The 54,531-nt window shown below is 70.5% G+C and carries 57 protein-coding genes and 1 riboswitch (1 of these 58 running past the window's edge); of the genes, 32 read left to right on the top strand and 25 right to left on the bottom strand.

The annotated features are described in order from the left end of the window. On the bottom strand, positions 1–995 hold the 5' portion of the coding sequence (locus tag ACZ6WN_RS11770) for an aromatic ring-hydroxylating dioxygenase subunit alpha (protein ID WP_465864816.1). Its footprint begins 109 nt before the window's first position; only the first 995 of its 1,104 coding nucleotides appear in the window; it begins with the start codon at positions 993–995; its stop codon lies beyond the left edge, outside the window. A 115-nt stretch (positions 996–1,110) separates the two neighbouring features. On the opposite strand from ACZ6WN_RS11770, the gene ACZ6WN_RS11765 reads away from it, so the two are divergent. Further along, the gene (locus tag ACZ6WN_RS11765; protein ID WP_465864815.1) at positions 1,111–1,704 is read left to right on the top strand and encodes a PadR family transcriptional regulator; all 594 of its coding nucleotides are present in this window, start codon (positions 1,111–1,113) and stop codon (positions 1,702–1,704) included. 23 nt (positions 1,705–1,727) lie between these two features. Here ACZ6WN_RS11765 and ACZ6WN_RS11760 read toward each other — a convergent pair whose 3' ends face one another. Genes ACZ6WN_RS11760 through ACZ6WN_RS11730 form a run of 7 tightly spaced genes read right to left on the bottom strand, consistent with a single transcriptional unit; the run spans position 1,728 to position 7,156 of the window. Beyond that, complete coding sequence (locus ACZ6WN_RS11760; RefSeq protein ID WP_465864814.1) at positions 1,728–2,879, bottom strand: sensor histidine kinase; 1,152 nt, start codon at positions 2,877–2,879, stop codon at positions 1,728–1,730. Then, entirely contained in the window at positions 2,876–3,562 is a 687-nt protein-coding gene (locus ACZ6WN_RS11755) for a response regulator transcription factor (RefSeq protein WP_045550297.1), read from the bottom strand. Before ACZ6WN_RS11755 ends, ACZ6WN_RS11760 begins: the two co-directional genes overlap by 4 nt. A 4-nt stretch (positions 3,563–3,566) precedes the next feature. Continuing rightward, the gene (locus tag ACZ6WN_RS11750; RefSeq protein ID WP_465864813.1) at positions 3,567–3,983 is read right to left on the bottom strand and encodes a hypothetical protein; all 417 of its coding nucleotides are present in this window, start codon (positions 3,981–3,983) and stop codon (positions 3,567–3,569) included. Between the two features lie 5 nt (positions 3,984–3,988). Beyond that, positions 3,989–5,134 (bottom strand): molybdopterin-dependent oxidoreductase, encoded by a 1,146-nt coding sequence (locus tag ACZ6WN_RS11745; protein ID WP_465864812.1) that lies wholly within the window; start codon positions 5,132–5,134, stop codon positions 3,989–3,991. After that, positions 5,131–5,823, bottom strand: coding sequence for a methyltransferase domain-containing protein (locus tag ACZ6WN_RS11740; protein WP_465864811.1), 693 nt, complete (start codon positions 5,821–5,823; stop codon positions 5,131–5,133). The genes ACZ6WN_RS11745 and ACZ6WN_RS11740 overlap by 4 nt, the downstream gene beginning before the upstream one ends. Continuing rightward, positions 5,820–6,479, bottom strand: a complete 660-nt coding sequence (locus ACZ6WN_RS11735; RefSeq protein ID WP_465864810.1) for a TIGR04282 family arsenosugar biosynthesis glycosyltransferase — start codon at positions 6,477–6,479, stop codon at positions 5,820–5,822. Before ACZ6WN_RS11735 ends, ACZ6WN_RS11740 begins: the two co-directional genes overlap by 4 nt. Continuing rightward, positions 6,476–7,156 (bottom strand): glycosyltransferase family 2 protein, encoded by a 681-nt coding sequence (locus ACZ6WN_RS11730; RefSeq protein ID WP_465864809.1) that lies wholly within the window; start codon positions 7,154–7,156, stop codon positions 6,476–6,478. The genes ACZ6WN_RS11735 and ACZ6WN_RS11730 overlap by 4 nt, the downstream gene beginning before the upstream one ends. A 112-nt stretch (positions 7,157–7,268) precedes the next feature. Here ACZ6WN_RS11730 and ACZ6WN_RS11725 point away from each other — a divergent pair, with 112 nt between their 5' ends. Beyond that, positions 7,269–8,600, top strand: coding sequence for a hypothetical protein (locus ACZ6WN_RS11725; RefSeq protein ID WP_465864808.1), 1,332 nt, complete (start codon positions 7,269–7,271; stop codon positions 8,598–8,600). Between the two features lie 9 nt (positions 8,601–8,609). Here ACZ6WN_RS11725 and ACZ6WN_RS11720 read toward each other — a convergent pair whose 3' ends face one another. Next, positions 8,610–9,656 (bottom strand): NAD-dependent epimerase/dehydratase family protein, encoded by a 1,047-nt coding sequence (locus ACZ6WN_RS11720; protein ID WP_465864807.1) that lies wholly within the window; start codon positions 9,654–9,656, stop codon positions 8,610–8,612. Then, complete coding sequence (locus tag ACZ6WN_RS11715) at positions 9,653–10,480, bottom strand: S-methyl-5'-thioadenosine phosphorylase (RefSeq protein ID WP_465864806.1); 828 nt, start codon at positions 10,478–10,480, stop codon at positions 9,653–9,655. Before ACZ6WN_RS11715 ends, ACZ6WN_RS11720 begins: the two co-directional genes overlap by 4 nt. 117 nt (positions 10,481–10,597) lie before the next feature. On the opposite strand from ACZ6WN_RS11715, the gene ACZ6WN_RS11710 reads away from it, so the two are divergent. Further along, on the top strand, positions 10,598–11,311 hold the full coding sequence (locus tag ACZ6WN_RS11710; protein WP_465864805.1) for an HNH endonuclease family protein: 714 nt from the start codon (positions 10,598–10,600) through the stop codon (positions 11,309–11,311). Between the two features lie 16 nt (positions 11,312–11,327). Here the strand turns inward: ACZ6WN_RS11710 and ACZ6WN_RS11705 are convergent, their stop codons facing one another. Beyond that, positions 11,328–12,383, bottom strand: coding sequence for a restriction endonuclease (locus ACZ6WN_RS11705; protein WP_465864804.1), 1,056 nt, complete (start codon positions 12,381–12,383; stop codon positions 11,328–11,330). Between the two features lie 171 nt (positions 12,384–12,554). Here ACZ6WN_RS11705 and ACZ6WN_RS11700 point away from each other — a divergent pair, with 171 nt between their 5' ends. Beyond that, on the top strand, positions 12,555–12,932 hold the full coding sequence (locus ACZ6WN_RS11700; RefSeq protein WP_465864803.1) for a hypothetical protein: 378 nt from the start codon (positions 12,555–12,557) through the stop codon (positions 12,930–12,932). Here ACZ6WN_RS11700 and ACZ6WN_RS11695 read toward each other — a convergent pair. Both ACZ6WN_RS11695 and ACZ6WN_RS11690 read right to left on the bottom strand, forming a co-directional pair. Next, positions 12,901–14,157: an MFS transporter gene (locus ACZ6WN_RS11695; protein ID WP_465864802.1), complete on the bottom strand. Its 1,257-nt coding sequence runs from the start codon at positions 14,155–14,157 to the stop codon at positions 12,901–12,903. The genes ACZ6WN_RS11700 and ACZ6WN_RS11695 overlap by 32 nt on opposite strands. A gap of 3 nt (positions 14,158–14,160) precedes the next feature. Further along, positions 14,161–14,736 (bottom strand): helix-turn-helix domain-containing protein, encoded by a 576-nt coding sequence (locus tag ACZ6WN_RS11690; RefSeq protein WP_465864801.1) that lies wholly within the window; start codon positions 14,734–14,736, stop codon positions 14,161–14,163. Between the two features lie 107 nt (positions 14,737–14,843). Between ACZ6WN_RS11690 and ACZ6WN_RS11685 the strand changes: the two genes are divergently transcribed. Continuing rightward, entirely contained in the window at positions 14,844–16,205 is a 1,362-nt protein-coding gene (locus ACZ6WN_RS11685) for an FAD/NAD(P)-binding protein (protein ID WP_465864800.1), read from the top strand. A 33-nt stretch (positions 16,206–16,238) separates the two neighbouring features. Here ACZ6WN_RS11685 and ACZ6WN_RS11680 read toward each other — a convergent pair whose 3' ends face one another. Next, a complete protein-coding gene (locus tag ACZ6WN_RS11680) occupies positions 16,239–17,702 on the bottom strand; it encodes a malate:quinone oxidoreductase (RefSeq protein WP_465864799.1) in 1,464 nt (487 codons plus the stop codon). Positions 17,703–17,863: 161 nt separating this feature from the next. On the opposite strand from ACZ6WN_RS11680, the gene cds1 reads away from it, so the two are divergent. Next, positions 17,864–18,952: an L-cysteine desulfhydrase Cds1 gene (cds1, locus tag ACZ6WN_RS11675; protein ID WP_465864798.1), complete on the top strand. Its 1,089-nt coding sequence runs from the start codon at positions 17,864–17,866 to the stop codon at positions 18,950–18,952. Here the strand turns inward: cds1 and ACZ6WN_RS11670 are convergent. Continuing rightward, positions 18,916–19,614, bottom strand: a complete 699-nt coding sequence (locus ACZ6WN_RS11670) for a YwaF family protein (protein WP_465864797.1) — start codon at positions 19,612–19,614, stop codon at positions 18,916–18,918. The two genes, cds1 and ACZ6WN_RS11670, sit on opposite strands and share 37 nt — an antisense overlap. 192 nt (positions 19,615–19,806) lie before the next feature. Then, the gene (locus ACZ6WN_RS11665) at positions 19,807–20,580 is read right to left on the bottom strand and encodes a putative protein N(5)-glutamine methyltransferase (protein WP_465864796.1); all 774 of its coding nucleotides are present in this window, start codon (positions 20,578–20,580) and stop codon (positions 19,807–19,809) included. A 16-nt stretch (positions 20,581–20,596) separates the two neighbouring features. Here ACZ6WN_RS11665 and ACZ6WN_RS11660 point away from each other — a divergent pair, with 16 nt between their 5' ends. From ACZ6WN_RS11660 to ACZ6WN_RS11650, 3 genes are read left to right on the top strand one after another with little or no spacing between them, the layout of a single operon-like run. Beyond that, a complete protein-coding gene (locus ACZ6WN_RS11660; RefSeq protein ID WP_465864795.1) occupies positions 20,597–20,953 on the top strand; it encodes a hypothetical protein in 357 nt (118 codons plus the stop codon). Then, on the top strand, positions 20,950–21,363 hold the full coding sequence (locus tag ACZ6WN_RS11655; RefSeq protein WP_465864794.1) for a hypothetical protein: 414 nt from the start codon (positions 20,950–20,952) through the stop codon (positions 21,361–21,363). Before ACZ6WN_RS11660 ends, ACZ6WN_RS11655 begins: the two co-directional genes overlap by 4 nt. Continuing rightward, positions 21,360–22,439 (top strand): MBL fold metallo-hydrolase, encoded by a 1,080-nt coding sequence (locus ACZ6WN_RS11650; RefSeq protein WP_465864793.1) that lies wholly within the window; start codon positions 21,360–21,362, stop codon positions 22,437–22,439. Before ACZ6WN_RS11655 ends, ACZ6WN_RS11650 begins: the two co-directional genes overlap by 4 nt. On the opposite strand, the gene ACZ6WN_RS11645 is transcribed toward ACZ6WN_RS11650, so the two are convergent. Then, positions 22,429–22,857 carry a GNAT family N-acetyltransferase gene (locus ACZ6WN_RS11645; protein ID WP_465864792.1) on the bottom strand — a complete coding sequence of 143 codons (429 nt, stop codon included), beginning with the start codon at positions 22,855–22,857 and terminating at the stop codon, positions 22,429–22,431. The two genes, ACZ6WN_RS11650 and ACZ6WN_RS11645, sit on opposite strands and share 11 nt — an antisense overlap. A 19-nt stretch (positions 22,858–22,876) precedes the next feature. On the opposite strand from ACZ6WN_RS11645, the gene ACZ6WN_RS11640 reads away from it, so the two are divergent. The 9 genes from ACZ6WN_RS11640 (at position 22,877) to ACZ6WN_RS11600 (ending at position 32,624) form a co-directional block, all read left to right on the top strand. Beyond that, positions 22,877–23,113: a FitA-like ribbon-helix-helix domain-containing protein gene (locus tag ACZ6WN_RS11640; protein WP_465864791.1), complete on the top strand. Its 237-nt coding sequence runs from the start codon at positions 22,877–22,879 to the stop codon at positions 23,111–23,113. Beyond that, entirely contained in the window at positions 23,113–23,514 is a 402-nt protein-coding gene (locus ACZ6WN_RS11635; protein WP_465864790.1) for a type II toxin-antitoxin system VapC family toxin, read from the top strand. The genes ACZ6WN_RS11640 and ACZ6WN_RS11635 overlap by 1 nt, the downstream gene beginning before the upstream one ends. A gap of 31 nt (positions 23,515–23,545) precedes the next feature. Continuing rightward, a riboswitch (TPP riboswitch) is annotated at positions 23,546–23,654 on the top strand. Beyond that, positions 23,650–24,720: a thiamine ABC transporter substrate-binding protein gene (locus ACZ6WN_RS11630; protein WP_465864789.1), complete on the top strand. Its 1,071-nt coding sequence runs from the start codon at positions 23,650–23,652 to the stop codon at positions 24,718–24,720. It overlaps the preceding riboswitch by 5 nt. Continuing rightward, positions 24,717–26,375 (top strand): ABC transporter permease, encoded by a 1,659-nt coding sequence (locus ACZ6WN_RS11625; RefSeq protein WP_465864788.1) that lies wholly within the window; start codon positions 24,717–24,719, stop codon positions 26,373–26,375. Before ACZ6WN_RS11630 ends, ACZ6WN_RS11625 begins: the two co-directional genes overlap by 4 nt. 450 nt (positions 26,376–26,825) lie before the next feature. After that, the gene (locus ACZ6WN_RS11620) at positions 26,826–27,842 is read left to right on the top strand and encodes an ABC transporter ATP-binding protein (RefSeq protein WP_465864787.1); all 1,017 of its coding nucleotides are present in this window, start codon (positions 26,826–26,828) and stop codon (positions 27,840–27,842) included. Positions 27,843–27,868: 26 nt separating this feature from the next. Further along, positions 27,869–28,936: a phosphatase PAP2 family protein gene (locus tag ACZ6WN_RS11615; protein ID WP_465864786.1), complete on the top strand. Its 1,068-nt coding sequence runs from the start codon at positions 27,869–27,871 to the stop codon at positions 28,934–28,936. A 30-nt stretch (positions 28,937–28,966) separates the two neighbouring features. Further along, a complete protein-coding gene (locus ACZ6WN_RS11610) occupies positions 28,967–30,880 on the top strand; it encodes an acyl-CoA dehydrogenase family protein (protein WP_465864785.1) in 1,914 nt (637 codons plus the stop codon). 224 nt (positions 30,881–31,104) lie between these two features. Continuing rightward, the gene (locus ACZ6WN_RS11605; RefSeq protein WP_465864784.1) at positions 31,105–32,046 is read left to right on the top strand and encodes a type IV toxin-antitoxin system AbiEi family antitoxin domain-containing protein; all 942 of its coding nucleotides are present in this window, start codon (positions 31,105–31,107) and stop codon (positions 32,044–32,046) included. A gap of 26 nt (positions 32,047–32,072) precedes the next feature. Then, positions 32,073–32,624, top strand: a complete 552-nt coding sequence (locus ACZ6WN_RS11600; RefSeq protein ID WP_465864783.1) for a P-loop nucleotide/nucleoside kinase family protein — start codon at positions 32,073–32,075, stop codon at positions 32,622–32,624. 93 nt (positions 32,625–32,717) lie between these two features. Here ACZ6WN_RS11600 and ACZ6WN_RS11595 read toward each other — a convergent pair whose 3' ends face one another. Then, positions 32,718–33,209: an inorganic diphosphatase gene (locus ACZ6WN_RS11595; protein ID WP_141796010.1), complete on the bottom strand. Its 492-nt coding sequence runs from the start codon at positions 33,207–33,209 to the stop codon at positions 32,718–32,720. A gap of 86 nt (positions 33,210–33,295) precedes the next feature. On the opposite strand from ACZ6WN_RS11595, the gene dacB reads away from it, so the two are divergent. Genes dacB through hpt form a run of 4 tightly spaced genes read left to right on the top strand, consistent with a single transcriptional unit; the run spans position 33,296 to position 37,302 of the window. After that, on the top strand, positions 33,296–34,675 hold the full coding sequence (dacB, locus tag ACZ6WN_RS11590) for a D-alanyl-D-alanine carboxypeptidase/D-alanyl-D-alanine endopeptidase (protein ID WP_465864782.1): 1,380 nt from the start codon (positions 33,296–33,298) through the stop codon (positions 34,673–34,675). A gap of 24 nt (positions 34,676–34,699) precedes the next feature. Next, positions 34,700–35,749, top strand: a complete 1,050-nt coding sequence (locus ACZ6WN_RS11585) for a zinc-dependent metalloprotease (protein ID WP_465864781.1) — start codon at positions 34,700–34,702, stop codon at positions 35,747–35,749. Positions 35,750–35,756: 7 nt separating this feature from the next. After that, positions 35,757–36,740: a tRNA lysidine(34) synthetase TilS gene (gene tilS, locus ACZ6WN_RS11580; protein ID WP_465864780.1), complete on the top strand. Its 984-nt coding sequence runs from the start codon at positions 35,757–35,759 to the stop codon at positions 36,738–36,740. 10 nt (positions 36,741–36,750) lie between these two features. Continuing rightward, positions 36,751–37,302 carry a hypoxanthine phosphoribosyltransferase gene (gene hpt, locus ACZ6WN_RS11575; RefSeq protein ID WP_160026376.1) on the top strand — a complete coding sequence of 184 codons (552 nt, stop codon included), beginning with the start codon at positions 36,751–36,753 and terminating at the stop codon, positions 37,300–37,302. Between the two features lie 43 nt (positions 37,303–37,345). Here the strand turns inward: hpt and ACZ6WN_RS11570 are convergent, their stop codons facing one another. Continuing rightward, positions 37,346–38,122, bottom strand: a complete 777-nt coding sequence (locus ACZ6WN_RS11570; protein WP_465864779.1) for a DUF8017 domain-containing protein — start codon at positions 38,120–38,122, stop codon at positions 37,346–37,348. A gap of 158 nt (positions 38,123–38,280) precedes the next feature. Between ACZ6WN_RS11570 and ftsH the strand changes: the two genes are divergently transcribed. Both ftsH and folE read left to right on the top strand, forming a co-directional pair. Then, complete coding sequence (ftsH, locus tag ACZ6WN_RS11565; protein WP_465864778.1) at positions 38,281–40,332, top strand: ATP-dependent zinc metalloprotease FtsH; 2,052 nt, start codon at positions 38,281–38,283, stop codon at positions 40,330–40,332. A 10-nt stretch (positions 40,333–40,342) separates the two neighbouring features. Beyond that, positions 40,343–40,981, top strand: coding sequence for a GTP cyclohydrolase I FolE (folE, locus tag ACZ6WN_RS11560; protein WP_465864777.1), 639 nt, complete (start codon positions 40,343–40,345; stop codon positions 40,979–40,981). Here folE and ACZ6WN_RS11555 read toward each other — a convergent pair. After that, complete coding sequence (locus ACZ6WN_RS11555) at positions 40,978–42,531, bottom strand: polysaccharide pyruvyl transferase family protein (protein WP_465864776.1); 1,554 nt, start codon at positions 42,529–42,531, stop codon at positions 40,978–40,980. The two genes, folE and ACZ6WN_RS11555, sit on opposite strands and share 4 nt — an antisense overlap. A gap of 104 nt (positions 42,532–42,635) precedes the next feature. Here ACZ6WN_RS11555 and folP point away from each other — a divergent pair, with 104 nt between their 5' ends. From folP to ACZ6WN_RS11515, 8 genes are all read left to right on the top strand, one after another. After that, a complete protein-coding gene (gene folP / locus ACZ6WN_RS11550; RefSeq protein ID WP_465864775.1) occupies positions 42,636–43,442 on the top strand; it encodes a dihydropteroate synthase in 807 nt (268 codons plus the stop codon). Beyond that, positions 43,439–43,819, top strand: coding sequence for a dihydroneopterin aldolase (gene folB, locus ACZ6WN_RS11545; protein WP_465864774.1), 381 nt, complete (start codon positions 43,439–43,441; stop codon positions 43,817–43,819). The genes folP and folB overlap by 4 nt, the downstream gene beginning before the upstream one ends. After that, entirely contained in the window at positions 43,816–44,382 is a 567-nt protein-coding gene (folK, locus tag ACZ6WN_RS11540) for a 2-amino-4-hydroxy-6-hydroxymethyldihydropteridine diphosphokinase (RefSeq protein WP_465864773.1), read from the top strand. The genes folB and folK overlap by 4 nt, the downstream gene beginning before the upstream one ends. Before the next feature lie 82 nt (positions 44,383–44,464). After that, positions 44,465–44,902, top strand: coding sequence for a DUF3180 domain-containing protein (locus tag ACZ6WN_RS11535; protein ID WP_465864772.1), 438 nt, complete (start codon positions 44,465–44,467; stop codon positions 44,900–44,902). 15 nt (positions 44,903–44,917) lie between these two features. Then, positions 44,918–45,511 (top strand): hypothetical protein, encoded by a 594-nt coding sequence (locus tag ACZ6WN_RS11530; RefSeq protein ID WP_465864771.1) that lies wholly within the window; start codon positions 44,918–44,920, stop codon positions 45,509–45,511. 225 nt (positions 45,512–45,736) lie between these two features. Then, positions 45,737–46,417, top strand: coding sequence for a hypothetical protein (locus tag ACZ6WN_RS11525; protein WP_465864770.1), 681 nt, complete (start codon positions 45,737–45,739; stop codon positions 46,415–46,417). Continuing rightward, positions 46,414–46,776, top strand: coding sequence for a hypothetical protein (locus ACZ6WN_RS11520; RefSeq protein ID WP_378817770.1), 363 nt, complete (start codon positions 46,414–46,416; stop codon positions 46,774–46,776). The genes ACZ6WN_RS11525 and ACZ6WN_RS11520 overlap by 4 nt, the downstream gene beginning before the upstream one ends. A 9-nt stretch (positions 46,777–46,785) precedes the next feature. After that, positions 46,786–49,080, top strand: coding sequence for a glycosyltransferase (locus tag ACZ6WN_RS11515; RefSeq protein ID WP_465864769.1), 2,295 nt, complete (start codon positions 46,786–46,788; stop codon positions 49,078–49,080). Positions 49,081–49,094: 14 nt separating this feature from the next. On the opposite strand, the gene ACZ6WN_RS11510 is transcribed toward ACZ6WN_RS11515, so the two are convergent. The 5 genes from ACZ6WN_RS11510 to ACZ6WN_RS11490 are packed head-to-tail and all read right to left on the bottom strand — an operon-like array spanning position 49,095 to position 54,416. Continuing rightward, on the bottom strand, positions 49,095–50,729 hold the full coding sequence (locus ACZ6WN_RS11510; protein ID WP_465864768.1) for a hypothetical protein: 1,635 nt from the start codon (positions 50,727–50,729) through the stop codon (positions 49,095–49,097). Next, positions 50,726–51,565: a hypothetical protein gene (locus tag ACZ6WN_RS11505; RefSeq protein WP_465864767.1), complete on the bottom strand. Its 840-nt coding sequence runs from the start codon at positions 51,563–51,565 to the stop codon at positions 50,726–50,728. Before ACZ6WN_RS11505 ends, ACZ6WN_RS11510 begins: the two co-directional genes overlap by 4 nt. A 39-nt stretch (positions 51,566–51,604) precedes the next feature. Further along, positions 51,605–52,405, bottom strand: a complete 801-nt coding sequence (locus ACZ6WN_RS11500) for a class I SAM-dependent methyltransferase (RefSeq protein WP_465864766.1) — start codon at positions 52,403–52,405, stop codon at positions 51,605–51,607. Beyond that, positions 52,402–53,421 carry an NAD-dependent epimerase/dehydratase family protein gene (locus ACZ6WN_RS11495; protein WP_465864765.1) on the bottom strand — a complete coding sequence of 340 codons (1,020 nt, stop codon included), beginning with the start codon at positions 53,419–53,421 and terminating at the stop codon, positions 52,402–52,404. Before ACZ6WN_RS11495 ends, ACZ6WN_RS11500 begins: the two co-directional genes overlap by 4 nt. After that, complete coding sequence (locus ACZ6WN_RS11490; RefSeq protein ID WP_465864764.1) at positions 53,418–54,416, bottom strand: glycosyltransferase; 999 nt, start codon at positions 54,414–54,416, stop codon at positions 53,418–53,420. The genes ACZ6WN_RS11495 and ACZ6WN_RS11490 overlap by 4 nt, the downstream gene beginning before the upstream one ends. Between the last annotated feature and the right edge of the window lie 115 nt (positions 54,417–54,531).

Here is a 54,531-nt window from a genome sequence, read left to right as displayed (position 1 = left end):
TCCGGGTTGGCGTCGATCGCACGCTGCTGGGCGGCCAGCATCTCCTCGTCCTCACCGAAGACGCCGTGGACGCCCTGGCGCAGCTGGGTCGTGATCGTCTGGCTCTCCAGGCGGTAGTTGCGCATGAAGGCCCAGAAGTAGTGCGACGTGCGCGCGGTCTCGGGGGTGATCGTGTTCATCACGAAGCCGTTGACGCCCTGGCTGCGGTCGCCCTCGGGGGCACCGGTGCCGGCCTTGGCGACGCCGACGTCGATGCGGATCGTCGAGGGTGCCTCGAAGTGGATGATCTGCCAGCGGTCGACCTTCCCGGTGAAGCCCGGGAACCTGTCGCGCATGTTCTTCAGCCAGAACGGGGGCGCGTCGATGTCGCGCATCCAGCGGGTCACGGTCACGCCGCGGTCGGTATGGCTCACCTCGAACTCGGCCTCGGAGAGCTCGTCCTGCCCGATGCTCGAGCTGTGCACGAACTCCTCGTGGGTGAGGTCCATCAGGTTGTCGAGCACCAGCTGGTAGTTGCAGGGCGCGTAGATCGTCTCGCCGTCGCCGGCCCACTCCGGGGAGTCCATCTGGTGCATGTCGGGCACGGCGTCGGGGTCGGCGAGGTCGGGGTCGCCCACCCAGACCCACACGTAGCGGTGGCGCTCCACGACGGGGTAGGACGGGACGATCGCGCTCGGGTTGATGGTCTCCTGCGCGGGCATGCTCGTGCAGCGGCCGGCGGAGTTGTAGCGCAGCCCGTGGTAGGGGCACTGGAGCTCGTCGCCGAGCACCTTGCCCTTCGACAGCGGCGCCAGCCGGTGCCAGCAGGCGTCGGCCAGGGCCACGGCACGGCCGTCGCTGTTGCGCCACAGGGCCAGCGGGCGGTCGGCGATGGTGCGGGCGAGCGGCTGCTTCGCCGTCACCTCGTGGTCCCAGGCCGCGACGTACCAGGCGTTGCGGGGGAAGTTGAAGATCTTGCTGGCGGCGGTGACCGGAGGCGATTCCAGGATGGTCATGGGGAACTCCCTATGGAGATAGGTGTTGTGCTCGTCACAAACTACCTATCTCTATAGTTAGTGGCAAGAGTTGGATACGCTCGCGCCACGATCACTGCGTGAAGAGGGGGTCACGATGTCGCTGAGGTACGCGCTGCTCGCGCTGCTCACCTCCCGCCCGATGACCGGCTACGACGTCTCCAAGCAGTTCAGCCAGTCGGTGGCCCACGTCTGGCACGCTCCCGACTCGCAGATCTACCCGGAGCTCAACCGGATGGAGCGCGACGGCCTGCTCGAGGCCACCGTCGTGCCGTGGGGCAAGAAGGGCACCAAGAAGGAGTACGCCGTCACCGAGGCCGGGGTGAAGGCCTTCCGGGAGTGGATGGACGCGCCGATCGAGATCCGCCGGCAGCGGGAGCCCGCCTACCTCAAGGCGGCCTATCTGGAGTGGGCCGAACCCGGCGCTGCACGCGCCGAGCTGACGCAGTTCCGCGACCACTGGACCGAGCACCTGGCGATGCTCGAGGCCACCCGCGCGACGCTCGTCGACCGCAGCCATCCCACCCTGGCCCGGCGGCTCGAGCACTATGAACCGCGCCAGTGGGACCGGATCGTGCGCTACAAGATCTTCGCCTACGACGGCCTGATCGACCAGGCCCACGCCGCGGTCGCCTGGGCCGAGCGCGGGCTGCTGCTCGTCGACGAGCTGGAAGGCTCGGCGGTCGACTGAGTCACGCCGGAGTCACGCCGGAGTCACGCCGGCAGGCGGACGTGGAACCGGCAGCCGGTCGCGGCCGGAAGGTTCTCCACCCAGACCCTGCCGCGGTGCGCGTCGACGAGACCCTTGACGATGGCGAGGCCGAACCCGGCGCCCTGCCCACTGGTGCCGTCGGCCTCCTCGGGCGCGGGCGGGGTGCGCGCCGAGCTGCCCTGCCAGCCGAGATCGAAGACCCGCTCCATGTCGCCCGGATCCAGGCCGCCGCAGCCGTCGCTGACGCTGAGGTCGATGCTGCGTACGTCTCCGGGAGCCGTGCGGCAGTGCACCTCCACCGTGCCGTCGGCGGGGGTGTGGCGGATGGCGTTCATCAGCAGGTTGGAGACGACGCGGGACAGGCTGGCCGGGTCGGCGGTGATCTCGAGGCCGTCCTCGACCCGGCCACCGAGGCGGACCCGCCGCTCCCGGGCGACCGGGTCGGCCCCGGCCAGCGCCTCGCTGACCAGGTCACCGAGCAGGACCGGCTCGGGTGTCAGGGTGAGCGCGCCGGCCTGGATCCGGGAGAGCTCGAAGAGGTCGTCCACGAGCCGGGCCAGGCGATCGACCTCGACGCGGATGCGCTGGTGGTAGCGGTGCGGGTCGGCCGCGATCCCGTCCTCGAGCGCCTCGGCCATCGCCCTCAGGCCGGCCAGCGGCGTACGCAGGTCGTGGGCCACCCAGGAGATCAGCTCGCGGCGGGACTCCTCGAGCCGGGCCTCCCGGGCGCTCGCCTCCTCGAGCCGCCGCTGCGTCTCGGCGAGCTCGGCCGACAGCGACCGGAGCTCGCGCGGTCCGCTCTCGGCGGGCTCCTGGTGTCCGCCGAGAGCCATCGCGCGGGCCTGCCGTTGGACGGCTCCCGACCAGCGGACCATCGCGGAGCCGATGACGAACGCGACCAGGATCGCCACCACCACGGCGATCGAGGTGACCACGGTGATGACCAGCAGGTCGTGGCCGGAGAGAAACATGAGCCACGCGATCCCGAGCACGCCGCCGAACACCGTCAGCACGGCGACGGCGGCGACGAGAGTGAGCTGCCAGCGGATCGACCAGCGCCGCGTCAGCCACGCGACCAGCAGCCCGGCGAGGCCGACGGCGAGACCGGCCCCCGCGGCGACGAGGGCGATCAGGACGGCATCGGCGAGCTTCATGCGCCCACCTCCGCGGGCTCCCAGCGGTAGCCGACGCCCCAGACGGTGACCAGCCGCTCCGGCCGGGTCGGGTCGGACTCGATCTTCTCCCGCAGCCGGCGTACGTGGACCGTGACCGTCGAGCGGTCGCCGATCGTCCAGCCCCAGACGTGCTCGAGCAGGTCCTCGCGGGTGAAGGCCTTGCCGGGGTGGGCGATTAGGTAGCGGAGCAGGTCGAACTCGCGGGTGGTCAGCGCCAGCTCGGCCCCGGCGTTCGTCGCCACCCGCCGGTCGGCGTCGACCACCAAGGAGCCGTCGGAGACGACGCCGCCCTCGCCGGAGTGGCCGGTGCGCTTGAGCACCGAGTCGACGCGCAGCACCAGCTCCCGTGGACTGAACGGCTTGCCGACGTAGTCGTCGGCACCGAGCTCGAGCCCCATGATCCGGTCGGCCTCGCTGCCGAGCGCGGTGAGCATGATGATCGGCACCTCGCTCGCCAGCCGCAGCCGACGGCACACCTCCAGGCCGTCGATGCCGGGCAGCATCAGGTCGAGGACGACGATGTCGGCGGGTCGCTCGCTCATCGCGCGCAGCGCCTGCTCGCCGTCGCCGGCCTCGACGACGTCGTGCGAGCCCGCGCGCAGGTAGGAGGCCAGCACCTCGCGCACGGTGAGGTCGTCGTCGACCACGAGCACACGGGCCATGGGTCTACTCCTCCTCGGCCGTCGGTTGGGGCGAGCGTAGTTCGCCGAGCGCGACGGTGACACCGGCACACACGCACAGGGCCGCGAAGACCAGCAGGCCCTGGGTGTAGTCGCGGTCCAGCAGCGTCGGGTTGTCCGGCTCCGCACCGAAGCGGCCGAGGACCGGGATCGCGACCAGAGCCGCCGGGCCGAGCAGCACCAGCACCGTCACCGCACCACGGGCGACGGGCCGCGGCAGCAGCCGGCCACCGAGCCAACCGAGCCCGAGCACCACCGGCGCCAGGATCCCGTCGTGGATCACGACCGCCGCCGCCAGCCAGAGCACGACCTCGACGATCTGACCCAGGTCCTGTCTGCTGACGAGCAGCCAGGCGCCGTACGCCATCACGACCGTCCCGACCACGATCAACCCGCTGCGCATGCCTCTCATCCGAGCACCTCGATCCGGGAGACCCACTTCGTCTGCATGACCCCGGGGCGGTCGGGCGCGATCAGCCGGACCGGGTAGCCGTGGTCCATCGAGAGCGTCTCGCCGTCGAGCGCGAGGGCCATCAGGGTGCGGTCGTCGTCGGCGAAGTTCGCCGGCAGCACCGTGTCGGCGGAGGCGCTGAACGTCTGGATCGAGCGGACCCGCACCTCGCGCCCGCGCGGGGCGCCGACCAGGTCGAGCAGGTCGCGGAGGCGTACGCCGCCCCACTCGCCGGCGACGCTCCAGCCCTCGACGCAGGCGATCGGGAGGGTGTGGGTCCGCTGCTCCATGGCGACCAGGTCGTCGCGGGTCAGCGACCGCGTCGTGGTGCCGTGGACGACCTCGAGCCGGTAGGCGGCACTGCTCGCCTCGGCCACCACTCCTGCCGAGTGAGCGGTGCGGTTGATCGGGATGCCGTGCGCTCGCGAGCGCGGCGAGAGGGCGGCGAGGCGGCCGATGCCGGGAACGGTGCCCGCCGCGTAGAGCACCGCAGCAGCGACCGCGGAGGTGCCGGCCAGGGCCAGGACGCCGCGCCGGCTGACGGGCCCCGGCCGGACCGCGTTCGGCCGGTCGTGGGAGGTGTCGTCGACGTCTCCCGTCAGGGCGTCGCGGACGACCGGCAGCTTCACCGCGACGTGGACGAGCAGCGCCCCGACGGCGACGAACGCGAGCGCGTAGTGGGTGCTGCGGAAGCTGAAGCCCCACGGATACCACTGCGCGACGTTGAGCAGGCCGGTGGTGAGCTGGACCAGCGAGGTGCTGACCAGGACCGCGATGGAGCCGCGCTCGAGCGCGGTCGGCAGCGCTTCACGGACCTGTCGCGGCAGCGGCTGGAAGAGCTTGGGGAAGACGACCCACAGCTTGATCAGCAGCAGCGGGATCGCGGCGGTCCCGGCGACGACGTGCAGGCCCTGGGTGATCTGGTAGAGCCGTGAGGGGCTCGTCGGGAGCGGCACCGGCTGGTGGTCGATCTGGGCGTAGTGGCTGATCAGCCCGGTCACGAGCGCGATCAGGAAGCAGATCCCGAGCCACAGTCCGACCCGCGCGGCGACCGCGGCGCTGCGCAGGCGCGAGCTGAACGAGCTCTCCGAGGGGATGATCATGCGGCGTCCTCCACGAGTACGGCGACCCAGCGGTCCCCGGCGGGGGTGAGCGGAGCCCGGGCCGACCGGCGGGGCCGGGTCGGCCGGTGCGGGAGCGGCTCGAGCCGCCTCACCGCGAGCCCGACCTCGGCCGCGATCGACCCGATCGCGTCGGCGCCGACGACCGCCCACGGGAACCGCGAGAACCCGCCGCAGTCGCAGACCAGCTCCGCGAGCAGCGGGCGGCTCGGTGTGCCGGGCGGATGCACCTCGGCGACCACCCTGCCGCCCGGCACCAGCAGCCGGCGGACCCGGGCGAGGAGGGCGATCGGGTCCCCGCCGATCCCGAGGTTGCCGTCGGCGAGGAGAGCGGTCGCCCACCAGCCCTCACCGGGGAGCGGCTCGAAGAGGTCGCGACAGACCGCGCGACCGCCGCGGGACTCGGCCTCGGCGACGGCCTCCGGGACGACGTCGACCCCGAGCGAGGGCAGGCCCCGGGCGGCGAGCGCGGCGGTCATCCTGCCGGGGCCGCAGCCGAGGTCGACCGTCGGTCCGGCGCAGTGGGAGAGCAGGGCGAGGTCCGCGGCGTCGGCGGCGCGGGTCCAGTCCTCGACAGGAAGTCGCCAGGCCGTGCCGTCGACGCTCACCACCCGGCACTCCTCGCGGGCGAAGGCGTGCGCGAACGCCGACTCCGCCGCCACGGCCGTCATCGGGTCACCCGCGCGATCTCGGCCGCGGCCGCGGCGAAACGGGTCTGTGGAGCGGCTGCGGCGACAGGCGTGACGTCGGCGAGGTGGTCGACGTCGCGGAGCCGTTCACCGGCGGTGACCCGCAGGCCGAGTCGTTCGAGGGCGGCGCGGGTGTCGGCGTACGTCTGGGGGGTGGACATGGGGACGTCGCACAGCGCGGTGGCCGCTGACGGGTCACGGAGCGCCAGGGCCCACCAGCCGCCGTCCTCGGCCGGCGCGAGCACGGCATCGGCCGCGTCCAGGCCGCCGGCCACGGCCAGCAGTCCGGCCGCGGTCACCTGCGGGGTGTCCATGCCGATCTGCACCACGGGCCCGGTGACCTCGGCGTGGGCGTTCGCGAGCCGCTCCCCGAGTCCGCTCCCGCGCTGGCGGGCGAGGGTCCATCCGTCGAGGGCGGCCCGGATCTCGTCGGCCAGGAAGCCTTCAGCGAGGTCGCCGGAGAGGGCCAGCCGGCACCGGGCCGCTCCCACCGCCAGCGTGCACGCCTCGATCGTGTCGAGCAGAGCGGCCGCCGCGACAGTCGTGGCGGCCGCCTCCCCGACGTCGGCCGCGAGCCGGGTCTTCACCCGGCCGGGCACGGGCGCCTTGGCGGCGAGGAGGAGCGTCGGTGTCGTCATGAGAGCACCCGCCAGAAGTCGTACGCCGCCCGTAGGCTGCCCCGCACGGAGCCGGAGACCTTCGAGCGGGTCCCGGCGGTCCGCGGGTGGTAGTCGACGTCGATCTCGTGGACCCGCCAGCCGGCCCGGGCGGCCCGGTCGAGGAGCTCGACCGGATAGCCCGAGCGCCGGTCCTCCACACCGAGCCCGAGCAGCGCGTCGCGACGGCCGGCGCGCAGCGGGGCGATGTCACGCACCACCAGGCCGGTGCGACGCCGCAGCGCGGTCCGGACCAGCCGGTTGCCCATCCTGGCGTGCCACGGCTGGGCGCCGCGGGTCACCGGCCTGCGGCAGCCCAGCGCCAGGTCGGCCTCGCCCCGCCTGATCGCCTCGACCAGAGGCAGCGCGACTGCAGGATCGAAGGAGCCGTCACCGTCCATCACCACGACATAGGGCGCGGTCGCGGCCAGCAGCCCGGCGTGCACCGCCGCCCCGTATCCCGGCCGCGATTCCGACACCACCCGCGCCCCCTGCGCGCGGGCGACGTCGGCGGTGCCGTCGGTCGAGCCGTTGTCGACGACGATCACGGAGAGTCCCGCCGGCACACGCGGCAGCAGCTCGCGCAGGGCGGCCGCCTCGTCGCGGCAGGGCAGGACAAGGTCGATCTCTGGGTCTGTATCGGGGCTGTTCTCGGCCATGTGATCGACTCTAGGAACGAGCCGCCGCCGATGGGGCCGGCAGATCTTACGGTCCGGTGACGGGCCCGTGCGTCGGCGATGATCGAGCCGTCGCGGACCTACGCTCGCAGTCGTGCACTCCTCCGCTCACCGCGCCGCCATGGTGGGGCTCGTCGTCACGGTCGCCCTCGTCGTGGCGGCGGTGGTCGTGCCGCCTCTCCTCGACTGGCAGGTGTGGCCACGGGTGCATCTCGACGACGGCACGTTCGCTCCGCTCCACGGATATCCGCAGGTCAAGGTCGGTATCGGCACGCTCCCGGCGGTCCTGCTCGCGCTCGCGTCGCTGCGCTGGGCGGACCCGATGGCGAGGCGGCTGCGCTGGCGTCGCCTGCTCCTGGTCGCGTACGCCGCCGGGCTGGTGTGGCTGCTGGCGCTGGCGCTGGTGGACGGCCCCGAGGGCATCTCGCGGGTCCTGGGGAACCCGACCGAATACCTCGAGACGGCCCGGTCGGTCGATGACGTCACCGGGCTGCTGCGCGAGTACGTCTCCCGGATCCCCTACGACGCCCCGGCGGGGAACTGGCCGGTCCACGTCGCCGGGCACCCGCCCGGGATGGTGCTCTTCTTCGTGCTCCTGGTGAAGGTGGGTCTCGGCGGGGACCTGGCGGCCGGCCTGGTCGTCACGGTGATCGCCGCGACCCTGCCGCTCGCGGTGATGACGACGGTCCGCGTCCTCGGCGCCGAGGACGCGGCGCGGGCGGCGGCGCCGTACCTGGTCCTGTCGCCGAGCGCGGTGTTCCTGGCGGTCTCGGCCGATGCGGTGATGGCGGTCGCGGTCGCCTGGGGGATGTGCTGCCTGGCCCTCGCCTGCCGGGCCGGGGTAGGTCGGGGCTGGCCGTGGGCGATCCTCGCCGGCCTGCTCCTCGGCTGTGTCGTGATGATGTCGTACGGCCTCCCGCTCACCGGCGTGCTCGCGCTCGCCGTGCTCTGGCTCGGCCGGGGGTGGTGGGTGCTGCCGGTCGCGGCGGCGTCTGCGCTCGCGGTGGTGCTCACCTTCGCCGCCGGCGGCTTCGCCTGGTGGGAGGCGTATCCCGTGCTGGTCGATCGCTACTGGGACGGGCTGGCCAGCCAGCGCCCGGGCGCCTACTGGACCTGGGGAAATCTGGCCGCGCTCGCGATCAGCGCCGGGCCGCTCGTCGGCGCCGGGCTCGGCGCCACCTGGGCCGTCCGCCGCGACCGGGCCGAGCGGGTGGTCGTCGTCCTGGTCGGGGCCGCGGTGATCATGGTCGCCCTCGCGGATGCCTCCCAGATGAGCCGGGCGGAGGTCGAGCGGATCTGGCTGCCCTTCATCCCCTGGCTCACCCTCGGCTGCGCCCTCCTGCCCGAGCGCTGGCGGCGGCCCGGTCTGGTGCTGCAGCTCCTGACCGCGCTGCTCGTCCAGCACCTGCTCTACACGAGCTGGTGACCCCGGAGCCTACGACCGCAGCGGCGCGGTGGCGAAGGCCGGCAGACCGACCTCCGGGAGCACCTTGGCGCGGAAGCCGAGCTCCTTCTCCGCCAGCTGCGGGGAGGCGACGACATGGCGTACGTCGCCGATCCGGTAGCGCCCGGTGACCACCGGCGCCACCTCCGTCCGGGTTCCGCGCGCGACCAGCGCGGCCACCTCGCTGATGGTGACCGGGTGACCGGAGGCGACGTTGTAGGCCGCCAGCTCCCCGGGTGGCCGCTCGGCGGTCGCCTCCAGCGCCGCCAGGTTGGCGCGGGCCACGTCGTCGACGTGGACGAAGTCGCGCTGCTGGCCGCCGTCCTCGAACACCTGCGGCGCCTCGCCCCGCTCGAGGGAGGACCGGAAGATGGCGGCGACCCCGGAGTAGGGCGTGTCCGCGGGCATGTGCGGCCCGTAGACGTTGTGGTAGCGCAGCGCGATCGCCGTCGCGTCGGCCTGACGTGCCCAGGCGGAGGCGTAGTGCTCCTGGGCGACCTTGCTGGCTGCGTACGAGCTGCGCGGGTCGAGGCGGGCCGACTCGGCCACCGGCGCCCAGGCGAGTGCTCCGCCGCAGAGGTCGCAGTGGTTCTCGAAGTCACCGGAGTCGAGCGCGGCACGCGAGCGCGGTGGCGGGACCCGGTCGCCGTGGGTCTCGCAGACGTAGCGGCCCTCGCCGTAGACGACCATCGAGGAGGCGAGCACCAGCCGGGAGACCCGGTGCGCGCTCATCGCGGCCAGGAGCGCGGCGGTGCCGAGGTCGTTGTGCGCGGCGTACAGCGGGAGGTCGGCCACGGTCACCCCGGCGCCGACGACCGCGGCCTGGTGGCACACCGCGTCGATACCGTCCAGCAGGTCGCCCCACCCGCCGGCGTCGCGGACGTCGAGGAGGTTCGTCCCGGGCGGCGGCTCGGCCGCCTCGCCGTGGGCCATCGGCAGCAGCACGTCGAGGCGTACGACCTCGTGACCGGCCTCCTCCAGCACCCGGCCGACCGCGGTGCCGATGAAGCCGGCGGACCCGGTGAGCAGGACCCTCATGGGATCTCGTAGGCGAGCTGCTTGCCCTCGGCCCAGGTCGAGCAGGGACACCCGGCCGGGTCGGGCAGGCCGCCGATCGTGTCGGCCAGGACGGTGCGCATCCGCTCCAGGTTGGCGGCGAAGAGCGCGTAGACGTCGTCCTCGTCGACGCCTTCGCCCTCGGCCGCGCCCGCGTCCATGTCGGTGACCAGGCACAACGGGGCGTAACACATCCGCAGCTCGCGGGCGAGCGCCGCCTCCGGGGCGCCGGTCATCCCGACCAGCGTCCAGCCCTGGGCGGCATGGTGGACCGACTCCGCGCGGGTCGAGAACCGCGGCCCCTCGATCACGATGAGCGTGCCCCCGACCTTCACGGACGGGTCGGCGGTCGCGTACGCCTTGGCGATCCGCGCGCAGTAGGGGTCGGCCAGCGGTACGTGGGTGGCGCCGCGCTCCACGTAGCTCGGGATCCGGCGCCAGGTGCGGTCGACGAGCTGGTCGGGGGTGACCAGGTCGCCGGTCGCGACCGCATCGGGCCGGAGACCGCCGACGGCGCTGGGGGAGAGCACCTGGGTCACGCCGAGCGACCTCAGTGCCCAGAGGTTGGCGCGGTAGGGGATCGCGTGCGGCGGGTACTCGTGCGAGCGGCCGTGGCGCGGCACGAAGGCCACCGAGCGGCCCGCGACGGTGCCCACCGTCACCGGCGCCGAGGGGGCGCCGTAGGGGGTCTCGACCGTCACCTCCTCGGCATCGGTCAAGAACTCGTAGAGCCCGGTGCCGCCGATGACCCCGACCTCGGCGCGGCGTGTCTGTCCCGTGTCCAGCCCAGTCTCCAGCCCAGTCATGCCTTCACTGTGCCAGCGCTCGACCCCGGGCGACAGGGCTCGGCGCATCCGTCACCGTTCGGTAATACCTACGCGGACGCGGGTCGCTGTCGGTGGTCGCGGGCACAATGCGACGGCGTGGGGAGACGTACGTCGCTGGGAGTGCTGGTCGTCCTGCTGGCGATCGTCGGCTGGGTGGTCTCGTTGTGGCTGCCCGACGAGGCGCCGCCGACACGAGGTACGCCGCCGGTGGCGACCGCGGTGCCGTCACCGGGTCCGGTCGACGTCTCCGAGGCGCGCCGCGACCTCGCCGCGTCGGCGACGGTCGCGAGGCGACCGGAGGGGCTGGCGGCGTACGAACGCTCGGTGTTCGGAGGGGGCTGGGCCGACAGCGACGGGAACGGGTGCAACCAGCGCGACGACGTGCTCCTGCGCGACGCCGTCGAGGTGCGCACCCGGCCGCAGGGTCGATGCGACCACGACGTGCTCGCCGGCACGTGGGTCGACCCTTACACCGGCAGACGCCTGGTCTTCACCGACCTGAAGGAGCCCGAGCAGGCCCAGGCGATCCAGATCGACCACGTCGTGCCGCTCGCGGAGGCCTGGCGCTCCGGCGCGAGCGGCTGGTCCCCGGACCGGCGCCGTGCCTTCGCCGGCGACCTGGGCAACCTGCTCGCCGTCGACGGCCCGGCCAACATGAGCAAGAGCGACGAGGATCCGGCGGGCTGGCGTCCGCGGAAGGGGTTCCAGTGTGCGTACGCGGCCCGCTGGATCGAGACCAAGACGAGCTGGTCGCTCGCCGTCGACGACAGCGAGCGCCGGGCGCTCGGGGAGATGCTCGGCTACTGCTGAGCGGCTGACCCGTGGTTCAGACCGCGCGGCGGTAGTTGGCCATCGCGCGGTCGTAGGCCTCCCATGCCCGCCAGGACTCGAGGGCCCGTTCGCCCTGGGGCTTGAGGCCGTCGACCTTGTGATAGGACTCGCCGCTGGCGTACTGCGACTCCCGGCCCGTCACCAGCGAGAGCAGCATCGGCAGCACGCTCTCGTCGGTGACCGTGATCGTGGCGACCTGGAAGGTCTGCCGCACCCATTCGGCCCGCTGGTCCGAGCCCAGGACGAGCACCACGGGCAGCTGCGACGCCCGGACGATCGCGTCCAGGATCGGCCCGAGCCCGTCGGGGACCCAGCGCTCACCGGACGGCGGGGTGGGTGCTTTCGGGATGCTCATGGTCGAGGGGGAGCCGGCGACCACGTAGCTGGCGGACGTCGTGGTGGGGACGACGTACGTGGTCGTGTACGCCGGGATCTGGCCGGTCAGCGGGCCGGCGATCTTCTCGACGGTCGGCGCGATCGCGTCCGGAGCCACGTCCGGAGCCACGTCGGGGGCGATCTCGTCGGCAGGTTTCTCCGCCCGCCGGCGCGGCCTGATCGCGGGGATCTTCGAGGTGAAGTTGAAGCTGCCCGTGCGGGTGGGGTCGATGTGCTTGCCGGGGACCGGCTCGGGCGCCCGGCCGAGGGTCGAGGTCGGCGCCGGGGCCGTGGCGGTGGTGACCAGCTCGGCCGCGTGCTTCCCGTGCGGCCGGATCGAGCCGTCGCCGGCGAACTCGAACAGCGCGACCCGGATCCGGTCGGCCCACTCGACCGCGTCCACGGTGTAGCCGGCGCGGCTGAACAGCGCGACCGTCCGGGCGTCGTAGGCGTGGCCGGCGCCGCGTACGGCACAGACGCTGCGCGCCTCGGTCGGGGAACGGGTGAGCACCACCTGTGCGACGACGATGTTGTCCGGGCGGCCGCCGATGATGTCGATGTCGGCGGCCGCGGTGCTGCCCGAGGGGGCAGCGTCGGGCCAGCCGAGGGAATGCAGATGCTCCGCGGCGTACTTCTCGGCTTCTTCGCCCGTTCTGGGCTGCCTCGGGGGTGCCAACGTAGGGTCCTTCCTCGATCCTCCACTCGGGCCTCCCTGCCCGATCGAGATTGGGGAGGATGATAGGCCCGCGGCGTACGTCCTGTCCGGCGGGGTGGCGAATCGGGTCGCGCTGTTCGCTTCTGGCGGATCCAGCCACGGATGTCGGTGCTCGCCGCTAGCGTGATGTACATGAGGCGCCCGCATGAGAACGTCGCTACGGTCCTGGTGGACCCGCGTGTTCTGGGCGACATCGAGATCGAGCTGATGTCGCTCGACATGCCGCTGTGGCGGGTGTGCGCGGCGCCGATCGTGAAGGACGGGCAGCGGCTCGCGTTCCAGATCCGCAACCGGCTGCTGATGTCCAAGCGGGGCGAGTGGGACTGCGCCAAGGACTGGGTCCCGGTCTGGATCGGCTTCGGCTCCACCTGGGCGTTCCCCGGCGAGGCCATCCCGTGGCCCGCCCACAAGGCGCTGTGGACGCTCCTGGAGGACTACTCCGACCACGTCCGCTACCAGAAGCGGCTCGGTGGCATTCCTAGGATTCCGCGGTTGCGGGAAGCCTGCTAGCCGTCGTCGGGGTGCGCTCGATCTGCTTCCAGGTCGGGTCGATCGCGGGGAACATCGTGACCACGAAGTAGGCGACGCCGAGGATGGTGAAGGCGCTGGTGAGGCCGATCGTGGAGACCAGGGTCCCGCCGAGCAGGCCGCCGAGCGGCATCAGGCCCCAGGCGCCCGCGGCGATGAGGGAGGTGACGCGGCCGACCAGCGGAGCCGGTATGCGCTCGAACTTGATCGCGCCGATGATCGGGTTGAGGAACCCGCTGAACACACCGGCAACGGCGAAGACCGGAAAGATCACCCACAGCGGTGCCCCGAAGGCGATGACGGCGAACCGCGGCAGGCCGGTGATGAGAAAGGCGACGAGGTACGTCGGGTAGCGCCGCATCCGGTCGCCGACCGTGGCTGCGATGGCCGAGCCGATCGCCGAGCAGCCGCCCATGACGGCGAACAGCAGGCCGAGTGTCTGCGCACTGGCATGCGTCTGCGCCCACAGTGGCATCAGGACGCTGCTGGCGGCAGCGTCGATGAGGTTCGTGAAGGCGACCATGACGGCGATCCCGAGCAGCACGCGGTCACCGCGGAGATACCGCCAGCCCGCGGCGAGCTGTCCGAGATAGGGCGTCGGGTCCTTGGCCTCGGTGGGGTCTGCGGGCTCGGCCGGGCGAGGGAGACGTGCCGTCGTGGTGGCCAGCACCACCGCGCACAGTGCGAACGAGACGGCGTCGATGGCGATCGCGTTGGCCGCACCGACCACGCCGATGAGCACGCCGGCGGCGGCCGCTCCGAACATCGAGGCCGTGCGCTCGATCACCGAGTGCAGCCCGGTCACCCGCTCGGTGGATACGCCGGCGGAGGCGACCAGCTCCGGGATCATCGCGCTCTTCGCGTCGTCGCCCGGGCCGCGCAGGGCACCGGCGGCGGCCACGAGAACGAGCAGGGCAGCGAAGTGCAGCCGCCCCGTGGCGTACAGGAGTGGGATGAGGCCGACCACGACGGTGGAGCCCAGGTCGCAGGTGATCGACACGCGGCGCTTTCCGAGCCTGTCGATCAAGGGGCCGCCGAAGATCTTCATGGCCACGAGGGGGGCCAGCTCGAAGAGGGCGATCAGTCCGGTCTTGGTGGGGCTGCCGGTGGTCTCGAGTACGAACCAGGGGAGTGCCAGCATCGAGAGGCGGGTCCCGACGAAGGAGATGGCGTTGGAGGTCAACCAGCCGTAGAGAGGGAGCCGCATCGCTCAGTCCGCCTCCGGGTCCCTGCCCAGGTGGCCCGGCTGAGGGAAGGCGTTGAGCTGGAAGGTGAACGGCTCGCCCTCCGGTTCGTCCTCGAGCTCGCCGAGCATGTCCATGATGCGATCTCGCACCTCGATCGCCTTTGCCGGCGTGAGACGCGGGATCCAGTCGCTGTAGGTCGTCGTCTCTCGCCACTCGTCGGGCAACATGACGCGCTCCTCGATCGAACGCTGCAGCTTCTCCGCGTAGTTGGTCACCACGACCTGCAGGTAGGCGTCGAACGCCTCACGCGCTTCCTCGTTGTCGGGGAGCTGGTCGCTGTCGGTGTGCGTCATCTGGTGGGCCGCCTTCCACCAGCGCTCACGGCCGTTGCCGCGCTCCGGGTCGTCGACGATGAACCCGTGCTGGGCCAGATGCCTGAGGTGGTAGGAGGTGGCGCCGCTGTTGAGGCCGAGCCGGGCCGCCAGCATCGTCGCCGTCGCGGGCCCGTCGACGCGCAGGATGCCGAGCATGCGCGTCCGGACGGGGTGGGTGAGTGCCTTCAGCTGGTCGAGGCTCGGGACGATCGACGGTTCCTTCATGCCTCCACGATAGACCGCAAAGAACTATTTGCAAATACTTCTTTGCGGTCCGTGGAATCGGAGTAACCTGCTGAACAAACCTCGAATAGCGCAGATAGGGTGTCGGGGTGACGACCCATGCTGCGCCGCCCACGCCGACCTCCGCCCCGACGGTGGCGATCATCGGGGGAGGAGCCAGCGGCACGCTGACCGCGATCAACCTGCTCCGCCGCGGTGCTTCGGTGACGTTGTTCGAGTCGCGCGGAGAGGCCGGCTACGGCGTGGCCTACTCGACCACCGACGGTCGCCATCTCCTCAACGTCCGGGCCAACAACATGTCGGGCTTCCCCGACGACCGCGACGACCTGCTCGACTGGGCGGCCGAGGCCGGCATCGAGCTCGGCCCGATCGACTTCCTGCCCCGGCGCGACTACGCGCGCTACCTGCGTGACCGGCTCGCCGGTGCTGCCGAGAACGGCCCCGGGGCGCTGGAGACGGTGGGCGAGACGGTCATCGACGTCGAGCCGGTCGGTGCCGGTTTTCGGGTCCTGACCGGCGACGACGGAGGTCGTGCCGCCGACGCGGTCGTCCTCGCCTACGGCAACCCGCCGCCCCAGCCGCTGGCCGGTCTCCCCGAGGCGCCGTGGAACCTGTCGGACCCCTGGGACGTGGCCCGGATCAGCGCCCTGCCGGAGGATGCCACCGTGCTCGTCGTCGGCACCGGCCTGACCGCCGTCGACACGACCGTCACGCTCCTCGACGACTCCCCGGCTCGTCGGGTGATCATGGTGAGCCGCCACGGCCTGGTCCCCAACCCTCACATCGACGACCAGTTCACCTCCTGGGTGACCCCGGTCCCCGACGGCCCGCTGACCGCCGACGGCATCGCCGGCCTCGTACGCGACCAGATCGAGCACGCCGCCGGTCTCGGCGTCGACTGGCGCGCCGTCATCGACGGCCTGCGTGGCCCGACCCAGTCGATCTGGCGTCGCCTGTCCGAGCCGGAGCGCCGACGATTCCGCGAGGTCTACGCCCGCGAGTGGGAGGTACGCCGCCACCGCATGGCCCCGCGCATCGCCGCCCTCCTCGACACCTACCAGGCCGAGGGACGCCTGGAGATCCTCGGCGGTGGGGTGCTCGGCTGCCGCGTGGATGCCGGGTCGAACGGCGCCGGGCAGCCGGTCGTCTCCCTGGCCGACGGCGAGCGCGAGGTCACCGCGGTGGTCAACTGCACCGGCCCCTCACCCGATATCACCCGCACCGACAACCCCCTTCTGCTCGCGCTCCAGAAGCGCGGCCTGATCGCCCCCGACCCCCTCCGCCTCGGCATCGACGTCACCGAGGACGGCCACGTCATCGGAGCAGACGGCACCGTCGTACCTCAGCTCCTGACCGTCGGCCCGCCCTGCAAGGGCGCGCTCTACGAGGCGACCGCCATCCCCGAGATCCGCGGCCAGGCCGCTGCCGTAGCCGCCCACCTCACGAGCTGACCGCCCGCACGACCAGCGGTGGTCAGCGGTTGGTCAGCCGAGGTGGAGCTGGCGGTCGGTGCGCGCGAAGGTCTCCGCAGCGAGCTCGGGGTCGGCGCTGAGCTCGGGACCGGTGGCCGGGATCATCGTCTTCAGCTGGGGCTGCCAGGCGTCCCAGCGGTCGGGGAAGCAGCGGCGCAGGACGTTGACCATGATCGCCGGGGCGGTCGAGGCGCCGGGGGAGGCGCCCAGCAGGCCGGCGATGGTGCCGTCCTCGGCGGTGATGACCTCGGTGCCGAACTGGAGCACGCCGTCGGGGCGGATGACCTGCACCCGCTGGCCGGCGATGATCCGCTCCCAGTCCTTGCGGTCCGCGGCGGGGAAGAAGTCCTGCAGGTCGTCGAACTTCTTGCGCGGGGAGCGCAGCAGCTCCTTGACCAGGTAGACGGTGAGATCCATGTTGGTCAGCCCGGCCCGCAGCATCGGCACCAGGTTGTGGGGCCGCACCGAGAGGAACAGGTCGGTGAGCGATCCGGTCTTGAGGAAGCGCGGGCTCCAGCCGGCGTACGGGCCGAACATCAGGTGGGTCTTGCCCTCGACGTAACGGGTGTCGAGGTGGGGCACCGACATCGGCGGAGCGCCGACGGCGGCCTTGCCGTAGGCCTTGGCGCGGTGCTGGGCGACGAGCTCCGGCTTGGACGTACGCAGGAACTCACCGGAGACCGGGAAGCCACCGAAGCCGCGGATCTCCTGGATGCCGGCCTTCTGGAGCAGCGGCAGCGCGTAGCCGCCGGCGCCGACGAAGACGAAGCGGGAACGCAGGTGGTACTTCCCGCTCTCGTTGCGGCCGTAGATGTGCCAGAAGCCGTCCATGGTCTGGTGCAGGTCGGTGACCTCGGACCCGGTCTCCAGGTCGGCGCCCTTGTCCACCAGGGTGCGGGTCAGGATCGAGGTGAGCGAGCCGAAGTCGACGTCGGTGCCGGCGTTGGTCCAGGTGGCCGCGACCGGCTCCTCGGCGAGCGACGTGGCCGAGCGGCCCTCGAGCAGCAGCGGCGCCCAGCCCTTGATGACCTCGGGGTCGGTGGAGAACTCCATCCCCGGGAAGAGCGGGTGGGCCGAGAGCGCCTCGTAGCGCTTGCGCAGGTAGTCGACGTTCTCGGCGCCCCACACGAAGGACATGTGCGGGACGGTGTGGATGAACTTGTCCGGGTCTGGGATGCGGCCGTTCTCGACCAGGAAGGACCACAGCTGACGGGAGAGCTGGAACTGCTCGTTGACGTTGACGGCCTTGGAGATGTCGACCGAGCCGTCGGCGTTCTGCGGGCTGTAGTTGAGCTCGCACAGCGCGGAGTGGCCGGTGCCGGCGTTGTTCCATGGGCCGGAGGACTCGACGGCGAGCGAGTCGAGCCGCTCGATCATCTTGATGGACCAGCTGGGCTCCAGCTCCTGGAGGAGCACACCCAGGGTGGCGCTCATGATGCCGCCGCCGATCAGCACTACGTCAAGAGGTTCGTCCACAGGTCTTTTGTCTCGCTTTTGGGGCCGCAATGGTTAATCGGGGTCCTTAGATCGGTCTAACTTGTGGGCAACTTCACTGCCGGACCCGATCGTGTTCCGTCCAGTCATTGTGGCTCACCGCACATGCCGGGGACAGATCAGGGTGGAGTTACGCTCGGCCGGTGCCCCGCCTCTCTGACTCCCATCGCGCCTGGATCGACGAAGCCGTACGCCGCGTCGAGGCCGACGCGCAGCGCTCGGCCGACACTCATCTGCACGTCGTCCCGCTCCCCGGGTGTCCGGGCATCGACCTCTATCTGAAGGACGAGTCCGTCCACCCCACGGGCTCGCTGAAGCACCGGTTGGCCAGGTCGCTGTTCCTGTACGCGACCTGCAACGGCTGGCTGCACGAGGGCGCGACGGTCGTGGAGGCGTCCTCGGGGTCGACCGCGGTCTCCGAGGCGTACTTCTCCCGGCTCCTCGGGCTCCCGTTCGTCGCGGTGATGCCGCGCTCGACCTCGGCCGAGAAGGTGCGCCTGATCGAGTGGTACGGCGGCACCTGCCACTTCGTCGACCGTGCACCCGACATGTACGCCGAGGCCGAGCGCCTCGCCCGCGAGTGCGGCGGCCACTACATGGACCAGTTCACCTACGCCGAGCGCGCCACCGACTGGCGCGGCAACAACAACATCGCCGAGTCGATCTTCGACCAGATGTCGCAGGAGCGGCACCCGGTCCCGACCTGGATCGTCGTCTCGGCCGGAACGGGCGGCACCTCGGCGACGATCGGCCGCTACCTCCACTACCGACGCCACCCCACCAGGCTGATGGTCGCCGACCCCGAGAACTCCGCCTTCTACGGCGGCTGGGAGACGGACACCTCCGACTACGCCACCGGGATGCCGTCGCGCATCGAGGGGATCGGCCGGCCGCGGGTCGAGCCGTCCTTCGTGGGCGGGGTGGTCGACGACATGGTCCAGGTGCCCGACGCGGCCTCGATCGCGACGATGCGCTGGCTCTCGGCCCGGATGGGACGCTCGGTCGGTCCCTCGACCGGCACCAACGTGTGGGCATCGCTGGGTGTCGTACGCGACATGGTGGCGGCCGGCACCGAGGGCAGCGTCGTCTCGCTGCTGTGCGACTCCGGGGAGCGCTACCGCTCCTCCTACTACGACGACGGCTGGGTGAGCGAGAAGGGCATCGACCTGGCGCCGTACGCCACGGCTCTCGCCGACTACGAGCGCACCGGGGTCCTCGTCGACCCGTCCTGACGCGCCCAGATCCGCAGCCCCAGCGTGAGCAGCGCCCACACGCCGGCGACCAGCGCGATCTCGCTGAGGATGTAGAACGGCCACGGGCCGAGCAGGTCGAGCATCGAGGCGAACTCCGGCTTGTAGCGCAGGTAGCCGTAGTTGGCGTCGAGGACGAGGTTGAGGACGTAGGCCACCACGGCCCAGGTCGCGGTGGTTGCGACCGCCCAGCCGTAGCCACGCCAGCCGGGTAGCAGCTTGAGCCCGAAGACCAGGTAGACCGCGGCCAGCACCACCATCAGGTGCATCACCCAGAAGGTGAAGTAGCTGACGTCGGGGAAGTCCATCACGTCCGGGGTGAACACGCCCTGCGTGGTCAGGGTGAGGCCCCAGAAGCAGGTCAGCGCGGTCGGGTAGGGATGGTGGGTCCACAGCGCGATCGCCGCCGCGATCCACGCCAGATCGCACAGCTGGACCGGCAGGTCGATGAAGAGGTCGAAGTCGGTGACCCACTCGTGGGCCAGCAGCGGGATCACCGTGAGCGGAAGCGCGATCGCGAATCCGCGGGAGAATCTCGACGGTTTCGTGTCGGCCCGCTGCTGTCTGCCCAGCCGGACCACAGCCACGATCCCTGCTGTGAGCAGGAACAACGGCACCAGGTGGGTCAGACCGTAAGCCTGCATATCGGAAGTCTGACGGCATTCTCGAAAAAATTCTTCCCGACCCGCGTCATGAGTCCCGGGGCGGCCCGTTTCATCCGCGAAAGGTCGTCCACCGGTGGGGGGTGGACGACCTTCCAGGTGGCGGTCCCTCTGAATGCACACCGCGGGGGTGGTGTGCAATCAGAGGGACGCCTCGCTTTTCGGTGCGGCTCCTCAGCGAGCCGTTCCGGTCACCGCGGTCGCATAGAGGTCCTCGTCGTGATGGATCTCCGCGACCAGCCCCTGCTCCCGCATCAGGCTCGCGGTGACGGGCGCCTGCTCCTGGCCGGCCTCGATCACGAGTACGCCGCCGGGGGCCAGCCGCTTCGGCGCCTGCTCGATCACGCGGCGCTGGACGTCGAGCCCGTCCGTGCCGCCGTCGAGAGCCACCCGGTGCTCGTGGTCGCGCGCCTCGGGCGGCATGTTCCGGATCTGGTCGCTCGGGACGTACGGGGCGTTGGCCACGATCACGTCGAAGGCGAGGTCGTGGGGGAGCGGGTCGTAGAGGTCGCCGAGGAGGACGTGGTCGGCGGGGAGATTGCTCCGCGCACACTCGACCGCGGCTGGGTCGATGTCGGTGGCCCAGACCTCCGCGTCCGGGACGCGCGCGGCGACGGCGGCCCCGAGCGCTCCGGTCCCGCAGCCGAGGTCGAGCACCTTCCACGACCCGGTCCGCGAGGCCGCCCGGACGGCGAGGTCGACCATCAGCGCCGAGCGCTGCCGGGGCACGAACACCCCCGGCGCGACCCGGATCCGGAGCCCGCAGAACTCGGCCCAGCCCAGGATGAGTTCCAGCGGCTCGCCGGCCACGCGGCGTACGACCATCTCCTCCCGCTCCTGGGTGGAGACCGGCGCGGTCTCGAGCAGGGCCGCCTCGTCCTCGGCGAAGACACAGCCGGCGGCGCGGAGGCGGGCGACGAGCCCCGGATCGGGCGAATCGGAGGTCATTGGAGAAGATTGGCACGTGGACGCCGTGACACTGATCGGATTTATCGTGGCCGGATATGCCGCGTTCGTGACGATCGCAGCCGTGCTCGGCGTGGTGCTGAAGGCGCCGCGACCGAAATGGCTGGACCAGGTGGCATGGATGCTGGAGATCCTGGCGGTCGTGCTCGCGGTCGGGGCGCTGGCCGGGTGGTCGGCCGGGCGCAAGCCGGAGTCGCTCTCGACCTTCCTGGGTTATGTGGGGGCGTTGGTCTGCCTGATGCCGCTGGCGCTGCAGACGATGCGCGGGGACCGCTCGACCTGGTCCTCGGGCGTGATCGCGGCGGCGGCCCTGGCGACAGGGGTCGTGGCCGTACGCGTCATGATGGTGCGGTGACCGAGACCTCGCCCGCCAAGACCGGTTCCGGTCCGCACCTGGTGCTGCTGACCGTCTACGCGATCTTCGTGCTCGCCGCGGGCGCCCGGTCGCTGGTGCAGGTCTTCACCCGGTTCGACGAGGCGCCGATCGCCTACTCGCTCTCGGTGGTCGCGGCCGCGACCTATGTCGCCGGCTGGTTCGCGATCCGCCGGGCGGCCGCCGGGTCGGCGGGCTTCGCGAAGGTCATGCTGTGGGTCGAGCTCGCCGGCGTGGTCGTCGTCGGTGTCCTGTCCCTGGTCTTGCCGTCGTGGTTCCCGGATGCATCGGTATGGTCGAAGTTCGGGAGCGGATACGGTTTCGTTCCTGCCCTGCTGCCGATCCTGGGTCTGCTCTGGCTCTGGAGAGGTCGACCCGAAGGAGCCCGATGAGCCAGCCGAGCCAGCCGAGTCAGCCGAGTCAGTCGACAGCCACCGCCATCTCGCCTGACTCGGAGGAGCACTGGTCCGCTCCGGGCGCCTGGACGGTCGCCGAGGGCGTGCACCGGATCCCGCTGCCGCTGCCGATGGACGGGCTCAAGGCGGTCAACATCTACGTCCTCGAGGGCGCTGACGGGCTCTCGCTGGTCGATGGCGGCTGGGCGATCACCGAGGGGCGCGCTGCACTGGAGTCCGGGCTGAAGAAGCTCGGTTTCGCCTTCGGCGACATCCGGCGGTTCCTGGTCACCCACGTGCACCGCGACCACTACACGCTCGCCTCGGTGCTGGGTGAGGAGTTCGGCGCGGACGTGCTGCTCGGGGCCGGCGACCGGCCCACGCTCGAGCTGACCAACGGCGATCTCGACGGCTGGGTCTCGACCGACCGGCTGCTCGCCTACGCCGGTGCGCACGAGCTGGCCGAGAAGTGGGCCGCGAACCCGCCTCCGCCGCCCGAGCTCTCGCACTGGCGGATGCCTTCGCGCTGGCTGGAAGGGGACGTACGCCTCGACGTGGCCGGCCGCGACCTCGATGCCGTGCACACCCCCGGCCACACCCAGGGCCACTACGTCTATGCGGACCTGGCCGGCTCGGTCCTGTTCGCCGGTGACCACGTGCTGCCCACGATCACGCCGTCGATCGGCTTCGAGCCGGTGCCGGTCGTCGACCCGCTGGGCGACTTCATGGCCTCGTTGACCAAGGTCCGCTCGCTGCCCGACCTGCGGCTTCTGCCCGCCCACGGCCCGGTCGCCTCGTCGTCGCACGCGCGCGTCGACGAGCTCCTGGCCCATCACGAGTCCCGGCTCGCTCAGTCGCTGGCGTCCCTGCAGGCCGGACGACGGTCGGCGCTCGAGGTCGCCAACGACCTCGGCTGGACCCGCCACGAGCGCGCCTTCGCGGAGCTCGACTACTTCAACGCCGGCCTCGCGGTCATGGAGACCAAGGCCCACCTCGAGCTGCTGGCGGCTCGGGGTCAGGCCACGCGTGAGGAGACCGAGGCGAGCGTGCTCTTCGCCCCCGTCAGCGAGTGAGTCGCATCGGGGTGTGCGGGATGTCGTCCTCGAGGAACTCCTCGCCGTCCTTCACGAACCCGAACTTGGCGTACCAGCCGGCCAGCGGGGTCTGAGCGTCGAGGACGATGTCGCGGTCGGTGACGGCCTCGACGGCGGCGGTCATGATCACGTCGGCCAGACCCTGACCACGGTGGGAGGGAGCGAGGACGACGCGGCCGATCCGCCAGACGTCGCCGTCGTCGAGGATCCGGGCGGTGCCGGCGAGCCGGTCGCCGTCGGTCAGCACCACGTGACGCGCCCCGGGCTCGAGGTCACGGCCGTCCAGGTCGAGGTAGGGGCAGTCCTGCTCGACGACGAAGACCTCTTGGCGCAGCTGCCACAGGGCGTACGCGGTCTTCGGGGGGAGCTGGTCGAAGGTGAGGATCTCAGTGCCCATGTGCATGTATTATGCATGCATGGTCGCAATGCAGATCAGAGACGTGCCCGAGCCGGCCCGTGACGCGTTGGCGAAGCGGGCGCAGGCCAAGGGCCAGAGCCTGCAGGCATACCTTCGCGAGATGGTCCTTCGGGAGGCAGCCTTCGCCAACAACCTCGACGTGCTCGACGACGTCGCGGGGTGGCGTACGGGCGGCGAGGCGACCCTCGATGACGTGCTGGCGGCCCGCGATGACGCGCGGCGCGACGTCGGCTGATGATCGTCGTCGATGCGTCGGTGGTCGCGCTGACCTTTCTCGACCCGGCCACCGAGCCGCGATCGGTCCAGGCGCTCGAGGAGATGCGGGCCGACCCCGCCTGGCTGGTGCCTGCGCACTGGCATGTCGAGGTGTTGTCGACGGTGCGCGGTCTGTTGCTGGGCGGCAAGATCGACAAGGCGAAGGCCGACCGCGCGGCCGCCGCGATCCAGCAGATGACGGTCGCGGTCACGCCCACCGGCCCGCTGATGCCGCGGATGTGGGAGCTCCGCAACAACCTGTCGACCTACGACGCTGCCTACGTCGCCAGCGCGGAGAGCCATCACATCACCTTGGTCACCGCGGATGTGCGCATCGAGAAGGCCGGCGTCGCGCGATGCCCTGTTCGGGTGGTCGGCTGAGGGACGGACTTCTCCCACGGGTAGTGTTGGCGGGAACAGACAGGGGAGGCCGGGAGGCCTGAGAGTGCGGCGAACAGCGCCGCAGACCCTCCGAACCTGCTCCGGTTGATACCGGCGAAGGGAGTCAGAGTGCGCATGCGTACGCCTGCCATCACTGCCACGGCTATCGCCTCGGTCTCGGCGCTGCTGCTGTCCGCCTGCGGGGGCACGCCCGCCGAGCCGGACGCGGAGAAGTCGAGCGGCGCCGACGAGAAGTCGGTCGTGCTGCTGACCCACGACAGCTTCACGCTGCCCAAGGAGGTGCTGGCCGAGTTCACCGACAAGACCGGCTACACCGCCGAGATCCGGCACGCGGGCGACGGTGGCGAGCTGACCACCAAGATCGCCATGGACACCGGCAACCCCGACGGTGACGCGGTCTTCGGCGTCGACAACACCTTCGCCAGCCGGGCGATCGACCAGGGTGCGCTGGAGGCGTACACGCCGTCCGAGATCCCCGAGGGCGTCTCCGACTTCAACCTGCCGGGGGACGAGGAGCACTTCCTCACCCCGGTCGACAACGGCAGCGTGTGCGTCAACATCGACACCGAGTGGTTCGCGGCGAAGAAGCTGACGCCGCCGGAGTCGCTCGACGACCTGGCCGAGCCGGCGTACAAGGATCTCTTCGTGACCCCCGGTGCCGCGACGTCGACGCCGGGGATGGCGTTCCTGCTGGCGACCGTCGCCGAGTACGGCGAGGACGGCTGGGCCGACTACTGGGGCAAGCTGATGGACAACGGCACCAAGGTCGTCGACGGCTGGGACCAGGCCTACTACTCCGACTTCACCCAGGGCGGCGGCAAGGGGACGCGACCGATCGTCCTCTCCTACGACTCCTCGCCGGCCTTCACCGTCAAGGACGGGGCGTCGACGACGAAGGCGCTGCTGGACACCTGCTTCCGTCAGGTCGAGTACGCCGGCGTGCTCAAGGGCGCCGACCACCCCGAGGGCGCCCAGGCGCTGATCGACTTCCTGCTCTCCGACAGCGTGCAGGGGGCACTTCCGGAGAGCATGTACGTCTTCCCCGTCTCCTCCGGCGTCGAGCTGCCCGCCGACTGGGCGAAGTTCGCCCAGCAGCCGACCTCGCCGCTCTCCGTGGAACCCGACGAGATCGACGAGAACCGGGAAGCGTGGCTGGCGACCTGGAGCGACACGATCGCGCAGTGAGCTCCACCCGTCGCGCTGTGACCCGGCGAATCGGGACCCTGGTCGCGCTCGCCGCCCTCCCGGTGGCCGTGCTGGCGGTCTTCTTCGTCCTGCCGGTCGTCGGGATGGTGCAGCGCGGCCTGTTCTTCGACGGATCCTTCGATCCGTCGGTCGTGTCCAGGGTCGTGGGACGCCCGGAGATCCAGCGGGCGCTCTGGTTCACGCTGTGGTCCTCGGGGCTGGCGACGGTGCTGAGCGTCGCGCTCGGACTGCCGGCCGCGTTCGCGCTCCACCGGCTGAGCTTTCCGTTCCAGCGGGTGATCCGGGCGGGGCTGCTGGTGCCGTTCGTGCTCCCCACCGTCGTCGTCGGGGTCGCCTTCCGCGAGCTCATCGGCGAGGCGGGGCTGCTGGCCTCTCTCGGGCTGGACGGGACGCCGACCGCGATCATCCTCGGGCTGGTCTTCTTCAACGCCTCCGTCGTGATCCGTGCGGTCGGGGCCGCCTGGGAGTCGCTCGACCCGCGTCCCGGGGAGGCTGCTGCCGCACTGGGTGCCTCGCCGGCACGGGTGCTCCTGACGATCACCCTGCCGGCGCTGCGTCCCGCGATCGTCTCCGCGGCCTCGGTGGTCTTCCTGTTCTGCGCCACCGCGTTCGGGATCGTCCTCACCCTCGGCGGGGTGCGCTACAACAGCATCGAGACCGAGATCTACAAGCTCACCTTCACGCTGTTCGACCTTCCCGGTGCCGCCGTCCTGTCGGTCCTCCAGCTGGTGGTCGTCATCGGGTTGCTGGTCATCGCCGGCCGGCTGCGCTCGGTGCCGGACCCCACGCAGTCCCGGGTCGTCGTACGCCGCCGTCGGGTCACGCCGCGAGACATCCCGGCCCTGGTGTCCACGTCGATCTTGGTCCTGCTGGTCGCCGGGCCGCTGCTCGCCCTGCTGCTCGGGTCGCTGCGAGCCGATGACCGGTGGAGCCTGCGGAACTACACGGCCCTGCAGACCCCGGGGTTCGACCCACCGCTTCCGGTGCCGGTCACGACCGCGCTGATGACCTCGCTGGCGGTCGCGGTGCAGGCCGCGCTGGTCGCGCTGGCGCTCGGGCTGCTGGTGGCGTTCGCGGTGACGCGCCGGTCCCGTTCGGTGGCCGAGCGGCGGGTGCGCTCCCTGCTGGACGGGCTGTTCATGGTGCCGCTCGGGGTCAGCGCCGTCACCCTGGGGCTCGGGCTCTACCTGACTCTCGGGTCGGCCCCGCTCGACTTCCGCGACGAACCGTGGCTCGTACCCCTCGCGCAGGCGCTGGTCGCGCTGCCCCTGGTCGTACGCACCCTGGTGCCCGTCCTCGGATCGGTCGACGACCGCCTCCGCCAGGCCGCCGCCGGGCTCGGTGCCGGGCCGTTGCGCGCGGTCATGACGGTCGACGTACCCGCCATCTGGAAGCCCCTCCTCGCCTCCTCCGGCTTCGCCTTCGCGGCGTCGCTCGGGGAGTTCGGCGCGACGTCCTTCCTCGTCCGCGAGGAGCGGCCCACCCTTCCCGTCGTCATCCTCCGGCTGCTGTCCCGTCCGGGCTCCGACAACTACGGCATGGCCCTCGCCGCCGCCTGTGTCCTCGCCGCCGCCACCGCCGTCGTGATGCTCCTCGTCGAGCGTCTCCGCGTACCTTCGATCGGAGCACTGTGAACCCACGCCGAGAAGTCACCCCCGTCGGCCGAGGCGTCGGGTACGTCGGTCGAGACGTCACCTCGGTCGGTCGAGGCGTCGGGTACGTCGGTCGAGAAGTCACGTACGTCGGCCGAGGCGTCACTCCGGTTGGTCGAGACGTCACCCCCGTCGGCCGAGAAGTCACGTACGTCGGTCGAGGCGTCAAGAGGGTCGGTCGAGACGTCACGTACGTCGATCGAGGCGTCACGGTTGTGCCGGCTCGGCCGACCAAGCTGACGCTTCGGCCGACCGGAGTGACGCTTCGACTGACCAAGCTGGCGCCTCGGCCGACGGGGCTGACGCTTCTGCCGACGGGGCTGACGCTTCGACCGACCAAGCTGACGCTTCGGCCGGCGGGGTTGACGCTTCGGCCGGCGGGGCCGACGCCTCGGCCGACCGCGCTGACGCCTCGGCAGGATCGAGGTTGCGATGCTGTCGCTGCGTGAGGTGTCGGTGGCGTACGACGGGAAGGCGGCCGTCACTGACGTCAGCCTGGAGCTGGCGGACGGTGAGGTGCTGGCGCTGCTCGGGCCGTCGGGGTCGGGCAAGTCGACGCTGTTGCGTGCCGTGGCGGGGCTGGAGCCGGCGACGGGGGAGATCAGCTGGGACGGGCGGCCGATGCGCGGGGTGCCGACGCACAAGCGTGGCTTCGCGCTGATGTTCCAGGACGGGCAGCTGTTCTCGCATCTCAGCGTCGCGAACAACGTCGCCTACTCGATGCGGTTGCGCCGGATCCCGGCCGCCGAGCGGACGCGGAGGGTGGCCGACCTGCTGGAGCTCGTCGGCCTGGCCGGCTACCAGGACCGCCTCCCGGGCACGCTGAGCGGCGGCGAGCGGCAGCGGGTCGCGCTCGCCCGTGCGCTCGCGGTCGAGCCACGGCTGCTGCTCCTCGACGAGCCGCTCTCCGCGCTCGACGCCGGTCTGCGAGAGCGCCTCGCGGGCGACCTGCGACGGATCCTCCACGAGGCGGGCACCACCGCGCTGATGGTCACCCACGACCAGGAGGAGGCCTTCGCAGTGGCCGACCGGATCGCGCTGCTGCATGACGGTCATCTGGTGCAGGAGGGGACCCTGCGCGAGGTGTGGGCGCGGCCGACGGACACCTGGGCCGCCCTGTTCCTGGGCTACGCCCGCGTGCTCGAGGGGCCGGCGGCGGACATCGTCCTGAAGGCCGCCGGGATGGCACCGGCCGCAGCGGTCGCACTGCGCCGCTCCGCCTTCGTCGCCGATCCGGCAGGCCCGCTCGCCGGCACCGTGGTCTCGGCGAGGGCTACGCCGGAGCAGCACCGGATCGTCGTACGTCTCGAGGACGTCGGTGAGGTCGACGCCGTCGCCGACTCGGCGCCGGCTCCGGGGGAGACGGTCAGGCTGCGGGTCGAGCCGAACCGGCTGGCCATCCCCGGATCGAACGTCCGGAAATCAGGCGCCCAGGAATCGGCACCGTAACCATCCGCCACTTAGAATCAGCGGCTATGTATCGCCGCGCTCAGATCTTCCTCGTCAGCAGCGCGCTGATCTTCGGCCTGATCGCAGTCGTGACCGCGCAGATCGTCGACAAGCGCATGCTCGACCCGGAGGGCTTCCTCGGACCGTCCTGGCTCCGCCTTCCCCTCCTCGTCGGGGCTGCGCTCCTCGTCGACCTCGTGCCACGCACGCTGTGGTTGGCGAAGTTCAAGTGGAAGGACATGGGGCCGATCTTCAAGGAGCGGGTCCGCACCCACTGGACCCGTGAGCGGCTGACGCTCGTGGCGATGGGCATCGTCTGCTTCTACCTGGTCTACGTCTGCTACCGGAACCTCAAGTCGTTCCTGCCGTTCGTGGTCCCGGAGACGTATGAGTTCGATCACGAGCTGCACCTGATCGACAAGGCGGTGCTCTTCGGCGCCGACCCGGCGATCCTGCTCCACGACCTCCTCGGCACCGGCTGGGTGGCCTGGTTCCTCTCCTACATCTACATGTGGTTCCTGCCGCTCGTGCCGTTCGCCGTCGCCGGCTGGCTGGTGTGGTCGCGCAACCTCGCCTACGGCTACTGGTTCGTGAGCTCGCAGTGCATCGCCTGGATCCTCGGCACGGTCTCCTACTACTGCCTGCCGACGGTCGGGCCGGGCCTGCAGTACCCCTACCTCTACGCCGACCTGCCGGACACGCCCGCGAGCAGCCTGATGGAGTCGCTGGTCTTCACCCGACAACACGTCCTCTTCGACGTCGACGCCAACGTGGTGCAGTCGGTCGGCGGCTTCGCCTCGCTGCACTGCGGCATCACTCTGCTGGTGGCGCTGATGATCCAGGCCACGGTCAAGAACAAGATCGCCCGCTGGGCCGGCTGGATCAACTTCGGGATCACCGTCGTCGCGACCGTCTACTTCGGCTGGCACTACCTCGCCGACGACATCGCGGGCTGCATGATCGCGCTCGTCGCCTACTACGTCGGCGGCCTGGTGGCCAACCAGAAGTTCCAGCGCAAGGGTGTGCGGCGGCTCGTGCCGGAGTCCGACGAGATCGCCGAACGTGAGGCGAAGGTCGCCCACGAGCTGACCTGATCCTGGCCCGACCCGGCATAGGGTGGCGGCGTGAACGCCATCGATGCCACAGCACTGACTTCACTTCTCGACGGGCGATACGCGGGAGTCCGGGAGGACGTACGCAAGTCCCTGATCGAGCGCGCCGACTTCCTCGACGAGGTCGAGGAGCTGGCCCGGCCGGAGTATCGCGAGCGGGTTCGGGAGGTGCTCCTCGACGTCTCCGCGACCGGTCTGACCGGGCTCGGCTTCCCGAAGGAGTACGGCGGGGGCGGTGACGTCGGCGCCTCCATCGCCGCCTTCGAGGAGATGGCCGGTGGTGACCTGTCGCTGCTGGTGAAGTCGGGCGTGCAGTTCGGGCTCTTCGGTGGTGCGATCCTGCAGCTCGGCACGGCACGTCACCACGACCGGTATCTCGCCGACATCGTCTCCGGGCGCGTGCTCGGCTGCTTCGCGATGACCGAGCACGGCCACGGGTCCAACGTGGCTGCGGTGGGGACCGTGGCCACCTACGATCCCGCCGCGCAGGAGTTCGTCATCGAGACGACCCGGGAGGATGCGTACAAGGACTACATCGGCAACGCCGCGGCTCATGGTGAGCTCGCGGTGGTCTTCGCGCAGCTGGTGGTCGGGGGCGAGGAGCGCGGGGTGCACGCTCTCGTGGTGCCGATCCGGGTTGCCGGCGCGCCTGCGCCCGGGGTGCGGATCGAGGACGACGGCCCCAAGATGGGGCTCAACGGCGTCGACAACGGACGGCTGTGGTTCTCGGGCGTGCGGGTGCCGCGTACGTCGCTGTTGAACCGATTCGCCGACGTCACCGAAGCGGGCGAGTACGTCTCCGAGATCGAGTCGGCCGGACGGCGCTTCTTCACCATGCTCGGCACGCTCGTGCAGGGCCGGGTCTCGGTCGGTGGTGCCGGGATCCGGGCATCGGAGGTCGCGCTGACGATCGCGGTCCGCTACGCGCTGCGGCGCAGGCAGTTCGAGACGTCGTCGGACGCCGAGGAGGCGCTGCTCCTGGACTACGGCCAGCACCAGCGGCGACTGCTGCCGCTGGTCGCGCGGACCTATGCGCTGCGCTTCGCGCAGGAGGTCGTACGCGACGACCTGCACGACGTCTTCTCCGGTGTCTCGACCTCGGAGCACGCCCGGCGCGAGCTCGAGTCCCGAGCGGCCGGCACCAAGGCCCTGGCGACCTGGCACGCCACCCGGACGATCCAGGAGTGCCGGGAGGCGTGCGGCGGGGCGGGTTACCTGGCCGCCAACCGGTTCGCGGCCCTCAAGGCCGACACGGACGTCTTCACGACCTTCGAGGGCGACAACACCGTGCTGTTGCAGCTGGTCGCCAAGGGCCTGCTCACCGGCTACTCCAGCGAGTTCGAGGAGATGGACCAGCTGGACCTCGTACGCTTCGTGGCCGGTCTCGCCGTCGAGACCGTCCTGGAGCGGACCGCCGTGCACAAGCTGCTCGAACGGGTCCGCGACGTCGTTCCGGTCGCGGGCGAGCGGGAGCCGGACATCCTCGACTCCGACTACCACCTGGCGATGCTGCGCTTCCGCGAGGAGCACATGCTCGCCGGCGTCGCCCGGCGTCTCCAGTCGGGGGTCAAGGCCGGCCGCGAGCCCGGTGAGGTCTTCTCGACCGTCCAGGACCACGTCATCGGCGTCGCTCACGCGCACGTGGAGCGGCTGGTCCACGAGGCGTTCCGAGAGAAGGTCCGTGGGCTGTCCACCGGGCCGGTGCGGGACCTGATGGGCACCGTCTGCGACCTCAGCGCCCTCTCGGTCATCGAGGCCGACCGCGCCTGGTTCATGGAGCACGGCCGCCTCTCCTCCGAGCGCTCCAAGGCCATCACCGCCGAGGTCAACCGCCTCTGCCGCGAGCTCCGCCCGCACGCGCGGCTGCTCGTCGACGGCTTCGGCGTACCCGAGGAGCTGCTGCGGGCGAAGGACCTGATCGGCTGAGGGCGGTGGCGGATGCTGACCGAGGTAACTCGGTCGGGTGTCACTGTCATCGTGGAGTTCCGCGAAGGCAGTGGTCGCTCGCCGAGTTACCTCGGTGAGCATCCGCCCGCACATGATGCAAGACATGGGCCGGTGGCCCTCCACAGGCGACGTTCGGGACGGGGTTATCCACAGCGAGCCCATTTGCGGTCGGAAATGTCGGTGCAGGGACGAAGCCTGGACGCATGGACCCACTACGAATCATCACCGCCACCGAAGGCTTCTTCACCCGCCGCGAAGCCAAGAACGCCGGCTACGCAGACCGCGAGATCACGGGGATCGTTCGCCAGGGCGCGTGGCACCGGATCAGACGCGGGGCTTACGTGTTCGCCGACGAGTGGAAGGCGCTCGACCCGGTCGGACGACATCGCGTGCGTGCTCGAGCCGTGCAACGGTCCCTGGGCAGCAAGGTCGCGCTGAGCCACGTGTCCGGCATGGTCGCTCATGGGATCGACCTGTGGGGCGTGGACCTCGCCAAGGTGCATGTGACCAGGCTCGACGGTGCCGGAAGACCGCTCGAGGGAGACGTCGTCCATCACTTGGGTGCTGTCCGGGAGGACGAGATCGAGACACACGACGGGCTGCGTACGCTGCCTGCGGTTCGATGCGTGCTGGAGACGAGCCTGCAGGCCGACGACGAGGTCACTCAGTGTCTTCTCGACGCCGGTCTCCGAGCGAAGGCATTCACGAAGGAGGAGCTGCTCGTCGAATACGAGCGGATGAATCAGTGGCCCTTCAGCCACCCGCTCGGACTCGCTGTCGCTCACGCGGATCCGCTAGCGGGATCGATCGGGGAGTCGCGGTGTCTATGGCTGTTCCGCGTCGGAGGCCTGCCGCGGCCGGAGCTTCAGGTGCCTGTCTATCGTGCGGACGGTTCACTGGTCGGCATCGTCGACTTCGCGTGGCCGCAGTTCCGGTTGTTCGGTGAGTTCGACGGCAAGGTGAAGTACGGAAAGCTGCTCAAGCCTGGTCAGTCGCCCAGCGATGCAGTGTTCGAGGAGAAGGTGCGCGAGGACGAGATCCGGGAGATCACGGACTACGGTTTCGTGCGCGTCGTCTGGGACGACCTGGACAGTCCGCGCCGGACGCTGGGGAGGTTCGAGTCCCGGATGCGGGTCGCCAGCTGATCCTGCCAGGGTGGTTGACTGACCAGGTGGCCAGGCTGATCCTCATCAACGGAATGCCCGGAGTAGGAAAGTCGACCCTCGCCAAGCGCTTCGCCGCCGATCACCCCGGCACGCTGGTATGTGACATCGACCTGCTGCGCACCTACATCAGCGGATGGCGAGACGACTTCATCGGCGCCGGCACCCGGATCCGGCCGGCGGCATTGGGGCTGATCCGCGGCTACCTCAGCGAGTCTGGCGACGTCGTGCTCCCACAGCTGTTCGCCAGGGTCAGCGAGCTCGAACGTTTCGAGAGGGCGGCGCACCACGCTGGCGCCGAGTTCGTGGAGGTCATGCTCGAGGCCGTCGAGGACGACGCGCTGCGTCGTTTCCATGCGCGCGATGACGGCAGCGATCCCTGGCACCCGATCGTGCGAGAGATCGTGGCGGAGTCCGGCGGCGACGAGCACCTCCGTGCGTACGCCTCCAAGCTCGCCGAACTGGTGGCACAACGCCCCGCGACGAAGGTCGTCCCGAGCGTTGCGGGCGAGGTGGAGGCGACGTACGACTCCTTGCGTACCGCGCTGGGTGAATGCTGACCGAGTTACCTCGGTAAATGGCCACTGCCTTCGTGGAACTCCACGAAGGCAGTGCGACTCGACCGAGTCACCTCGGTCAACATCCAGCAGGACTCAGTGAGCGGTGTTCTTGAACCGGTCGATGGAGGCGGCGATCTCCGACTCCGCGGCGGCCTTGCCGACCCAGTCGGAGCCCTTGACGGTCTTGCCGGGCTCGAGGTCCTTGTAGTGCTCGAAGAAGTGCTTGATCTCGTTGAGGGTCCACTCGTCGACATCCGCGAGGTCCTGGATGTGGTCGAAGCGGGGGTCGCAGGGGACGCAGAGGACCTTCTCGTCCTGGCCCTTCTCGTCCTCCATGACGTACATCGCGACAGGACGGGCCTGGACCAGCACACCCGGGAAGAGCGGGTAGGGGGTGAGCACCAGCGCGTCGAGCGGGTCGCCATCCCCACCGAGGGTGTCTTCGATGTAGCCGTAGTCTGCGGGGTACATCATGGAGGTGAACAGCACGCGGTCGAGTCGAAGCCGGTTCGACTCGTGGTCCACCTCGTACTTGTTGCGGGATCCCTTGGGGACCTCGATCAGTACGTCGAACTCCTGCGTCACTTCTCTGCCTCCAGACAAACCCAAAAACGGAATGCCGGACAGTCTGACACCGATCGGCGTCAGACCCGGCATCGAGGAGGATATCCGTGGAGCCTGACACCTCGCCGACGTGGCCGTCAGAGGAGACGGACGAGGCCCGCGGGAAGCTGGCGATCGTGCTGCCGCTGGTGCTCGCGCTCCTGGTGGGCGCCGCGGCTGGAGCGTACGCCCTGGGGTGGGTCCGCTACGCCCAGGGCAACGTCGCGCCGACCCCACCGCCGGTGCCGCTGAACATCGCCGCCGTCAGCCCCGCGGCGGTTGCCGGCGAGCAGACCAGGGCCCCGGGAAAGCCTGACCAGGCCGCGCTGGAACAGGTGATGCGGGAGATGGTGCGCGACAAGCGGCTCGGCAAGCACCTCAAGGCGGCGATCGCGCCGCTCGCGGGCGACCCGCTGGTCACCCACGGCACCGGGGCCGCGACCCCGGCGAGCGTCACGAAGGTGCTGACCAGTGTCGCGGTGCTCGAGGCGTACGGCCCCGAGCGCCGGTTCGAGACCAGCACCACGCTCCAGGGGAGCACCGTCACCCTCGTCGGCGGAGGTGACGCATCTCTCAGCACCAGCGACCTCGACGCCCTCGCCGCCGAGACGGCCCGAGAGCTCGGCAGCACCCAGTCGGTCAGGCTGGCCTACGACGACAGTCTCTTCGGTGGTCCGACGTTAAGCCCCACCTGGCGGCGCACCTACCTGGGCGAGGAGGTCGGTGGGATCACCGCGCTGTCCGTCGACCACGGCGGCTCCCAGGCCACGGGCTACAGCCAAGATCCGTCCGCGCAGGCCGCCGAGCAGTTCAGGAAGGCCCTGGTCAAGCACGGGATCAAGGTCCACGGGAAGCCCGCGAGGGGGACGAAGGCAGGCACCCAGCTCGCCGTACGTCAGGGCGACACCCTGCGCGAGATCGTCGAGTACACGTTGCAGCACAGCGACAACCAGCTCGCCGAGATCCTCGCCCGCCACGTCGGCGTCGCCGAAGGAGCACCGACGTTCGACGGCTCCACCGCGGCGATCACGGCGACGCTGAAGGAGCTCGGCATCGACACCACCGGCCTGGTTCTCGTCGACGGCTCCGGCCTCTCCCGGCAGAACCGGATCCCGCCGACACTGCTGGTGAGCACGCTCCAGACCGCCGCCAGCCCCAACCGCCCCGAGCTCGCCCCGGCGCTGACGGGACTCCCGGTCGCCGGCTGGGTCGGCTCGCTCTCGCGGCGGTTCAACTTCGACGCGGAGCCGGGTCGCGGCCGCGTCCGGGCGAAGACCGGCACCCTCACCGGCGTCTCGGGTCTCTCCGGCATCGCGATCGACGCCCGCGGCACGCCGTTCGTCGTCGTCCTCATGGCCGACGGGTTCAAGCCCGAGCAGACCCTGGACGTACGCGACGCCCTCGATGACGCGATCACGGCCGTCGCGACGTGTCGATGCTCGGCATAGGTCCGGTCGGCTACGGTCGTAGGCATGACCCATCGTGCTGAGGACCCGACCCCGTCCGGAGCGACCATGGTCGACTGGGACCTGGCCGTACGCCTCGGCGCGACGGTCGCCGGAGACGGCCCGATCGTCTCGCGCAGCGAGGCCCAGCATGCCGTCGAGGAACTGCGCGCGGACGCCGCCAAGGCGACCGAGTTCGTGCGTGCCTTCACCGGTCTGGACGCGCCCCGCGACACCGCGCCGGTCCTGGTGGTGGACAGGAGGGGCTGGATCCAGGCCAACGCCGACACCTTCGCCCACGTGATCTCTCCGGTGGTCGACCGGATCACCGCGAAGCGCGCGCCGGGAGTGCTCACCCAGGCGGTCGGCTCCAAGATCAGTGCGGCCGAGGTCGGCGGCCTGCTCGGCTTCATGTCCTCGAAGATCCTCGGCCAGTTCGACCCGTTCTACGGGCCGTCGGGGCGGCTGCTGCTGGTCGCGCCCAACGCCGTCCACGTCGAGCGCGAGCTCGGCCTGGACCCGAGCGACTTCCGGCTGTGGGTCTGCCTCCACGAGGAGACCCACCGGGTCCAGTTCACCGCCAGCCCGTGGATGCGCGACCACCTCTTCGCCCAGATCGAGGGCCTCTCCGACGCGATGGACCCGGCCTCGCTCTTCGACGGCGGGCTGCAGCGCGTCACCGAGGCGCTCAAGGGCAACGGCAGCATCGTGGACGCCTTCGCCAAGCCCGAGCAGAAGGAGATCATCGACCGGGTCACCGGGATGATGTCGCTGCTCGAGGGCCACGCCGACGTGGTCATGGACGATGTCGGCCCCGGCGTGATCCCCAGCGTCACCACGATCCGCAAGGCCTTCAACAAGCGCCGCCAGGGCATCGGCGTCCTCGACCGCCTGCTGCGCCGCCTGCTCGGGCTGGAGGCCAAGATGGCGCAGTACCGCGACGGCGCGAAGTTCGTACGCCACGTCGTGGACCGGGTCGGCATGGAGGAGTTCAACGCCGTCTTCGCCGGCCCCGAGAACCTCCCCTCGAAGGCCGAGATCGTCGACCCGGACGCCTGGGTCACCCGCGTCCTGTGAGTCCGGAGTGAGCCTGCACCCCTCCCTCGCAGCCGTACGCCGCCCGGTCCGTGCCACGCTCGAGCGGCTCGAGCCGGGCGAGAAGGTGATGGTGGCCTGCTCGGGGGGAGCGGACTCCCTGGCGCTGGCCTCCGCCGCGGTCTTCGAGGGCCACAAGCTCGGGCTGCACGTCATCGGCGCGACCGTCGACCACGGGCTGCAGGACGGCAGCGAGGTGCAGGCCGCGAAGGTCGTCGGGCAGCTCGCCGAGATGGGCGTCGACGAGACCGTGACCGCGACGGTGGAGGTCAAGGCCGACGGTGAGGGGCCCGAGGCGGCGGCCCGCCAGGCCCGTTACGCGGTCCTCGACCAGCTCGCCGAGCGCCTCGGCGCGAGCGTGATCCTGCTCGGCCACACCCGTGACGACCAGGCCGAGACGGTGCTGCTGGGCCTCACCAGGGGCTCGGGCGCGCGCAGCCTCTCCGGGATGCGCGCCCGGTTCGACCGCTACCGACGGCCCCTGCTCGACACCACCAGGATCGACACCGAGACCGCCTGCCAGGTCGAGGGGCTCGAGGTCTGGCAGGACCCGCACAACCGCGACTTCGCCTACACCCGCGCGCGCATCCGCCACCGCGTCCTGCCCACGCTCGAGGAGGACCTCGGCCCGGGGGTCGCCGACGCGCTGGCCCGCACCGCGGAGCAGCTCCGTGAGGACGCCGACTTCATCGACGACATCGCCGAGGCGATGCACCGCGAGCTCGGCGGATCCCTTCCGGTCGAGACCCTCGCGCAGTATCCGGCCGCGGTCCGCACCAGAGTCCTCCGGATCGCCGCGCTCGAAGCCGGGAGCCCGCCCGCGGAGCTCACCCGCGAGCACGTCAAGGCCGTCGACGAGCTGGTCACCGGCTGGCGCGGCCAGCGCTGGATCGATCTCCCGGGACACCTGCGTGCGAAGCGTACGGACGGTGGCATCGCCTTCGAATCGGGACCGTTCACGCCGAGCGCTTAGAGTGACGGACATGGACACCGAGTACGTCGGCGACGACCTCGTGAAGACCCTGTTCACCCACGACGAGATCCAGGCGAAGGTCGAAGAGCTGGCCCGCCGGATCGAGAAGGACTACGAGGGCGAGGAGCTGCTCATCGTCGGCGTCCTGCGTGGCGCGGTGATGATCATGGCCGACCTCGCCCGCGCCCTGAACCGCCACGTCGAGATGGACTGGATGGCGGTCTCCTCCTACGGCTCCGGCACCAAGTCGTCCGGCGTGGTGCGGATCCTGAAGGACCTCGACACCGACGTCACCGGCAAGCACGTGCTGGTCGTGGACGAGATCATCGACTCCGGCCTGACCCTGACCTGGCTGACCTCCAACCTCACCAGCCGCGGTCCGGCGAGCATCGAGATCGCCACCCTGCTCCGCAAGCCCGAGGCGGTCAGCATGCCGGTCGACGTGAAGTACGTCGGGTGGGACATCCCCGACGAGTTCGTGGTCGGCTACGGCCTCGACTTCAACGAGAAGTACCGCAACCTGCGCGACATCTCGACCCTCGCGCCGCACATCTACAGCTGAAGCGGAGCCCGAAGCGACAGGCGCGGCTGAGCCCCAGCCGGGCTCAGTCGGCCGGACGCACGCTGGCGATCACCTTCGCGAGCGCTGCGTCCGGGTTCGACCCCTCGGCGCCCCGGTCGGCGACGACCACGAAGAGCGCCTGACCCGACGACGTGGGCACCGACACCACCGTGACCTCGATGGCGGGCACCGGACACGTCTGGCTGAGCGGGGTGACCGTGGCCGTGACGGCGGTCGCCGCGGTCCGGCCCCCGTCGACCTGGACCGTACGTCGCTGACCGAGCGCTCCGGTCGGAGTGCCGCCGCCGTCGTCCTGGGCGGCCGCCTTGGCCCAGTGCATCGCGGTGGCCTCGATCGACCCCTTGTCGGAGATCGAGCCCGGGGTGACGAAGCCGACCAGGGTGTGCCAGTTGTCGTCGCACCAGTCCTCGCCGTAGGTCGCGATGCCGTGCATGAGCGCCGTGACCTCACCGGCGGGTGACTCGAACCCGGCGAGCGTGTCCGGCCCCGGCTCCCAGTCCGGAGGTACGTCGTAGGTCATCTCGTCCTTGGCCGAGGTCACCGGCTGCCAGGCGCCGTCCGGGACCGGTGCGGGCGGGGCCGAGGTGGGTGGTGGCGTGCTCGCCGCCGGCGTCCCCGACGGCGAGGCCGGTGCCGCGGGCTCGTCACCGGAGGCCTGCACCACCAGCCGCGTGGCGACCACGCCGGCGGCGATGACGAGGGCGACCGCGAGGAAGGCCAGCACCCCGATGATCAACCAGGCGACACGGCTGTTGGAGCTGCTCCCGGCAGCAGGCGTCCCCGCCCCGTTCTGGGTCATGTCCACACCCTAGGTCAGCGCTCGGCCGGAGCCGCGCTTTCGCTGATGGCGGAACCGCTCAGGTGGGTTCGGGCACGATTTGGCGTGTACCGTCGTTCTAAATGACGAGCACGCTGCCCTGCGTGCGTGTCTGACCCCGTAACGGTTGAAAGAAGCCTGTGAAGCGCATATTCAAAGGTCCTTGGCTGTGGATCATCCTGGCAGTGCTCGGTGTGATCCTGGCGCTGCAGTATCTGGCCCCTCGCAACGGCGGTGACGAGATCACCACCAGCGAGCTGACCGAGTACATCCAGAAGGACGAGGTCAAGGAGATCACGTTCGTCGACGGCGACCAGGAGATCAAGGCGACCTTGGTCAAGGGTGTCCGCGACGGCGGCGCCGAGGTCACGACCTCGTGGGTCGACGGCGATCAGGAAGCGCTCATCGAGATGGTGCGCAAGACCCAGGCCGAGGGCGACAACCTCAAGGAGTTCAACTCCGAGGTGGCCAAGCCCTCCGTGCTCGGCTCGATCCTGAGCTTCCTGCTTCCGTTCGTGCTGATCATCGTGCTGTTCCTGTTCCTGATGAACTCGGTCCAGGGCGGTGGCGGTCGCGGGGTCATGCAGTTCGCCAAGTCCAAGGCGAAGCTGATCACCAAGGACATGCCGAAGACGACGTTCGCCGACGTCGCCGGTGCGGACGAGGCGGTCGAGGAGCTCCAGGAGATCAAGGAGTTCCTGCAGGAGCCCGCGAAGTTCCAGGCCGTCGGCGCCAAGATCCCCAAGGGTGTGCTGCTCTACGGCCAGCCCGGCACCGGTAAGACCCTGCTCGCGCGTGCTGTCGCGGGCGAGGCCGGGGTGCCGTTCTACTCGATCTCCGGTTCGGACTTCGTCGAGATGTTCGTCGGTGTCGGTGCGAGCCGGGTCCGCGACCTGTTCGAGCAGGCCAAGGAGAACGCCCCCGCCATCGTCTTCATCGACGAGATCGACGCCGTCGGCCGCCACCGCGGTGCCGGCATGGGCGGCGGTCACGACGAGCGCGAGCAGACGCTGAACCAGCTCCTCGTGGAGATGGACGGCTTCGACGTACGCGGCGGGGTCATCCTGATCGCGGCGACCAACCGTCCCGATGTGCTCGACCCGGCGCTGCTGCGCCCTGGCCGCTTCGACCGCCAGATCCAGGTGGACGCTCCCGACCTCGCCGGTCGCGAGAAGATCCTGCAGGTCCACGCCCGTGGCAAGCCGCTGGCCGGCGACATCGACCTCGACTCGGTGGCCCGCCGGACGCCCGGCTTCTCCGGTGCCGACCTGGCCAACGTGCTCAACGAGGCGGCGCTGCTGACCGCCCGCAGCGACCAGAAGCTGATCACCAACAAGGCCCTCGACGAGGCCATCGACCGCGTCATCGCCGGTCCGCAGAAGCGCACGCGTCTGATGAGCGAGCAGGAGAAGCTCATCACCGCCTACCACGAGGGTGGCCACGCGCTGGTCGCCGCTGCGCTGCCGGGGCCGGACGTGGTCCAGAAGATCACGATCCTGCCGCGCGGCAAGGCGCTGGGCTACAACCTGGTCATGCCCGACGACGACCAGTACAGCCAGACCCGGTCCTCGATGCTCAACAAGCTCTCCTACATGCTCGGTGGCCGTGCCGCGGAGGAGCTCATCTTCCACGACCCGACCACGGGTGCCGGCAACGACATCGAGAAGGCGACCAACCTCGCCCGCGCGATGGTCACCCAGTTCGGCATGACCGAGCGTCTCGGTGCGATCAAGCTCGGCGAGTCCAACGGCGAGCCGTTCCTGGGCCGCGACATCGGTCACCAGCGCAACTACTCCGAGGAGGTCGCCGCCGTCGTCGACGACGAGACCAAGAAGCTCCTCGCCACCGCGCACCAGGAGGCCTTCGACATCCTCGAGGAGAACCGGGACGTCCTCGACAACCTGGTGCTGCAGCTCCTCGAGAAGGAGACGCTGTCCAAGCACGAGGTCGCCGAGATCTTCGAGCCGCTGCGTCGCCGCGACCCGCGTCCGGCCTGGACCGGCTCCGACACCCGCCGCCCCTCCGACCGTCCTGCGGTCGAGATCCCGCGGTGGATCGTCGAGCGCGACAAGGAGAACCTCGCCAAGGCGATCCGTGCCGCCGGGAAGCAGTCCGGTGCCCAGTCCGCCAACGGCGTCGACCTCGCCAAGCCGGCCGAGGCCGGCTCGCCCGAGGCCACCCCTCCCGCCTGAGACGGCACACATGTCCGAGAACTTCGATGACGTCGCGCCCGTCCACATCCCCGAGCGGGATGTGGCGGACGTGCCGGTGTTCGATCAGAAGCGGGCCGAGGCGGCCGTGCGCGAGCTGCTCTACGCGATCGGGGAGGACCCCGACCGCGAAGGGCTGCTCGAGACTCCGGCGCGGGTCGCCCGCGCCTACCAGGAGGTGACCCGCGGGCTGCACCAGACGCCCGAGGAGGTGCTCACCACGACGTTCGACCTCGGCCACGACGAGATGGTCCTGGTCCGTGACATCGAGCTCTGGTCGATGTGCGAGCACCACCTGGTGCCGTTCACCGGTGTCGCCCATGTCGGTTACATCCCGGCCGAGTCCGGCAAGATCACCGGGCTGTCCAAGCTGGCCCGGCTGGTCGACGTCTACGCCAAGCGGCCCCAGGTCCAGGAGCGCCTCACCACTCAGGTGGCCGACGCCCTGACCGAGATCCTCGAGGCGCGTGGCGTCATCGTGGTGATCGAGGCCGAGCACCTGTGCATGACGATGCGTGGCGTCAAGAAGGCCGGCGCCCGCACGATCACCAGCGCCGTACGCGGCACGATGCGCTCCAACGCCACCACCCGGGCCGAGGCGATGGCCCTGATCCGGGGCGGGACCCGCTAGCCGGAGCGATGCATCCGGCGGCGAAGCCGCCGGACGAGGCCGCGCAGACCCGCTCGTTCCTGGTGGCGAGCGAGGTCGGCGCGGAGCTCACGGATCAGGGCTCGCTGGCGGCGCAGGCGGCCGGCCTGCCGTTCGAGCCGGGTCTGCTGCTTGCGCGTGGTCGACTCGAGAGCTGCGATCCGCTTGGCCTGGCCCTTCACCGCGCCGGTGAGCTTCTTCTCGAGCTCCCGCTCACGCCGCTTGGCCGCGGTGTCGGTGTGCTCGGAGGCGATCTTCAGGGCATGGATCCGGTCCTCGATGCGCCGCAGGGCGTCATCACCCGACCCGCGGAGCGTGGCGACAGGCGCCGCCGGCTCCAGCGCGGCGAGCTCGGCGTCGTACGCCGCGCCCGACTGGCCGGGCTGTGCAACGTTCGCCAGGCCGGCGTCGTCCAGGAACGCGGTCAGCCGTTTCCAGCCCTCGGCCAGGCGGTTGTGGAAGCTGGTGTAGTCGGCCGCCTGGAACAGCTCGTCGACCGTCGTCCCGGCCTTGGACGAGTCCGGCCTCGAGTCCGGCCTCGAGTCCGGCATCGAGTCGAGCATCGTGTAGGGCAGCCCGTGGTAGTCGCACAGCTCCAGCACGCGCGAGTCGTGGGCGATGACCATGGCAGGCGTCCCGGCGAGCACCGCCGCGACGTTGCCGTGGATCCGCGTGCCGAACGCGAACCGCTGGGTGGCCAGGAACCGCATCCAGGAGCCGGCGTCGAGGAACATCCGGGTGCGGTCCTCGCGGTAGAGCCGGTGGTCGCGGTCGAACCCCATCTCCGGCTGACGGTGCCGGCCCCACTGGAGCATCGCGAAGTCGTGGTGGGTCTGACCGACGTACGTCATGCGCGGGTGCCGGTCGGCGAAGGCGTCGACGTACGTCTCGAACCAGGGTGCGGTCAGCGGGCTCATCGAGACGGCGATCGGGTCCTCGTCGGCGATCGGGGTGGAGCGCTCGTCGCGGACCGTGAGCTCGGGGCCGTTGAGGTAGATCGACGGACAGCCGATGATCTCGACGTGCTCGTCGCCGTAGCCGAGCCGCCGCAGGTACTCGGCGGTGATCTCGCCGCGTACGCCGACCTTCGGGGACCGCTCGAGCACGCTGTCCATGAACCGGCGGTGCAGAGCAGCCAGCTCGTCGCCAGGAGCGGTGTCGAGCTCGTCGAGGGAGAGCTGCGCGCCGATGCCGACGATGGTGGTCGGGATCGTGAGCTGCTCGATGAAGGCGGTCAAGCGTGTCAGCGGGCGGGTGAACTCCGGCCGGAGGGCGTTGGCCAGCGGCACCACGAAGTGGTCGTACTCGTCGTTGGTCGCCGCGACCTCGTCGGCGGTGAACGCGCGTCGCTCATGGATGAAGCGGTTCGCGACGATCTCGGTCCCGGGCACGCTGAGGAGCCGGTGCGTCGAGTCGGCGAAGAGGAGGTTGCCGACGTTCGTGCCGTAGAAGCCGATGCCCCACGCACGTGGGTCGTCCGCCTCGATCACGTCGAAGGGGTCCCTCGCTGAGCGGAGCAGGATCTTGGCCACGATGTCTCCCGGATAAGTGCGTCGGCAAGCAGCCCGGTTCGAGCGGGCCACCTGGTCAAGTCTGCGCCTCCGAAGCCTCCGGATAGGGTCGTGACGTGCAGGTCATGGGGATTGTCAACGTCACGCCCGACTCGTTCAGCGACGGCGGACGGTTCTTGGCGACCGATGACGCGGTGGCTCACGGGCATGCGCTCCTGGAGCAGGGGGCCGACCTGCTCGACATCGGCGGCGAGTCGACCCGTCCGGGCGCGACCAGGCCGCTGGTGGCCGAGGAGCTGGCCCGGGTGGTGCCGGTCATCGAGACGCTGGCCGAGGAGGGGGCGACCCTCTCGGTCGACACGATGCGCCCCGAGGTCGCGGAGGCGGCGGTGAAGGCCGGAGCCAAGATCATCAACGACGTCTCGGGCGGCCTGGCCGACCCCGGGATCCTGAAGGTCGCGGCCGACCACGGTGCGACGTACGTCGTGATGCACTGGCGCGCGCACGGCGCCGAGATGCAGCACGAGGACCATCTCGTCTACGCCGACGGCGTGGTCGCCACCGTCAAGGCGGAGCTCGAGCAGCGGATCGAGGCGGCACGGGCCGCCGGGATCCAGGACGACAACATCGTGGTCGACCCGGGGCTCGGCTTCTCCAAGACGGCCGATGACAACTGGCGGCTGCTGGCGGACGTGGAGGAGTTCCACAAGCTGGGCTTCCCGGTGCTCATCGGGGCCAGCCGCAAGACCTTCCTCGGCCGGCTGCTGGCCGCACCCGACGGCACGCTGCGTCCGGTGACCGAGCGCGAGAGCGCCCACGACGCCATCACTGTGTTTCTCGCGCAACGCGGCGTCTGGGCCACGCGTGTCCATGACGTACGTGCTGCCAAGGACGCCCTCGCGGCGGCAGCGAAACTGAGGAGCGTTCGATGAACATTGCGGAACCTGCCGACGAAATCCAGATCCTCGGCCTGGAGTGCTACGGACACCACGGGGTGTTCGACTTCGAGCGCCGCGAGGGGCAGAAGTTCATCATCGACCTGGTGATCGGCACCGACTCCCGCAAGGCCGCGGAAACGGACGACTTGCAAGACACCGTCGATTACGGAAGTCTCGCGATGGCGGTCAAAACCAATGTTGAGCGCGACCCGGTGGACCTCATCGAAACGCTTGCCCAGCGGATCGCGGACATTTGCCTTGCAGACATCCGCGCACTTTGGGTACGTGTTACGGTTCACAAACCGGGGGCGCCTATCGAAGCGACGTTCAAAGACGTCACCCTGACGATCACCCGGAGGCAGAGCACGTGACAGAGGTACCCAACCCGTACATCATCGACGCCGACACGCTCACCGGGGAGATGCGGCCGATCCGACGGGCGGTGCTGTCGTTGGGCTCCAATCTCGGGGACCGGTTGGCAAATCTGCAGGACGCGTTGAACACTCTCGCCGAGACCCCGGATGTCTGGGTGACCACGATCTCGCCGGTCTACGAGACCGAGCCGGTCGACTCGCCCGAGGGCGCTGAGCTCTACCTCAACGCGATCGTCCTTGCCGACACCACCCTCACCCCGACGCGCCTGCTCGAGCGGGCGCTCACCATCGAGGACGCCTACGGGCGCTCGCGCAGCGGCATCTTCAACGAGCCGCGCACGCTCGACATCGACGTCATCTCGGTCGGCGACAAGATCCTCCAGGAGGAGTCGCTGACGCTGCCGCACCCGCGTGCGCACCAGCGGGCGTTCGTGCTCAAGCCGTGGCTCGACCTGGAGCCGAGCGCCGATCTTCCCGGCGTCGGCCCGATCGCCGAGCTGCTGGAGCAGTCCGACCAGTCCGGCATCACCCGCCGCGACGACCTCGCCCTCGAGCTCTGAGCCGGATCTGAGCACGGCACCCGAGGACCCCGACCAGGGTCCGGAGAAGGATCCCGCCGACGACGAGCGCCGGCTCCGCCCGATGTCGGGCGGAGCCATCACGGCTTGGGCCGTCATCGGGATCGTCGGTGGATGGCTGGCTCACCCCGTGCTGGAGGCCTGGCGCGGGGTGGCTCCGGTCATCACCTGGGCGCAGCCGGTGGTGCTGCTCCTGATCGCGGCGGCCCTCGGCGTGACCGCCTGGATCACCCACCGTCAGCTGCAGGTACGCGGCGAGCGGATCGAGGCTCATCAGGCGGTCAACCGGCTGGTGCTCGCCCGCGCTTGCACCCTGGTCGGCGCACTCCTCGCCGGAGGCTATCTGGGCTACGCGGTGAGCTGGCTGGGCTACGACGCCAACACCGCCGCCGGCGAGCGACTGGTCCGCTCGGCCCTCGCGGCCGTGTCCGGAGGCGCGATCCTCATCGCCGCGCGACTCCTCGAACACGCGTGCCGGGTCCGCAAACAGGATGAAAACTAGCCGTACCGTGGAAGCATGCCTTCCCCATCCGCAACTTCAGTCACACGCAGGCGTCAGCGCAGCACACGCCTGACGGTTGCTGTAGGCCTGCTGGCGCTGGCCGCCGTCACGATCACCGCCGCGGTGGCCTCCGGGTCCTGGCTGGTTGTCGTGATCGCAGCCGTTCTCGGGCTCGCCTGTGGCGCTGCCGCAACCAAGATCACCCACTCCGAGCTTCTCCAGACCCGCCGCGACTGGGCGCGCGACCGCGCCGCGCAGGCGCAGGCCTTCCGTGTCGAGTCGGAGAAGCGGGCCGAGGAGAACGCCGAGTTCCGCGAGCACATGGATGCCAAGCTCGCCGGCCGCGTCCAGGCCGTCGAGGAGCTCGAAGCAGCTCTGGCCGCCGCCCACCAGCGCGCCGCCGAGGCCGTCCGTCGCCGTGGCGAGGAGGCCCGCCGGGCCGCCCAGGCCGAGCTGCGTGGCGAGCAGCTCGAGGCAAGGCTCCAGGCCGTCGAGGCCGACGCCGCGGAGGCGGCGATCCGGGTCGCCGAGCTGGAGTCCGAGCTGGATGCCGTACGTGCCGAGCTGGAGGCCGAGCGCACCAGCTGGACCGGGGCTCAGTCCGCCTGACCAGCGCACGATGCACAGATGTATGGATGGTGACGTGGCGTCAACAGCGTCATGGCACTTTGCGTCGTCACGCGTGAAAACGCGCTGCCACGCTCAAATCGATACTCGGGTGGGTAACTGTCGGAGGTCTGGCTCGTTATGATTTTTCCGAACGGGTAACGCGCCTGCCGCGTCCCTGGGATCTGTGACGACGCTGCGACAAGGGTCGTTGGAAAGGGGAAGCCGGTGACGTTGATCGCCGAACGGGCAGTCACGATCACTGAAGGCTTCGCCTACCTACGCGACCTGATGACCACGTACGCCCGAAGGGCGCCGGTCAGGTCGGTCGCGGTGCTCGGGAACGCTCCGCTGGGGCCCAGCGACGAGCGAGCGCAGGCCATCGACGACTCGGATCTGGTGATCCGGGTCAACAGCTTCGTGCTGGATATCCCGGGTGAGCCGCGCTCCCAGGGATCACGGGCCGACGTGGTGATCTGGAACCGGATCACCCGCCCGACGCGGTTCACCTTCGACCGCTATCGCGAGCGTCTCTACCTCCTCGCCGAACCGATGCGCTTCCATGGCCGCCTCGAGGTGTGGCCGATGTCCTGGCCGCCCGACCTGGGCTTCGTTCCCATCCCGAACGGGGAGCTGCTCACCGGCACCGGCAACGACCTCGACATCCCCTGGCGGACCGAGAAGCTGGCGCCGACCACGGGCTTCACCGCCGCATGGCTGGCGGTCAACCTGTTCCCGGAGTCCGACATCCTGCTGTCCGGGTTCTCGTTCGTCGACAACCCCGGGCAGACGGAGTGGACCTACCAGGCCGGCGGCTCCTCGCCCGTGGCGCCGGAGCATCGGATCGAGGCGGAGGCACGCGTCATGACCGACTGGCTCGAGGAGGAGCGCGTAACCCTATGGCGATGAACCGACTGCGCGGCAAGGTCAACAGATTGGCCGGCTCTGCAGCCGACCTGGACGAGGCTCGGGCCACCATCGAGGAGCTGCGTGCCATCACGGACCGGCAGCGCGTCCGTATCGGCGACCTCGAGCGTGAGCTCGCTCGGGTCAGCCCGCAGGTAGCGGCCCTCGAGGCACGTCTGGAGACCCTGCGTGACACCGTCGAGCGCGGTAACCTCGCGGCCGGAGCGCCCTCGGACGGCCACGTCGACGCCTCCTCGATCTGGGCCGAGATCCAGCGTCAGCAGGAGCAGGTACGCGCTCGTATCACCGCGGCCACGCGTTTCGAGGAGCGGTTGCGAAGGCTCGAGGACGGAGCGACTTAAGGTGAGAATGTGCCGCATCCCGCTCTGAGCATCGTCATCCCGTTTCACAACGTGGAGCCGTTCCTGCAGACGTGCCTGGAGTCGCTCCGCGCCCAGACCTTCTCGGACTTCGAGGTGGTCATGGTCGACGACGCGTCCACCGACGGGTCCGCGACGGTGGCCGATCGGTTCGCATCGAGCGACGCGCGCTTCCGGGTGGTCTCCTCGGAGAAGGTCGGTGTCGGGGTGGCCCGCAACATCGGTGTCGAGGAGAGCAGAGGTGACCTGCTTGCGTTCGTCGACGCCGATGACTACGTCCCGGAGTACGCCTACCAGCTCATGACGGACACGCTGGCGCGCTCGGGCTCAGACTTCGTGGCGGGCAACGCCCGCCGGTTCGACTCGGTGTCGGTCTGGCAGTCGTGGTCCCACCGCCGCCCGTTCGTCACCACCCGCATCGCGACGCACTGCAGCCGGACCCACATCCTGGGCATCGACCGCTACATCTGGAACAAGGTCTACCGGCGCGACTTCTGGGACTCGGCGGGCCTCAGCTACCCCGACATGCTCTACGAGGACTACCCGGTCGCCCTCGCCGCGCACATCCGCGCCCGGCAGGTCGACGTCCTCGCCGAGCCGATCTACTACTGGCGGCACCGCGACGGCGGCGAGGCGTCGATCACGCAGAGCCACTGGAATCTCGACAACCTCCGTGACCGCGTACGTTCGGCCGAGATGCTGTTCGACATGGTCGAGGAGCAGGCTCCCTACCTGTCCGACCTGGTCAAGTCGCATCTCGCGGCGACCGACGTCCAGGTGCTCGCCCGGTCGATCGAGGACCACCCGGCCGACGAGTCCGGCCGCATCTTCGACCTCGCGGAGCGTTACCTGGCGCGGGTCGACGACGCGATCCTCAACCGTCAGGGACCGTTCGAGCGACTCGTGTTCGATCTGCTGAAGCGTCGCCAGCGCGACGCGCTCACGACGTTGACGCGGTATCGGGCCGAGTACGGCACCCAGGCGCCGCTGGCCCGCCGATCGGACGGCTGGTACGCGAAGCTCCCGTCCTTCGAGGACGGCGTGGTCGGCGTCCCGGACTCGGTGTTCCGCCTGGCCCCCGCCTACATGAAGGCCAAGGCGGTGGCGACCGAGGCCTGGTGGAGCGGCTCCCGGGTCGCGGTCCGGGTCAACATCGGCATCAACACCCTCGCGCTCGCGCCCCGAACCCGCTTCCAGGTGTGGCTGGAGAGTCCCACCGGCGGCCGGGTGCCGGTGGAGCACGTTGCGCTGCCGCGAGCGATCCCGTTCGGTCAGGTGGACAGGTCCACGCTCGAGCTGAGCATCGACCCTGCGCGACTGGCCGGTGACCGCCAGTGGCGCCTCATGATCGGCATCCGCAACCGCGACGTCCGCGACGTGATCCAGGTGACGACGTCCGGAGACGGGCGCGAACGCTGGCAGGGCTGGCGGCGCATCGGCAACCGCTGGTGTCGCCCGGGACGCCTCCCCGGCGGCTTCGGGGTCACCGTTCGTGATCTCCCGGACGCCTGGGTGGATCACACCACGGACCTCGGCGACGAGATCGAGATCCGAGGCGCGTTCCGAGGCGCTCCTCCCGAGTCGGCGGAGCTGACGCTCACCGACCGCAGCGGCTCGGTGGTGACCCACCCGCTGACGATCGGCGAACGGGGCGAGCGCGGCATCACCCCGTGGCGGTTGACGGTGCCCGTCGAGGCCGTCCTCGAGAAGTCCGGCCTGGACATGCCCATGGAGGAGATCGTGCCCACCCGGGTGAAGCTGGTCCGGAAGGGACGTACGTCTGCGCTACCGGTGCACCCGGACTTCCTGGGGTCTCGGTCTCTGCTGAAGGGACGCGCGGTGAACGCCACCCGCGACCCGAACGGCTCCTTCGTCATCACCGCGACCCCCGACCGTCCCGTCGTCCACGATGCCTGGTGGCAGGGACAGGATCTGATCCTGCGCGGTCCGGACGGCCCCCGGCTGGAGTCCACCGGGGCGGTGCTGCGGACCTGGCCGACCCCGGAGAAGCCGCTCGACGTCCCCCTGGACGTGGTCGACCGTGACGGGGTCTTCCTGGTCACCGTGCCTGTGGGCACGTTGCGGAGCACCGCGATCGAGCACGGTGCCTGCGAGACGGCCCCGTGGTCGCTGCTGGACGGCCGTGACCACAAGCCGGTCGTGGTGGCCCGTGAGCTCAGCGAACGGGTGCCGCAACCCGCCGCGGCCGAGCCGGCGAAGCTCGAGTTCGGCTGGTCGGACGAGATCCACCTGCGGCTCGTGCCGGCCACGCCCACCGACGCGTGACCGGCTGAGCTCCGCTAACGGGTGACCGCGCGTCGGGCCGCGCGGAGAACCCTTCTGAGCAGGCGGGCCGCGCGGCGCACCCCGGGGACGCGTCCGAAGCCGGCACGCGCCCGCCCGGGGACGGCTGAGGCGCGCTTGGCGACCTTGGTGACGGGGGTGGCCTGCCGAGCGCTCAGCTGGTCCTCCAGCTCCTTGATGCGGTCGTTCAGCGCCGCGACGTCGCGGCGGGCCGCGGTGCGGACCTCATGGGTCATCGTCTGACGCTGGCGCATCTGCTGCTTGAACCAGGTCACCTGGCCGCGCAGCGCCTCGTTCTCGGCCATCAGCCTCTGCTGCTCGCTCGGATCGGCGTCCTGCGGCGCCTGCCGACGTGCGACCACGGGGGTCATGCCGGTCGAGGAGAGCGCGGACTCCCGCCGTCGACGTACCTGACGTACGTCCGCCGCCGTCACCGCGACATCGATGGTCGCCGCGAGCAGGACGGTGAGCTCGTCCCGCCCGCGTCCGGCGGGCCAGGGGTGGCGCCACCCGGTCACGCTGAGGAACGCGGCGAGCTCGTCGAGCAGCCCCAGGAGGACCTCGTCGGCCGACTCGCCGAGCTTCACGGTCGACTCGTGGACGGGGACGACGCGGCCGGCGTCGAGGCCGATCTCGTCGACCTGCAGACCGCACCACTGCTCGGGCGCGTCGGCCACCGCGTCGCGCAGCCGGCGTACGTGGTGGCGAAGGCCTGCCGCGTCCCGGCGAGCCGAGTCGCGCATGGCTTCGATGAGCCAGGACCTCTCGGCAGCGGTCCAGGAGGTCTCGTCACCGGTCCGATCGACACCGACGACCGCGGGGATCGGGTGTAGGCCCCGGGTGACCAGCCAGCCGCCGGCAGCGACCTCGGCGTCCACGGTGTCCAGCGCCTGGCCCAGAGCGGGCTGGACCTCGCGCAACGTGGGCGTCTCCGCGGGCCGGCCGTGAGCGACCGCGAGCGCCACCGAGCAGGCCTCGGGAGCCGCGGCCAGGGTCGGCGAACCGACGTCGGGCCACAGCGTGTAGCCGCGACCGCCGAAGCGTGCGCTCGCGTCCGCGAGGCTTCGCGGGTTCGCACGGTCATGGACGGGGAAGGACCAGTCGGCGTTCTCGTCGGACGCCTCCGGCGTGACCGCCCTGAGCTGCGCGAGCGGGGATCCCGGGTTGGGGACGACCAGCCCCAGACGAGCATCGCCGGTCGCCAGGCCGGCAAGGTGCTCGGAGACCGCGTGCCAGTCCGCCGGGTCGGTGTCGATCGACGCGACCCGGCCGAACCCGTCCAGCGCGAGCACGGCGTCGGCCGGCCGAACGGAGGTGCAGGCACGCAGGTCACCGCAGACGACGTCGACGGACCGGCCGGCGTACCGCTCGGAGACGAGCTCCGCATCGGCGTGCGTACGGAGGACGACGGTCGTCGTCGCGGCGCGGTCGACGACCGCGTCGAGCAGGTCGAGGTCGTGCGGGCCGACGACGAGCAGGTGGGAGGCACCGCTCGCCGCCGCCACGGCGAACCGGGTCAGGACCGGTCCGCGAGGAAGCGCCCGGGCGCCGGCCAGGTCGGACCAGTCGTACATGTCGCCCGGGACGACGCTGTAGGCGGCGACCTTCGCAGCCGTGTCGATGTCGTTCATCCTGTGATCTCCCATCCGAAGAGCGCGCGCAGCTCAGCGGGCGACGCCATGGCATCCAGCCCGAGCTCGCGCACGGTCGTGGCGCGTACTTCCTCTGCGTCGGTCTCCACCCCGTGGAACTCGGGGAAGAGCCGCTTGGCCTGCTCGTTGCCGTCCCGCACGCTGGCGTCACGGACGTCGGCGAAGGTCATCGGGTCGCCGTAGACCGCCACCTCGGCGCCGACGGAGGCGCCGTAGAAGATCGCCGTGGTCAGCCGGTTCGAGGCGACCCGGCGGTGGCGGATCTGCTCGGCGTACTGCTTGTGCAGGAACCGGATGTCCGTGCCCTGGCGCAACGTGCCCCGCTTGCCGTGACAGATGACCCGGAAGCCGGCGTCCTCGTAGCGGCGACGGATCTCGGGCATGTCGTACTCGATCCAGTAGAGACAGACGGTCACCGGGCCCTCCTCGGTGTCCCGGATCTCCGCGATCAGCCGGTCGTGGTCGCCACTGACCTCACCGTGGTCCCAGGTGTGGAACGGGTAGAAGATCGTGCCCTCGCGCTCGGCGGCCGGCGGCACCGGCTCGACGTCCTTCTTGAGCTCGAGCAGGTAGTTCCACGGAGCGCCGATCACGGCATAGTCGCGCCAGCCGACCGCCTGGCCACGACGCAGGTTCGCGTGGGACCAGACGAACTTGGGGAAGCCGTAGGGCGGCTCGTGGCCGGGGCCGAAGCCGTGCAGAAGGTTCCAGCCGTGCTGGAGGACGCCCCAGATCGGGCGCGGCTGCTCGAACGGGAGGCCGCAGTACTCCGAGAGGATGTGGGCGTGTCCGTACCAGTGATTGCTCGTGTCCAAGTCTCAGTCTCCGAGAGCTAGCGAACCGATTCGGCCGGCTCAGGCCGCATGCCGAGGCGTGTCTGAGTGTATGCGTGATTCTCGGCCTTCTTTGACTGCGACCACCAGCACCGAGGACCCGAACGGCAGGTCGAGCCGGGGCAGCAGGCGCTCGTCGATGCGGGTGGCGCCGAGCAGGACCTTCTCGACCGCGGGCGAGACCTCGGGCAGTGGCGCGACGCCACCGTCGGGAAGCTGCTGGGCACCGGCCGGACCGCGCTCCTTGACCCGGGTGACCAGGCGTTGAGCGGCGAACACGGGAAACGTGCCCGCGAAGCCGTACGTCGCGCGCACGGGCGAGAGCCCGGCCGCCGTGACCGCTTCGACCGCCCGCCGCCGGGTGTAGCGCCGGTAGTGGTGGTTGAGGTCGTCGTGACGGGTCCAGGCCCAGGTGTACGCCGGCACGGACATGAGGAGGCGGCCGCCGGGGGCGAGGACGCGCTCGATCTCGGCGAGGGCGGCGGCCTCGGGATCGCAGTGCTCGATGACGTCGAAGGCCGCGACCACGTCGAAGGAGCCGTCGGCGAACGGGAGTCGGTTCGCGGAGCCGCACACGCCGCCGTCGGCCAGGCCACGCGGGTCGACGTCGAGCGAGACGTGCTGCTCGGCGGTGCCCCGGAGCCAGGTCACGCTCGGCCCGTCGGCGCTGCCGACGTCGAGGAGGCGGCGTGGTGTCCCGACGTACGGCTTCATGACGGTCTCGAGGATCCGGGTGCGCGCTCGGTACCACCAGTAGTCGCTCTGGGCGATCGAGGGAGAGCCGCCGGACCTGGTGCCCAGCAGCATGCCCGTTTCGGTCATCGGATGGAGATCTCGCTTACGTGGGTCGACTGATGTTTGTGGCCGGGGGCGGAGGTACCAGCAGCGTAGGCCAGCGCGATCTCATCGGCGGTGCGACGCACGCCGACGGAGAAAGGCGTTTGTGTTCGTCTGTCGAGCTCCGGCCAGACCACGCTGCGGACGCGCAGGTCGCGTGCCTGGCCGGGCGCCCCGGCTCCCGGGATGCGCAGCCGTGCCCGTCGTCTGAAGACCCGGTTGGTCTCGCCGATGACAGCCGAGAGGGTCACTCCGGTGCCGGCCGCCAAGATCTTGACGACGGCGTTCGATCCGGTACGGCCGGCGTGCTCGTGGAGGCCGTCGAGGGCGTCGACGACCATCTCGGCGCAGTCGCCGACATAGAGATAGTCCCGGATGGTGTCGAAGGAGACCCAGACCGGCAGCGGGGTGCCGCGCAGCTGGGCCAGACACAGCTGGGAGACGAGGCCCTGGGGCTTGGCGAGCTTCTGCCCGGGCCCGTAGAGATTGGTGATCCGGCCGAGGAGCGCCACCGACCCGGTCTCGGCGCAGAAGGCGGTCAGCGCCTCCTCCATCGCCAGCTTCGCCCGGCCGTACGCCACCAGCGGACGAGGCTCGGAGAGCTCGGTGAACGGGGGATCGGCCGAGCCGGCATAGACGCCACCGACCGAGGAGGCGAAGAAGAACGCGAGCCGGGTGGTGGGCCGTAGCGCTGCACGGAGGTCGGCGAGCACGTCGCGGAAGAGCGACACCTCGGTCTCGAGCTCGTCCGCCGGGGTGGCCACGACGCCCGCGCCGGCGCACCAGGCGATGTTGACCCGGCCGTCCGGCACGGAGCCGAGGAAGGAGGCGAGCTCGGACCTCAGGACGGCGCGGGCGGCGACCGGGTCGTCCCAGGGCACGCTCACCGTCCGCACGGGCGCTCCGGAGCGCTCCAGCGCGGTGCGTACGTGGCGGCCGAGCAGACCCCCGCCACCGACGACGAGCGCGGGCGGTCGGGACGGATCAGGGGCGCCGGTCACTCGGGGCGACCGGGCCGGGGGCCCTCGCGAAGCGGGCCGTTCGCGGGGTCGCTGACGATGACGTAGAGCGGCTTGCCCATGGCCATGTTGACCGAGACGCCGAGGTATTCGGCGATCACGCCGAGGGTGAGCATGATGGCGCCGGAGCAGACCAGGACGGCGGCCATCAGCGAGGTCCAGCCCTGGACCGGGACCCCGCCGGCGAGGCGCGCGACGACCAGCGCGACCGCCAGCACGATGCCGGACGCCGCGAGCAGGGCGCCGCAGATGCTGACCGCCCGCAGCAGCCGGGTGCCGCCGGTGAGCACCATCCGCCAGAAGTGGGACATCAGGGAACGGTAGTTGTAGCCGGACGGCCGCTCACCCTCCTCGCGCAGCTCCACCGGGCACGTCGCCACGTCCGAGATCACCCAGCTCAGCGCGACGTCGAGGTAGACCCCGTTGGCGGCGTAGGCGGACACGCTGCGGCCGTACTCGCCCAGGATCAGGCGGAAGCTGTTGAACTGCCGGGCGCTTCCCCCGGGCATGAGGCGGTCGATGACCACCTTCGAGCCGCGCGAGGTCAGGTTGCGCAGCGGACCGTGAGGCGCCGCGTTGGTGGGCCGGGCGTAGACGAGGGCGGCCCGCTCCCGGAGCGCGGTGTCGAGCATCGGCCCGATGTAGGCCGGGTCGTGCTGGCCGTCCTCGTCCATCGTGACGATCCAGTCCGATCCCGAGGAGGCCAGACCGGCGAGGGTCGCGGCGTGCTGGCCGAAGTTGCGGCTCAGCCAGATCGGGCGAACGAGGTCGTACTTCTCGGCGAGCTGTCGGATGGCGAGATCCGAGGCGTCCGGGCCGTGGTCGTGCACCACGAGGATCTCGGTGATGCGTCCCTGATGTCCGTCGGGCGTGACGAACGGCTCGGCGAGGTCGACGATCTCGCTCACCAGCTCCGGAAGCGTCTCGGCACCGCGGTAGACGGGGATGACGACGGAGACGGTGTGGGTGAGGGACATCGCTAGGAAAATAGCGCATCCGGAGGGGCTTCGGTGTACTCCGTGTAGTCGTTTTGTTGGCATGATCGCCCGCGTGACTGCAGACCCGGCAACCGTGAGCGTCGCATCCCCCACG

It is taken from the genome of Nocardioides sp. NPDC054178 (assembly GCF_055585005.1).
This window is presented reverse-complemented; position numbering and strand designations above follow the sequence as displayed.

What these genes read in the sequence shown, in the direction of transcription:
- ACZ6WN_RS11585 (WP_465864781.1), top strand. Translation starts at nt 34,700, where the DNA reads ATGACCCATCGTGCTGAGGACCCGACCCCGTCCGGAGCGACCATGGTC.
- ACZ6WN_RS11700 (WP_465864803.1), top strand. Translation starts at nt 12,555, where the DNA reads ATGAGGCGCCCGCATGAGAACGTCGCTACGGTCCTGGTGGACCCGCGT.
- ACZ6WN_RS11730 (WP_465864809.1), bottom strand. Translation starts at nt 7,156, where the DNA reads ATGGCCGAGAACAGCCCCGATACAGACCCAGAGATCGACCTTGTCCTG.
- folB (WP_465864774.1), top strand. Translation starts at nt 43,439, where the DNA reads ATGAACATTGCGGAACCTGCCGACGAAATCCAGATCCTCGGCCTGGAG.
- ACZ6WN_RS11650 (WP_465864793.1), top strand. Translation starts at nt 21,360, where the DNA reads ATGAGCCAGCCGAGCCAGCCGAGTCAGCCGAGTCAGTCGACAGCCACC.
- ACZ6WN_RS11760 (WP_465864814.1), bottom strand. Translation starts at nt 2,879, where the DNA reads ATGAAGCTCGCCGATGCCGTCCTGATCGCCCTCGTCGCCGCGGGGGCC.
- ACZ6WN_RS11690 (WP_465864801.1), bottom strand. Translation starts at nt 14,736, where the DNA reads ATGAAGGAACCGTCGATCGTCCCGAGCCTCGACCAGCTGAAGGCACTC.
- ACZ6WN_RS11615 (WP_465864786.1), top strand. Translation starts at nt 27,869, where the DNA reads ATGTATCGCCGCGCTCAGATCTTCCTCGTCAGCAGCGCGCTGATCTTC.
- ACZ6WN_RS11605 (WP_465864784.1), top strand. Translation starts at nt 31,105, where the DNA reads ATGGACCCACTACGAATCATCACCGCCACCGAAGGCTTCTTCACCCGC.
- ACZ6WN_RS11745 (WP_465864812.1), bottom strand. Translation starts at nt 5,134, where the DNA reads ATGATCATCCCCTCGGAGAGCTCGTTCAGCTCGCGCCTGCGCAGCGCC.
- ACZ6WN_RS11755 (WP_045550297.1), bottom strand. Translation starts at nt 3,562, where the DNA reads ATGGCCCGTGTGCTCGTGGTCGACGACGACCTCACCGTGCGCGAGGTG.
- ACZ6WN_RS11645 (WP_465864792.1), bottom strand. Translation starts at nt 22,857, where the DNA reads ATGGGCACTGAGATCCTCACCTTCGACCAGCTCCCCCCGAAGACCGCG.
- ACZ6WN_RS11530 (WP_465864771.1), top strand. Translation starts at nt 44,918, where the DNA reads ATGCCTTCCCCATCCGCAACTTCAGTCACACGCAGGCGTCAGCGCAGC.
- ACZ6WN_RS11765 (WP_465864815.1), top strand. Translation starts at nt 1,111, where the DNA reads ATGTCGCTGAGGTACGCGCTGCTCGCGCTGCTCACCTCCCGCCCGATG.
- folP (WP_465864775.1), top strand. Translation starts at nt 42,636, where the DNA reads ATGGGGATTGTCAACGTCACGCCCGACTCGTTCAGCGACGGCGGACGG.
- ACZ6WN_RS11500 (WP_465864766.1), bottom strand. Translation starts at nt 52,405, where the DNA reads ATGACCGAAACGGGCATGCTGCTGGGCACCAGGTCCGGCGGCTCTCCC.
- ACZ6WN_RS11490 (WP_465864764.1), bottom strand. Translation starts at nt 54,416, where the DNA reads ATGTCCCTCACCCACACCGTCTCCGTCGTCATCCCCGTCTACCGCGGT.
- ACZ6WN_RS11630 (WP_465864789.1), top strand. Translation starts at nt 23,650, where the DNA reads ATGCGTACGCCTGCCATCACTGCCACGGCTATCGCCTCGGTCTCGGCG.
- ACZ6WN_RS11620 (WP_465864787.1), top strand. Translation starts at nt 26,826, where the DNA reads ATGCTGTCGCTGCGTGAGGTGTCGGTGGCGTACGACGGGAAGGCGGCC.
- hpt (WP_160026376.1), top strand. Translation starts at nt 36,751, where the DNA reads ATGGACACCGAGTACGTCGGCGACGACCTCGTGAAGACCCTGTTCACC.
- ACZ6WN_RS11740 (WP_465864811.1), bottom strand. Translation starts at nt 5,823, where the DNA reads ATGACGGCCGTGGCGGCGGAGTCGGCGTTCGCGCACGCCTTCGCCCGC.
- folE (WP_465864777.1), top strand. Translation starts at nt 40,343, where the DNA reads ATGTCCGAGAACTTCGATGACGTCGCGCCCGTCCACATCCCCGAGCGG.
- ACZ6WN_RS11570 (WP_465864779.1), bottom strand. Translation starts at nt 38,122, where the DNA reads ATGACCCAGAACGGGGCGGGGACGCCTGCTGCCGGGAGCAGCTCCAAC.
- ACZ6WN_RS11670 (WP_465864797.1), bottom strand. Translation starts at nt 19,614, where the DNA reads ATGCAGGCTTACGGTCTGACCCACCTGGTGCCGTTGTTCCTGCTCACA.
- ACZ6WN_RS11510 (WP_465864768.1), bottom strand. Translation starts at nt 50,729, where the DNA reads ATGAACGACATCGACACGGCTGCGAAGGTCGCCGCCTACAGCGTCGTC.
- ACZ6WN_RS11750 (WP_465864813.1), bottom strand. Translation starts at nt 3,983, where the DNA reads ATGCGCAGCGGGTTGATCGTGGTCGGGACGGTCGTGATGGCGTACGGC.
- ACZ6WN_RS11720 (WP_465864807.1), bottom strand. Translation starts at nt 9,656, where the DNA reads ATGAGGGTCCTGCTCACCGGGTCCGCCGGCTTCATCGGCACCGCGGTC.
- ACZ6WN_RS11695 (WP_465864802.1), bottom strand. Translation starts at nt 14,157, where the DNA reads ATGCGGCTCCCTCTCTACGGCTGGTTGACCTCCAACGCCATCTCCTTC.
- ACZ6WN_RS11535 (WP_465864772.1), top strand. Translation starts at nt 44,465, where the DNA reads ATGTCGGGCGGAGCCATCACGGCTTGGGCCGTCATCGGGATCGTCGGT.
- ACZ6WN_RS11735 (WP_465864810.1), bottom strand. Translation starts at nt 6,479, where the DNA reads ATGACGACACCGACGCTCCTCCTCGCCGCCAAGGCGCCCGTGCCCGGC.
- ACZ6WN_RS11635 (WP_465864790.1), top strand. Translation starts at nt 23,113, where the DNA reads ATGATCGTCGTCGATGCGTCGGTGGTCGCGCTGACCTTTCTCGACCCG.
- ACZ6WN_RS11665 (WP_465864796.1), bottom strand. Translation starts at nt 20,580, where the DNA reads ATGACCTCCGATTCGCCCGATCCGGGGCTCGTCGCCCGCCTCCGCGCC.
- ACZ6WN_RS11640 (WP_465864791.1), top strand. Translation starts at nt 22,877, where the DNA reads ATGGTCGCAATGCAGATCAGAGACGTGCCCGAGCCGGCCCGTGACGCG.
- ACZ6WN_RS11715 (WP_465864806.1), bottom strand. Translation starts at nt 10,480, where the DNA reads ATGACTGGGCTGGAGACTGGGCTGGACACGGGACAGACACGCCGCGCC.
- ACZ6WN_RS11520 (WP_378817770.1), top strand. Translation starts at nt 46,414, where the DNA reads ATGAACCGACTGCGCGGCAAGGTCAACAGATTGGCCGGCTCTGCAGCC.